Source organism: uncultured Halomonas sp. (assembly GCF_947501415.1).
In the GTDB taxonomy this organism is placed as follows: Bacteria; Pseudomonadota; Gammaproteobacteria; order Pseudomonadales; family Halomonadaceae; genus Halomonas.
Genome location: NZ_CANMVL010000009.1, coordinates 111711 through 167761 on the forward strand (window position 1 = coordinate 111711; position 56051 = coordinate 167761).

Below are 56051 nucleotides of genomic sequence, written 5' to 3' on the forward strand. Positions count from 1 at the left end.
GCCTGGTGGTCGGTATTGTTGGTACCGGCCAAGGCGGCGAACTTGCGCATCAGATAGGCCTGTTCGTTATTGAACTTGGCCGAACCCAGCCAGTAGATGCTGTCGGGACCATGCTGGTCGGTGAGTTCCAGCACCTTGCTGCCGATCTCCTCGATGGCATCATCCCAGCTCAGGCGCTGCCATTCGCCGCCCACCAGCTTCATGGGGTACTTGAGGCGGCGGGTGGAGTGACCGTGCTGGCGAAGCGAGGCTCCCTTGGCACAGTGAGCACCACGGTTGATGGGGTGGTCGAAGGCCGGCTCCTGCTTGGTCCAGACGCCCTCCTGGACCTCGGCATAGACACCACAGCCTACGGAACAGTGGGAGCAGATGGTGCGCTTGGTTTCCACCGGAGCGTTGGAAACCGCAGTCTTCTCGGCGGCCTCGGCACGCCGCATCATCGGCGTTCCCATGAAGCCGGCGGCAGCGAGGCCACCGGTGGTCGCACCGCTTCGCTTGAGGAACTGGCGACGAGAAATTCCCAGGCCCTGAGGCTGCTGGGACGGTGCCTTACGAGTCAGACGCATGACATTTCTCTCCTTGCTGGCAGCCGTCAATCACGCAGGGTGGCGTAGAAGGCGCGGATATGGGGCGTTTCGCGATAGTGGGTGTCGGCCTTTTGAGGAGCGGCCTTCTGCTCGGCGTCTGCCTGGACCAGGGTCACATGTCCCACTGCAGCAGCAGTCCCCGCCGCGACGGTACCCACACCGAGTGTCTTCAGGAAGCGCCTACGTTCGGGGTTGCTTGTCGCACGCATGGTCTTCTCCTTTCTCATGCTCAATTTTTCTTCTCGTCATCTCTGTCATGGCCAACAGCCAACATCGGGCCGGTAATTTCAGGGTTCGATGATTCTGACCGGGGAGCGCTCTGTCTCTGCCGCCAGCTGACTGTGCTCCTCGGCGATGAAGGCTTTGCCCAGCTCTCCAGTTCGAGCATAGAAGAGCGTATCGACCCGGGCCAGGTCGTCGAGGCAACGCTCCGCCCACGGGGCAAGATGCGACATAAAGAACCCCCCGGCCTCCAGTGATTGCTCCTCGACCAACATGGCCATCACCTCGAGCATGGCGGCCAGATGATCTTCAGGGTCATGACTGGTGTCACTACGCGCGAAGCCCAGTCGTCGCAGGTCCTCGCGCAGTGCGACCAGTGCCTGTTCCATCAGCTCGCCATGGCGATACCATGAGGCATAGGGGGTGATTTCCCCCTGGATCACCCCCACCAGGTGGCGGAAGTGGGCGCGCTCCAGCTCTTCCGGGCTGGCGGCAGCCGCCGCCTGCGCCAGCGCCATCAGGGCCGAGACGACGGCGTCCTGGTGCGTCTCGATGCTGTCATCCGACTGGTGGTCGGCCAGCCAGGCAAGCAGAGGCGCGTCGGCGGGTTCGCGTATCAGGCGAGCCAGGAGTCGGTAGAGGTCGGCGCGCAGCGCGTCCTGCTCCATCGCCACCTCATCCTCCCTGGCCGGCACTGACGATTCCATTTCCCGAGTCATGGCGTCATACCTTGAGTTGTGATTCCGGGTCGCGGGCCATGGTCTGCCACACATCCTTGACGCGGCAGTCCTCGCACATCTCGAGACGCGCGGCGGCATCACCGGCGAAGTAGGGGTGGTCGGCCAGTTTCGCCTTGATGTTGGCGATGGTGGCGGCGGTCGCGAAGGGCTTGTCACAGCGAATGCAGCAGAAGGGCGCTTCCTCGTGACGCACCTGGCGTTCGGTGCGGCTGGGATCGGCCAGGAAGCCAGGCAGCAGACGAATGGCATCCTCGGGACAGGCCTCGACGCACAGGCCACACTGCACGCAGTCGGCCTCGCGATAGCTGAGCATCGGCGTCTGATCGCCGGTGGCCAGGGCCGGGGTGGGGCAGTTGCTGACGCAGGCAAAGCAGAGTGTGCAGGCGTCGCGATTCACCTCCAGGCCGCCATACGCCGACTCCGCTGGCATGGGGTGGCGTCGCCCGCTGCTCTCGCCCAGGGCCGTCAGGCGTGCCAGCACTGCCTCGAAGCGCTCGCGCTTCCCATCCCCCGAGAGCACAAGAGGCTCTTCGCCGAGAGGCAGTCGCTGCGGTAGGGCGTCGCGGGTGGCACTGTCGCCGCGCTGGATGCGACGAATCCGACCCGGGTCATGGCCCAGGGCCTCCAGCATCACCCGGGCCTGGGCGATCTGGTCATCGATAAAGGCGATCAGTGTGGCCGGCAGGTCGGCATGTACCTGGATTCTCACCTCGGAGGCACCGGCGGCCAGGGCGGTGAGCCACTGGTCGTGCCCGGCATTGCCCAGCTCCTCCAGCGGTACATCGAGCAGGTGGCCCGCTGGGGCATCGGCCTCATCCTCCAGGTCTGCGGCCTCGACAAAGCGCATCACCGGCGCCTTGCCGCCGGCCTGGCGATAGGCGTCCAGCCAGCTGATGAGTGCCTCCTGCTGGCGAGCGGGCTCAGGCAGACGGAACTGGATGGCGCCGGTCGGGCAGGCGCTGGAGCAGCTGCCGACGCCCTGGCAGAGGTAGGGGTCGATCTCGATGCGCGACTCGATACGCCCCTTGTGGCTGGAGATGGCATCAGCGGGGCAGACCTCGAGGCAACGTGTACACCCGACATTGCCGGAGGCGGAGTGGGCGCAGAGGTCGGCGTTAATCTGAAAGTAACGTGGCTTGTCGAACTCTCCGACCAGCTCGGCAAACTCGCTTAGCTCGACATCACATGCCGAATCCTGGAGGGAGAGGTGCCGATAGCCGGGAGGGGGGAGCTCGAGCTCCAGCACGGGGGAGCGTCCCAGATCGAGAATCAGGTCGGCGTATCGACGGCCGAGCAACGCCAGTGCCAGATCCAGGGGGGCGTCCGGGCCATGCAGGCCGATGCTGAACTGCCCGAGATAGCCCTCGATATGCAGCTGGCTACGCTGGGTGGGCGTAAGCGTCCGGCAGGGTAGCTGGCGGGTACTCGCAAGCAGCGTCTCGAGCTGATTCTCGTCGAGCCCTGCCTCATCGGCACTCGGCTCGGTGATCAGCAGTGCAATGGCGGCAAGGCCGCTGCGCTGCAGGCGTGCCGCCGCCTGACGCACGCTAACCTCGTCGCCGAGGAGCAGGGCATGCCCGGCACTTTCATAGGTGACGCTGGCCGGTGTCAGGTTGACCGGCCAGGAAACACGCTGTCTCGCCGTCTCGCGGGCGCTGCGGTTGGCCGCATCGTCCACGGTTATGGCATCAATGGCCACGGTTATGGCGTCAATGGATGGTGTCATGCAGCCTCACGGTCGTAGTGTCGCGTTTGTTTTTATTTTAGGAAATATAAAAATATCACATTTAGATAAGCTTATTATCGCCGTCTGTCGCCTCTTCGTCTAATGGACTCTGCGCCGACTCCTCATGGCGCGACAAGCCCTCGACGTCGTCGTCTCGCTGAGCATCGGATGGCGACTCGCCAGGCCGTGACGCTTGAGTGCCGGTGTCGACATCATCGCCCGCGTGCTGCGCCTCTTGCGGGGTCTCCTCGAGGGCCTCTTCACTGGGGCGAGTCCACCGGCGCAGCTGCTCGGCCATGTCCCGGGCGAGCGGCTTGAGTACTTCATTATAGTTTTCGTCATAGTCGTCGAGCCCGTCTCGTATCCCGTAGTTGCCGGCCGACCAGAGACGGCGCAGCGCCCGTCGGCGAAGCTGGCGGCTGATCCCCTGCTGCAGGTAGGCAGAGAAGTCGGCCTCGGCCGGGAGGGTGTCGGGGTCCGGCAGTGTGTGATCGAGGCTGCCGGGTGCAAGCGGCTCGGCCTCTCGCGCCTCCCCCGCTTGGTTCTCACTCGGAAGGTTGTCACTGGAAGTCGCGTGAGTGACGTGATTGTCTGGCTCGTCTAAAGGCGCACCATCGGGCAGTGGTGTTGCCATCTGCGACTCTTCACCCAGTTTGCGGCGCGACCAGCGCTCGAAACGGCTCATGGCGTGATCTCCCGGGCGCGTCCCGCCCCCTTGCGTTTCTTCTTGCGTCCTTCCGGCGGCGCCTCGCCATGGCGGCTCAGATAGGCTTCGATCCAGGCCTGAATCGCCAGGGGCATCGCCACCTCCAACACCTCCTGCTCACCATCCATCCAGCTGCCGGCGACGTCCTGGCTGGCGGTGATCGCCGATGGCACAGGGGGCTCGCCGGCGTCGCCGCCGCGCACGAAGAGTCGCGGCGTCTCGGAGGTGAGATTGAAACGGTAGGCGGCACGCTCGGTCATGGTGAGCTGCAGTGTCAGGGTCCAGGGTCCGTCGTCACCCAAGGTCAGCTCACGGATAAAGTGGCGCCGTGAGACAAAGCCCTTGATACGTGTTGTCTGCTCATCCAGCGTGAGACTTACGGCGCGGTGATTTGAGAAGGCTGTCATGGGAAGAACTCTCGGATAGGTAGCTCGGGGCTAACCTGGCGACAAGCCTGCGAGGAGGCGCTGTGAATACCTCCCTGTACGCTACCGACGCCCTGCGGCGCTCTCGCGTCCCGCTCCGCTTGCAGGTCCGGTGCTGGCCATCCATGGCCAGCCCGTTCGAAGCAGTGCTTCTCACCCATGGCGTAGGACCTCCTCTTCGGCTTATCCCCAGCGCCCCTTGGTACTGGTAACGGCAATAGCCCTAGGGGGCCAGTAGGCCAGTAAAGACTTTCTGTATCGGGAATGCCATCATGGCCTGCCTACAGTTATAGTTTGCCGGGAGCTCGTAACGGATGCCACCGATCAGCCTTAGCCGCGCCCGCCTGCCCGCCACCCTGGAGATCGAGGTGCTCGATGAGTATGGCGATCACCGTCGCCAGGCGATTGCCGCCGAGCGTCCGCTGACCCTCTATCTCAACAAGCGAGAGATCGTCACCCTGATGACCCTGGGAGCGGACCCCGAGGCCCTGGTGGTGGGCTATCTGCGCAATCAGGGGTTGATTGAGCGCCGCGAGGACCTGGTGGCGGTGCACGTCGACTGGGAGGTGGAGGCCGCGGCGGTGGTCACCCGCCACCTTCCCGAGGATCTCGATGAGCGGCTCGGGCATCGTACCGTGACCACTGGGTGTGGCCAGGGCACGGTCTTCGGCCGTCTGCTGGATGCCGTGCCCCAGCAGCCTCTTTCCGTCGAGCCGGTTCGCCAGTCGGTCCTCTATGCACTACTCGAGAATCTGGGGGCCTATAACGAGACCTACCGCAGCGCCGGAGCGGTGCATGGCTGTGCACTCTGCCGTCAATCCGAGGTGCTCGACTTCGTGGAGGACGTGGGACGCCACAATGCGGTGGATACCCTGGCGGGACGTCAGTGGCTGGAAGAGGGGGCTATCACAGCATCGGATATCTTCTATACCACCGGCCGCCTGACCTCGGAGATGGTGATCAAGGTGGCCCAGATGGGCATCGGGGTGTTGGTGTCGCGCTCGGGGGTGACCCAGAAGGGCGTGGAGCTGGCGGAGCGGTTCGGCGTCATGCTGATCGCCCGCGCCAAGGGACGCCACTTCCAGGCGATCCATGCTCACCGACGCCTCGAGCTCGATGCTGTCCCCGCCAGGCGCCCGGGGGACAAGCGACGCGAGAAAGCCTGATCAGGCGGCCTCACCGCGGGTACATACCGATAGCACCACGGCGTCCTGTTCGCTGGTAGAGACCAGCGCATGGCCCATGGCGCTGTCGAAGTAAATGCTGTCGCCCCTCTCCAGGCGTAGCGGTTCGTAGAACTCCGAGTAGAGCAGGATCTCGCCCTCCAGCACCATCAGAAACTCCTCGCCGTCATGGCGCACCCACTCGCTGAAGTCCTCGAAGGCACGCGCCCGCACGATGGTCTTGAAGGGGATCATGCGCTTCTGCGCCAGCTCGCAGCTGAGCAGCTCATGCTCATAGGTGGGTGTCGGGTGCAGGTCACCCTGACCACGTCGTGTCAGATCGCGGCGCCCCATTGTGCGAGTTTGCTGGCGTGGCGGGGAGAGAAGCTGGGGAAGGTCGATGTCCAGCCCGCCGATCAGTTTCTGAACGGCGGTGAAGGTCGGCGAGATCTGGTCATTCTCGATCTTCGACAGGGTGGAGCGGGCAAGCCCCGTGCGCTGACTGACATCCTCCAGCGTCCATTGATTAGAGAGACGTATCTCACGGAGACGCTCGCCGAGGCGCAGCGGTTCCACGAAGGGTTTGCGCCCGGAGGCGATGCGCAGGGCGGCATCCTGGTCGGTGGTATCTGGCATGCTCGTTTGTTCACTATAGGAAACAGATTTTCCTCAGCTTACCACAGCGCCACCGGGTGTCGGCTATCTGCGGTTACCCTCAACCGCCACGACACCCTCGTCACCGCCTGCGCCATCACCGAAAGGCAGCCCGAGCAACGCCTTGACGTGGGCGTCGACACTGCGTCCCAGTGACGCCAGGTGGTAGCCCCCTTCGAGTACCGATACCAGGCGGCCGTCGGCATAGAGCTCGGCAATTTCCAATGCCATCCGTGTCACCCAGTGGAAGTCTTCATCCTCCAGGCAGAGCTCGGCCATATCATCCTCACGATGGGCGTCGAAGCCAGAGGAGAGCAGCACCAGATCGGGCTTGAAACGGTGCAGGGCGGGTAGCCAGTCATCCTCGATGGCCCGACGAAAGCCTGCGCTATCGGTGCCGGCGGAGAGCGGCGTGTTGACAACGTTCTGCCATTCGCTACGCAGGTAGCGCCAGGGATAGAAGGGGAACTGAAAGCTGGTGCAGACCAGTACCTCGGGGTCATCCTTGAAGATGTCGATGGTGCCATTGCACTGATGGACATCGAAGTCGAGGATGGCGATGCGTCGCGCACCATATTTCTCACGGGCGTAGGCGGCGCCCACCGCGATATTGTTATAGAAACAGAACCCCATGGCGTCGGTGGCTTCGGCATGGTGGCCGGGCGGGCGCACCGCACAGAAGACGTTGTCGGACTGGCGACGAAACACCTGGTCGACACCGCGGATCACCGCACCGGCGGCGACGCGCGCCGCCTTGAGGCTGTCGGGGTTCATCATGGTGTCACTGTCCAGGGTGACGATGCCCGTTTCCGGCAAGCACTTGTCCAGGGCGCGAAGGTGGCGCACGGGATGAACCAGGGCGAGCTCCTCCTCGGTCGCCGGGCGCGCCTCGGTCTGCATGGTCTGCTGCAGGGTTCCCGTCAGGGAGAGGCGAGCGCGAATCGCCTCGAGTCTCAGGGGACTTTCCGGGTGCTCCGGCCCCATATGATGAAGCTGGCAGTCGGGATGCGTGATATATCCGGTAATCATGTGGCTCTCCATGCAGACTCGGCTCACTTTACTTGTCTCGAGCCCTTGCCAGACAGTGTCAATAGGTCGTACACAGTAGGCAGTTACCTCAAACGCCATGCGCCAACTGCCGGGAGATCTCCGTGAGTACCCGTTTCCTTCGTCACTTCTTCGAACCCGGTACCATCGCCGTGATCGGTGCCTCGGAAAAGCCGGGATCCCTGGGGGGGATCGTTATCCGCAACCTTCTCGAGGGGGAGTATCCCGGCGCCATCTGGGCGGTGAACCCCAAGGGCTACAGCAGCGTACATGGTCAACCGGGCTTCTCCCGGGTGTCTCAGCTTCCCGAGGTGCCCGACCTGGCGGTGATCTGTTCCCCGATCGAGACAGTGCCGGGACGTATCTCCCGGTTGGGAAGTTTCGGCTGTCGTGCCGCTCTGGTGCTTTCCGGCGGCTCACACCTCGACGAGGAGCGCGATGGCAAGGCCTCGATTCGCAGCCGCATGCTGGATGCCGCCCGGGCCTCGGGCATCCGCGTGCTGGGCCCAGAATGCATGGGCCTGATCGTTCCCGGTCGCCGACTCAACGCCTCCTATGCCAGCCAGACCATCAAGCGGGGCAAGGTCGCCTACCTGGGGCAGTCAGGCATGCTGGGCACGGCGATGATCGACTGGGCGGCGGGGCGTGGGGTTGGCTTTTCTCACCTGATCACCCTTGGGGACAGCGTCGATGTGATGCTTCCCGACCTGCTCGACTATATCAACCAGTACTCGCCCAGCCAGGCCATCCTGCTGCATCTCGAGAAGGTGATGGATGCCCAGCACTTCATGACGGCGTTGCGCGATGCGTCGCGCAATCGCCTGGTGCTGGCCATCAAGAGTGGGCGCACCCGCCAGTCCGATCTCACGGAGCTGCCGCCGACCCCGGGCATCGCCAATCGCGACCAGATCTTCGATGCCGCCTTTTCGCGTGCCGGCGTGGTAAGGGTCCATGACTCCGACGAGCTGTTCGACGCCCTGATGACCCTGTCACGGATGAAGCCCTTGCGCGGGGATCGCCTGGCGATCGTCTCGAACGGGCTGGGGCCGGCAATGCTGGCCATCGACAAGCTGATCACCGCCGGTGGCAAACTGGCGGACTTCACGGAGGAGACGCGTCGAACCCTGCGCAGCGGGGACATGGATATCAGCAAGCCCGGAGAAAACCCCGTCGACCTCGGGGGTAACGCCACCCCGGAGATGATGGTGGATGCCCTGGAAGTGGTGGCGGGGGATCCCAACGTCGATGCGGTGCTGGTGGTACATGCCCCCACTCGACTGGCGCCTTCCAAGGTCACCGCCCAGGCACTGGTGGCCAATCGCAAACGCTTTCGGCGTAACCTGCTGACCAGCTTCATGGGGCTGGAGGAGGCCTTTTCCGCGCGGCACGAATGTAACCTGGCAGGCATTCCGACCTACGTCTCTCCCGAGCAGGCGATCAAGGCCTTCATGCACATGGTGGACTATCAGCGTGTGCAGTCACTGCTGCAGGAGACGCCGCCAAGCCTGCCATTTTCCACAAATCGTGAGATTCGGGTGCGGTGCCGCAAGCTGATCGAGTCGGTCAAGGCTGAAGGGCGAGAGACACTGACGCACTCCGAGGCCGCTCAGGTGCTCGAGGCCTACGGTATTCCGGTGGCGCCAAGCCGTTATGTCACGACGGCCGAAGAGGGCGCCCTGGCAGCACAAGCCCTGGGTGGCAGCATGGCGTTGAAGGTGATTCATGAGGGCAACTGTCGGCCATTCCGGTACCGCAAGCACCCACACCGCCTCTCCGCAGGGCTGCTTCAGGACCTGAAGACGCCGCAGCAGGTGGCAGAGGGCATCGAGCTGCTGCGAGAAAAGGTTGCCGAGAACTATCCCGCCTTCGAGGTCCGCGAGTACTGCCTGCAGCCGATGCAGCGGGGCAAGCACTCCATGCAGGTGTGTGCGGGAATTACCCGCGACCCGGTATTCGGCCCCGTGGTGGTATTCGGGATCGGCGGTTACAAGGTCAATATCCTGGCCGATCGCCAGGTCGCTCTGCCGCCGCTCAATATGCGGCTGGCCGAGGATCTGGTGGAGCACACCCATGTCGCACGTCTGATCCACGAACACTCGAGCGACCCCGAGCGTGATATCGACCGACTGTGCCAGCTACTGGTCAAGTTGTCGCAGATGGCCACCGACCTTCTCGAGCTGCGGGGGCTGGAGATCAATCCGCTGCTGCTCAATCGAGATGGCGTGGTCGCGGTAGACTTCGCCATGGACCTGGGACGCCCGGCTCGCTTCGCGATCATGCCCTATCCCGAGGAGCTTCGAGAGTGGACCACGCTGAACAATGGCTGGGAGGTCGAGGTCCGTCCCATCCGGGCAGAGGATGCCCCGCTGATTACCAGTTTCCATGACAAGCTCTCGGAAGAGAGCATTCGATTCCGATACTTCCATAACAAGGCCGATCTGACCCAGCGTGACCTGTCGATGCTCTCGCATATCAACTACGACCGACAGATGGCCTTTATCGCCGAGCACCTGCTGGAAGATGGTCGCAAGGAGATGCTGGGCGTGGTCCGGGTCTGGAACGACCCCGACAACATTCGTACCGAGTTTTCCGTCATCATCCGCGATGATCTACAGGGCCTGGGGATCGGCAGCCTGCTGATGAACAAGATGATCAACTACTGCAAGAGTGTCGGCACGCTGGAGATGATCGGCAAGATCATGGTCGACAACCACCCCATGCGGGCGCTGATGAAGCACCTGGGTTTCAAGCAGCGCTACAACATGGAGGAGCAGGTGGTGGATGCCGTGCTGCGCCTCAACGAGCCCGAGAGTGAGTGGCAACGCCACCGCCTGGAGAGCCTGGCGGACTGAGGGGCAGTCGGACTGAGGGGCGGATAGAGACGCCCCGTCCAGTAGGACGGGGCAGCCAGGACGTGCCAGGTTCGAGCAGCACCTTTACATGAAATATCAATGGGGCTTCCCGGGGCGGGTCTAGGGTGTCATCTAGGGTGCCAGACGGAAATGATGCCAGGCGCCGTCACGATGTTCATAGCGGATGCGGTCATGCAGACGGCTGGGCTGACCCTGCCAGAACTCGATCATTTCGGGTATGACGCGATAGCCACCCCAGTGGACCGGACGGTTGATCTCCTGGCCCTCATAGGCCTGCTCGAATCGGCTCTTGCGCTCCTCGATCCAGCTACGGTCGGGAATCACCACGCTCTGGGTCGCGATCCAGGCCCCCAGCTGACTGGCCCGCGGGCGGCTGGCAAAGTACTCGTCGGACTCCTGCTCGCTGACCTGCTCGACGCTCCCTTCGATACGCACCTGGCGAGACAGCGAGGGCCACCAGAATGTCAGGGCGGCCCGGGGCACGTTGGTCAGCTCGCTGCCCTTGTGACTGTGGTAGTTGGTGTAGAAGACGAAGCCGTTATCGTCGACCCCCTTGAGCAGCACCACACGTGCATGGGGACGCCCCTGGCTATCCACCGTGGCCAGCGTCATGGCATTTCCATCGAGGCCCTCACTCTCCAGCGCCAGGGTCAACCACTCCTCGAACAGCGGCATGGGGTCATCGGTCGCCTGCGACTCGTCGAGCTGACCACCCTCGTAGTCACGGCGGATATCGGAAATGTTGCGTGTCATCGTGATTATATCTCCTGGAAGCTGATGTGCATGGTCGCCGCTTCGCTGGCGCAGCTCAACCGTTGTTTTTGATCGTAGTCAGGATTCCTGGCACTTGGCAGGGGGGAAGTGAATGGCGCTCTTATACCATCCAGCCAAGCTGTACCATCGCCATGTAGGCCCCGGTGCCACCGATGATCGACAGCAGCGCGTTGCGTCGCCACAGATGCAGCAGGGCGACGATCAGCGAGGCTATGATCATTGGCCAGCCGTTGGCACCGGCATTGAGGTGGCCGTCGATCAGCGGACGGAAGTCACGCAAGGCATAGATCACCAGAATCATCATCACCGTGGGTGGCAGGTAGCGCCCGAGGTGCAGGATAAGGGGATGGTCAGCATGTCGCGCGAGGGCCACGAAGGGAGTCACACGTGTGGCGAAGGTCGCCAGCGCACAGACGGCGATAAATATCAGCAGGGCTGGGGTGCTCATGTGCGGGTCTCCTGGTGGCGGCCGAGTGAGTAGTGAAACAGCAGGATCAGGCTGGCCGCGCCGATGGCGCTCAGCAGCAGATGGCGGTCAGGCACCAGCCATACCCCCGCGATGCCAGTCAAGATGGCGATGCCAAAGGGTAGCCAGCGACGCAGCCGGCGCGCCTGCTCGAGAGTGAGCACGATAAACAGTGCCGTCAGGGCAAACTCGATCCCCTGGCTGTTGAAGGTCAGCGTGGTGCCCGCCAGCACTCCTGCGACGGAGCCGAGCACCCACCAGGCCTGGTTCAGCAGGCAGATACGGAAGGCCAGGGCATGATCACGGCCATGTGTGGCGGCGGGCAGAGTGGTGATCAGCGAATAGGTCTCGTCGGTCAGGGCAAAGATCATGTAGGGCTTGCGCCAGCCGGCACCCTGAAAGCGCTTGAGCAGTGATAGCCCATAGAAGAGGTGGCGGGAGTTGAGCATCAGCGTGGCCACCGCCAGCTCCATCAGTCCGGCCCCGGCGGCAAGCAGCGCCACGGCGAGAAACTGACCAGCGCCGGCATAGATGATCAGTGACATCAGTACCGCCGCCCACCAGGGCACGCCGACTTCCACGGCCAGGATGCCATAGGCGGCACCCAGCGGCAGATAGCCGAACATGACCGGCAGTGTGAGCTTCCCGGCTTCCTTCCAGGCGTAAGGTGGCGACACGGTGATAAACTCCCTTGCTGCTGATGGGTGGGGGTGAGTGATGCCAGCTATATTAAGGTAGATCCACCGGATTGGCAGCTTTTGGCAAGAAATTCGACTAATGTTGGCAGGGAGGCGAGATGACACGACTGATGGTCTGGGATATTCCCGTACGACTCTTCCACTGGTCTCTGGTGGCCCTGGTGGGGCTATCCTTCTACACCATGAAAACGGAGGGAGCGCCCTTCGTCTTTCCCATAGAGATTCATGCTCGGGCGGGCTATCTGCTGGCGGGGATTCTGCTGTTTCGTTGGCTCTGGGGCCTGTTGGGCAGCCCCCATGCGCGCTTTACGAGCTTTTTATACCCGCCGGGTCGCATGATCGATTACGGCCGGTGCCTGCTGCGTGGCAGGGCACCTCACTATGCCGGCCACAACCCGCTGGGGGGCGCCATGGTGCTGGTCATGCTGGTATCACTGACGTTTCAGGCGGCAAGTGGCCTCTTTCTGACCGATGACATCTTCTTCGATGCACCACTCCACGGCTGGGCGAGCAACGAGGTCGTCAAGACACTCGCCTCGCTTCACTCCCTGAATGCCGATTTGTTGGTGGTGTTGATCGCCGCGCATCTGATGGCGCTGCTGTTCCATCGCCTCAAGGGGGAGCGACTGGTGAGTGCCATGATCACCGGCCGCAAGGCGGTCGATGGGCGCCCGGAGGATGAGCCGGCGGAGGGGCCGAAGCCGGGCTTCAGGAACGACAGGGGCGCGAGTCTCTCCCTAGCGCTAGTGGTGCTCGCGCTCTCTTCCTTGCCCGTTATCTGGCTTTGGAACGCGTGATCGGCGGCATCCTTCAATAACCCACGGGGCGGCCATCAGGCCGGCCCGTGGGTCCGGTGCTTCACGACCTATACTTCGTTATCTAACGGCAGGTGGTCTCACTCGGCGCGGTAGTCGTCGTGGCAGCCCTTGCAGCTCTTGCCGACGGCACCGACCTGGGCGCGCAGGGCGCTGAACGCCTCACCATCCTCCACCATCTGGGCCAAGGTGGCAGCTTCCTGCTCGAAGGTCTTCTGACGCTCATCGAAGCCTGCCCAGTCCTCGCCGATCTTGGCCAGAGCGCCTGTCTCGATACCGTGGCCGTCACCCCTCAGGGTGCCTTCCATAAAGCCTTCCCAGGGCAGGTGGGCAACGGCGGCCAGGTTGTTCGCACGCGTGGCAAATGCCTCCTCGTCATACTCCATATCGCCCTTGGCCATGGCACCCATGGGACCCATCTGCCAGGCCATCACGCTGAGGGCGGATTGGCGATAGTGGATGGCGTCTTCGGGCTCGGCGGCTTGGGCGACGATTGGCAACGCCAGGGCAGCCGAGAGGCCAAGGGCGATCAGCGGGCGAAACATTACGGTCATCACGAGCTCCTTTCGTTTTTTTCGATTCGTTTTATGATGCTGGTTGGGTGTCAGTCGATTGGCTCGATATCCCCCCCCCTCGCAAGGCTAGCATGGAAGAGTTTCAGCTGCCGCGGTTGGTGGCGCGCAGCTGACGACTCCGAAAGCGCGCATAGCCGGTGCATCCGGCGAACAGCACCAGGGAGACTAGCGCCTCCAGTGAGCCGCGTAGCCCCTGGCCAGGCAGCGTGGCGACCATGACTCCCTGGGAAAAGTAGAGCAGGCTGACGAAGGCCAGCCAGGCATGACCGCGGGGCCGCCTGCCGATCAAGGATGGCAGGAAGAGCACCAGCGGGAGCACGAAGGCAACGATAGGCACCAGCGGGCCGCTGTCGCCATCGATCTGCAGGCCGCGGTAGACCATCAGAGCCACCAGAAGGGCGTAGCTGCCCAGCACCAGTCGGCGCATCCTGGCGGTCAACAGGTCGAGGCCCTTGGCATTTTCCAGGCGTTCCAGCGCGGCCCTCATGAGTGCTGCTCCCGCAATGGGGCCAATGCCAGGGCGAGACGCGCCAGCCGCCGCCCCTGAGCCTGGGCCAGGTTGCGCTCATGCTCATCGAGGGGCTGGTCGCTGCGTTTGCCGGCGAGGTGGCTGGCTCCATAAGGAGTTCCGCCGCGGGTCGTTTCCATCAGTTCGGTCTCGCTATAGGGCAGACCGGCATAGACCATGCCGTGGTGCAGCAGGGGCACCAGCATCGTCAGCAAGGTCGTTTCCTGGCCCCCGTGCAGGCTCGAGGTGGAGGTGAAGGCGGTCGCCGGCTTGTCGATCAGAGCGCCGCCTAGCCACAGCTCGCTGGTGCCATCGAGGAAGTGCTTGAGGGGGGCCGCCATATTGCCGAAGCGTGTGGGGCTGCCGATGGCCAGGCCAGCACAGTGGCGCAGGTCGTCCAGAGAGGCATAGATCGCCCCTTCGGCGGGAATCTCGGGATCCACCGCCTCACAGGTGGGGGATACCGGTGGCACGGTGCGCAGCCGCGCCTCGATGCCGCGCAGGGACTCCACGCCGGCGGCGAGGCGCTCGGCCATGGCCCGGGTGGCACCATGGCGGGAGTAGTAGAGGATCAACACATAGGGCAGGGAGGCGCTCATCGGGGCTCCTGAGGCTCGGGGAAAGGGGGAAGTATCAATCGAGCAGGGCGAGAATGTCCTCGGGTGGGCGCCCGATGATGGCACGCTTACCATCGTCGGCAATCGGCCGCTCCATAAGCCGCGGATGAGCGATGATCGCCTGAACCACCTGCTCCGGGTCACGGGCGTCGGCGGCCAGGCTCTGCCACTCGCTCTCCTTGGTGCGCACCAGGCGCTCGATACCGCCCTCCAGGCGATCGATCAGCGCGCGAAGCTCGGCTTCACTCAGCGGCTCGTCAAGATAGCGACGAATCGCTACGGGGATACCCTTTTCTTCGAGCAGGGCGAGAGCCTGGCGTGATTTCGAGCAGCGAGGATTATGCAATAGCGTCAGCATGCAAGTATTTCCTGATCGTGGAGTGCAAGCGCCGCCATTGTAGGCTGCCCCGTGAGACGACCTCAACCGAGCAGGGGCGACGCCTCATCCGTGGATCACTCCTCCGGCGGGCGCGTAGGCATATGGCGCTCGATGGTGCCGAGGGCCGTCATGATCACCAGCGCCAGTCCGGTGACCAGGGCCGCCAGGGTGAAGTTATGCACGCCGGCGGCGATCCCGATGGCCCCGGCGAGCCAGATCGATGCCCCGGTGGTGATGCCCTGCACGTCGGTACCGCTGCGGATGATACTGCCGGCGCCAAGGAACCCGATGCCGCCGATGACACCCTCGACGATGCGAGTGGGGTCGATACGGGCCGAAGGATCCCCCTCGGCAGTGGCGAACAGGATCTGCAGTCCCACGATCAGGAATGCCGCTGCCCCCAAGGCGACCAGCATATGTGAGCGCAATCCTGCCGGCTTGCCGCGTATTTCGCGCTCAAGCCCCAGCACCATGGCCAACCCCGCGGCCACACCAAGGCGGGTCAACATATCGAGCAGCGCGATTTCCTCGTTCATGGGGGTACTCCCGTGAATGACCAACCAAAGGGGGAATCAGTGGAACTCGAATAGACCAATATAGCCTCGAATAATGCCCGCAGCCGCTGGGGCCTTCGGTTATGGTGTCTCCGGCAGGCGTCGATAGACCCAGGCCTCGCTGCCATCGGCGAGTGAGTGGCGCACTCGCTCGTAGCGAATGCCCAGGCGCTCATAGCGGTCGAGACGGGCAAGTGCCTCGGCATCAACGGTCAACACCTCACCCGGCACCCATTCACCGGGGGCCGGCTCCAGATCGAGTCCGGTACGGCGCCAGCCTTCGAGGCGGGCAGGGCGGGTCTCGACCTCATCACCGATCACGATCCAACGCACCACGGGCACACGCAGGGTGCCATAGACATACACCGCATGGGGCCCCTCGGCAATGGGGTCGAGGTGTTCGGGGCGTTCATAGAGAAAAGGGCTGAGCAGGGTCAGCCATAACCAGCCTCCCACCATGAGTGGGAGGCCGAGGAGGGTCGTGGTCAGTAGAGGGCGAGGGCGCATGGGCAGTTACGATACCCATGGTGACAAGTCACAGACAACTGGAGTCAGGCAAAGGCAGCCAGAGGGAGTTCGTCGCGGACTGACTCAAGAGCCTGACTGCGCAGTCGAAACAGCGGTTCGGGCTGATCCACCCCGGGCTGATAGGCGCGGCTGAAAACATGCAGATTGCGCAGGGCATCTTCCAGCCACTGGTCTTCACGCAGTGAGAAACCATCGAATCCGCAACGGCGCATGTAGAAGAGCTGGTCGACCAGCACATCTCCGATGGCACGTATCTCGCCACGATAGCCATGGCGTTCGCGCAGCAGGCGAGCCAGGCTGTAACCCCGCCCGTCGGTGAACTTGGGGAAGTCGATGGCCACCAGGGGGGCCTCGGCAAGACGAGTGGCCAGGGCCTGGTCGAGCTCGGTATCGGCTGCCAGCCAGGGGGCACGCAGGTCGCAACGCTCCTCCTCGAGCCACTGTGCCAGGGGCACAATGCAGGGCGTGTCGCTCGTCGCCTGGCCCTCGCGGATCAGCTGCCAGCCATCGGTGATCGGCTGGTCTCTGAAGAGATAGGGACGTCGGGTGGCAGACGGGGTGGCGTTGTGGGGGGCATGATCAGGCATAGACACGCTCCTTGAAGGGTTTGAGTCCGATACGACGGTAGGTGTCGAGGAAGGTCTCGTCATCGTTGCGCTCACCGACATAGACCTTGAGCAGGGTGTCGATGACGTCGGGTACCGCGTCGCGGCTGAAGGAGGGGCCGAGGATCTTGCCCAGCGATGCCGCATTGCCCTGGGTGCCGCCCAGCGAGATCTGATACCACTCCTCGCCCTTCTTGTCGACGCCGAGGATGCCGATATGACCGACATGGTGATGACCGCAGGCGTTCATGCACCCGGAGATATTGAGGTCGAGCGGCCCCAGATCATAGAGAAAGTCCAGGTCCTCGAAGCGCTCCTGAATGGCCTGGGCCACCGGGATCGACTTGGCGTTGGCCAGGGCGCAGTAGTCTCCACCGGGGCAGCAGATCAAGTCCGCCAGGGTGCCCACCGTGGGGTTGGCCATGCCGAGGGTTTCCAGCTCGCGCCATAGCGCTTCCAGACGATCCATGGGCACGTCGGTAAGCACCAGATTCTGTTCATGAGTAACGCGTATCTCGCCGAAGCTGTATTCGTCGGCGAGGTCTGCCACCTGGTGCATCTGCTTCCAGGTGACGTCGCCAGGGGAGTGCTCGCGCCGTTTCAGGGAGAGGGTTACCGCCTTGTAACCGGGTACCTTGTGGGCGTGGACGTTGTTAGTCATGAAGCGGCCAAAGGCGCGCTCCCTGCTGCGTAACGCCTCAATTTCGGCAATGGCCGTTGCCGAGACGGGGCGGCGCTCGGGGTCCTTGAAGTGGGAGGCCATCCGCTCGATGCTCTCCCGGGTCAGGGTCTGGGGGCCATCCTTCAGGTGTGCCCACTCCTCGTCGACACGTCGCCGAAACTCCTCGACGCCGAGGGCCTTGACCAGGATCTTGATGCGCGCCTTGAACTTGTTGTCACGGCGGCCAAACAGGTTATAGACCCGGACCAGTGCCTCGAGATAGGTCAGCAGGTGTTGCCAGGGGAGGTCCTCACGAACCACCTCGCCGATCATCGGCGTGCGCCCCAGGCCACCGCCGGCCAATACCCTGACCCGCACCTCTCCCTGGGCATCTCGCCACAGCCGCAGGCCGACATCGTGAACCTGAATTGCGGCGCGGTCCTCACTGGCTCCGGTAACGGCGATCTTGAACTTGCGCGGCAGATAGGCGAATTCGGGGTGGAAGGTGGACCACTGGCGAATCAGCTCGCACCAGGGGCGCGGATCGACTTCCTCATCCTCGGCCACCCCCGCGAACTGATCGGTGGTGGTGTTGCGGATATCATTGCCGCTGGTCTGAATGGCATGCATCTGCACGCTGGCAAGCTCCGCCAGCATGTCCGGCACGCTCTCCAGTCTGGGCCAGTTGAGCTGCAGGTTGGTACGGGTGGTAAAGTGGCCATAGCCACGGTCGTAGTCACGCGCCAGGTCACCCAGCTTGCGCAGCTGGTAGGAAGCAAGCATCCCGTAGGGGATGGCGATGCGCAGCATCGGGGCATAGCGCTGAATATACAGGCCGTTCTGCACACGCAGCGGCAAGAACTCCTCTTCACTCAGGCGCCCGGCCAGGTAACGCTCCATCTGGTCGCGAAACTGGGCCACGCGTTCGTTAACGAGAGTCTGGTCGTGGGAATCGTAGCGGTACATTCAGCCATCCTGCAGCGATGAAAGTGGCAGTGCATTGGCTGTACAATACGCGCGCCTTCTTATTGTTTAAAAGAATAAATAGGCATAGTTTTTATACTTAAAGTAATTAGCCCCCCTCGAAGTTTCCTGCGCCCCTCTTCATACCACGAGTCGCTGCCAGCGTCGGCGCTGCCAGATTCCCGCAAACCACAGGGAGTTGAGGGAACGGTAGGCGAGCTGTACCCACCAGATGCCGACCAGCCCCTGCTCGAACCAGACGCCTACCAACCAGGCCAGCGGCAGGAAAAGCAGCCACTGCAGCGACAGGGTCGTGGTCATTACCGTGCGATTGGCACCGGCCCCGAGCAAGGCCTGGGCAAGAACCAGTGCCGCGGCATCGAGCACGATCATCAGCGCCGTCAGCCGCAGCGGTAGGCGCGCCAGCTCCACCAGGGCTGCATCGTGCAGGAACAGGCCCAGGACGGCGTCGGGCAATAGCACCATGGGCAACGCGATAAGGGCCAGGCACAGCCAGGCCAGGTACACCACCTCCCAGCCCCAACGGTGGGCATCGGCCAGCTCATCGCGTCCCAGCGCCTGGCCTACCAGGCTCATGGCCGCCATGCCCAGGCCTACACCGGGCAGGATCATCAGCAGCGAGAGATTGACCAGCACATGCCCCACCGCCACGCTGGCGGTGCTGACCTGGCCGAGTATCCAGAACAGTACGGCGTAGCCGGCCGCAAACCACAGCTGCTGGAAGGAGTGAGGCCCGGCCAGGCGCAGGGTGGTAAGCAGAGTCAGGCGGTGCGGGAGTGCTGCCAGCAGGCCACCTGGCCTGGCATGACGCAGGCTGACAAAGGCCCAGATGAACGCTCCGACGAACAGCGAGAGGGTGGTACCCGCCCCTGCGCCGGCAGCGCCCATGGCCGGTAGTCCCAGGTATCCGAAGATCAGCCCCAGGCTCGCGACCACGTTGATGGCGTGCATCACCAGAATGATGCGCAGGTAGAGGCCGGTCCGCTGAATGCCGTTCCAGTAGCCGCGGAAGCAGAAGATCATGGCCACGGCGGCAAGCGACAGGACGCGCCAGCGGAAATAGGCCACCGCCTCGGCATTGACCGTGGGATCCTGATTGATCAGCGCCATCAGCGTCGGCGCCTGCCACAGGCAGAGCAGGGTGATCGGCAGCGATAACACGGTGGCGATCATCAGGCCGGCATTGAGCGGCATGGCGAGTCTTGTCCAGGCCTGCTCACCATGGCGTCGTGCGGTCTGGGCCTGCACCCCGGAGGAGAGTCCGAACACCAGGGCGGTAACCATGAACATCACATAGCCGCCGATCCCCACGCCTGCCAGCGGGACTTCGCCTAGCGAGCCGACCATGGCGGCATCGATCAGATTGATCAGGCTTTGGGAGAGCATGCCGGCGATGATCGGCAGTGAGAGGCGCAGGATGGTACGACGACGTGTGGCGTGAAGCAGCATGGTGATCCGCAATAGAAGAGGGAGGGGCCGCCTGGCTGGCGGCCCACCGTGAATCAGGCGGGGTCGTAGGAGAGCACCGGCATGAGCCAGCGTTCCATCTCCTCGAGCCCCATGCCCTTGCGGCTGGCCAGGCTCTCCACCTGTTCGCGGGTAATCTTGCCGGTTGAGAAGTATTTTGACTGCGGATGCGAGAAGTACCACCCCGCCACGGAGGCGGCGGGCCACATGGCGAAGTTCTCGGTCAGGGTGAGGCCGGACTGCTCGGTGGCGTCCAGCAGCCTGAACAGGGTCGGCTTCTCGGTATGGTCGGGGCACGCCGGATAGCCCGGTGCCGGGCGGATGCCCTGATACTTTTCGGCGATAAGAGCATCGTTATCCAGCGCTTCATCGGGTACATAGCCCCAGAACTCCTTGCGCACCCGTTCATGAAGGCGCTCGGCAAAGGCCTCGGCCAGGCGGTCGGTAAGCGACTGCACCAGGATGGCATTGTAGTCATCACCGGCCGCCTTGTACTGCTCGGCGAGCTCCTCGACACCGTGGCCCGTGGTCACGGCGAAGCCGCCGATCCAGTCCGCTTTGCCACTATCCCGTGGTGCCACGAAGTCGGCCAGGCTGTAGCAGACACCGTCACGGTTCTTGGTGGTTTGCTGGCGGATATGATGAAGCCGTTCGATCACCTCGCCGCGGGAGTCGTCGGCATACACCTCGATGGTATCGTCGTCGACGCTGTTGGCGGGCCAGATGCCGATCACGCCCCGCGCTGCTACCAGCTTCTCGTCGATCAACTTGCGCAGCATGGCCTGGGCATCGCGGAACAGGCTTCGCGCCGCCTCGCCGACCTTGGCGTCATCGAGAATCTTCGGGTACTTGCCGGCAAGCTGCCAGCTCATGAAGAAGGGGGTCCAGTCGATACGCTCGACCAGTTCATCGAGATCATAGCCATCGAAGGTCAGTGTACCGGTCATGGCCGGCTGCGGAGGGATATAACCGTTCCAGTCGATCTTGAACTTGCGCTGACGAGCCTGCTCATAGGTCAGGTCTGCCCCCTTGGGGCGCCGCTTGGCGTTACGTTCGCGCACACTCTCGTACTCGCTGCGGATCTCGGCAATGTATTCGGGTTTCATTTCCGGCGACAGCAGCCTGGAGGCGACGCCCACTGCACGGGAGGCGTCCGGTACATAGATCACCGGGTGCTCGTAGCCGGGATCCACCTTGACCGCGGTGTGCGCCTTGGATGTCGTGGCGCCACCGATCAGCAACGGCAGTTCAAAGCCCTGGCGCTGCATCTCCTTGGCCACGCCGACCATCTCGTCCAGCGACGGCGTGATCAGTCCCGAGAGGCCGATGATGTCGGCGTTTTCATCCCGAGCCGTCTGCAGGATCTTCTCCGCCGGCACCATCACCCCCAGGTCGACGACGTCGTAGTTGTTGCACTGCAGGACGACGCCGACGATATTCTTGCCGATGTCATGAACATCGCCCTTCACGGTCGCCATGACGATCTTGCCCTTGGCCTGGGTCGTTTCGTCCTTCTCCGCTTCGATATAAGGCAGCAGGTGCGCCACCGCCTGTTTCATCACTCGTGCGGACTTGACCACCTGGGGCAGGAACATCTTGCCGGCGCCGAACAGGTCACCGACCACGTTCATGCCATCCATCAGTGGTCCCTCGATGACCTCGATAGGGCGATCGAACTGTTGGCGCGCCTCTTCGGTGTCCTCGATGATGTAGGCGGTCACCCCCTTGACCAGTGCATGCTCGATACGCTTCGCAACCTCCCAGCCACGCCACTCAAGGTCTTCCTTCTTGTCCGCACCACTGCCGTCGCCCTTGTACTTCTCGGCCAGGTCGAGCAGTCGTTCGGTCGCATCATCGCGCCGGTTGAGCACGACATCCTCCACCGCATCGCGCAGTTCGGCATCCAGATCATCGTATACCCCCAGCTGGCCGGCATTGACGATGCCCATGGAGAGCCCGGCGCGAATGGCGTGATAGAGGAATACCGAGTGGATCGCCTCGCGCACCACATTGTTGCCGCGAAAGGAGAACGAGACATTGGAGACGCCTCCGGAGACCTGAGCGTGAGGCAGGTGCTTGCGGATCCATTCGGTTGCCTGAATGAAGTCGACGGCGTAGTTGTTGTGCTCCTCGATCCCGGTGGCAATGGCGAAGATGTTGGGGTCGAAGATGATGTCTTCGGGAGGAAAGCCGATCTCATCGACCAGCAGGCGATAGGCGCGCTCGCTGATCTCGGTCTTGCGCGCAAAAGTGTCGGCCTGGCCGACCTCGTCAAAGGCCATGACGACCACGGCGGCGCCGTGGCGGCGACAGACGGTGGCGTGCCGGCGAAACTCCTCCTCCCCCTCCTTGAGCGATATGGAGTTGACGATCGCCTTGCCCTGGATGCACTTGAGGCCGGCCTCGATGATCTCCCACTTGGAGGAGTCGATCATGATCGGCACGCGAGAGATATCCGGCTCACCGGCGATCAGGTTCAGGAAGCGCACCATGGCTTCCTGGGAGTCCAGCATCCCCTCGTCCATGTTGATGTCGATGACCTGGGCGCCATTCTCCACCTGCTCCAGGGCGACCTCGAGGGCGGTGGTGTAGTCCTCCTCCTTGATGAGGCGCTTGAAGCGCGCCGAGCCGGTCACGTTGGTGCGCTCGCCGACGTTGACGAACAGCGAGTCGGGCCCGATGTTGAAGGGTTCGAGGCCGGAGAGACGACATTTCTTGGGGATGTCCGGCAGGTGCCGCGGCGTCATGCCCTGAATGGCGCGGTGGATGGCGGCGATATGCTCGGGCGTGGAGCCGCAGCAGCCACCGATGATATTGACCAGGCCGCTGGCGGCAAACTCCGCCACGATGGCCGCCATCTCCTCGGGCGACTGGTCATACTCGCCGAACTCGTTGGGCAGGCCGGCATTGGGGTGCGCCGAGACGTAGGTGTCGGCCTTGCTCGACAGCTCCTCGACGTAGGGGCGTAGCTCCTCGGCGCCCAGCGCGCAGTTCAGACCCACCGAAAGCGGCTTGGCGTGGCGTACCGAATTCCAGAAGGCCTCGGTAGTCTGCCCCGAAAGCGTGCGCCCCGAGGCATCGGTAATGGTGCCGGAGATCATCACCGGCAGGCGCTCGCCGCGTGTTTCGAAGAGCTCCTCCAGGGCGTAGATTGCCGCCTTGGCATTGAGGGTATCGAAGATGGTCTCGATCATGATCAGATCGGCCCCACCCTCGATCAGCGCCTCGGCGGCTTCCCGGTAGTTTTCGCGAAGCTCATCGAAGGTGACATTTCGTTTGGCCGGGTCGTTGACATCCGGGGAGAGCGAGGCCGTTCGGGAGGTGGGGCCAAGCACCCCCGCGACATAGCGTGGAGTGCCGGTCTCGGCAGTCACCGCATCGCAGACCTCGCGAGCCAGCCTGGCCGCCTCACGGTTGATCTCGGGTACCTGTGCCTCCATGCCATAGTCCGCTTGAGACAGGCGAGTGCTGTTGAAGGTGTTGGTCTCGACGATGTCGGCGCCGGCCTCGAGGTACTCGCGGTGGATGCGTGACACCAGGTCCGGGCAGGTCAGTACCAGCAGATCATTGTTGCCCTTGAGGTCCGAGGGCCAGTCGACAAAGCGCCCCCCGCGGAAGTCCTCCTCGGAGAGGCCGGCGTTCTGGAGCATGGTGCCCATGCCTCCATCGAGCATCAGGATGCGCTCGGCGAGACATTCGAACAGGGTAGCGGTCTGGGCAGTAGGAGCGGCGGCCATGGTGTGAGTCTGTCTCCAGCGAGGGTGTCCGGTATTCATGGCCGCCGTTGTGCCTCGGGGCATCTTCTGTATCGCGGCCTCTGTCAAGCCGGTCATGGTAGCAAACTGCTCGCCGTGGGGGCAGATGGGTGTTTAAAACCCACCAAATCACTCGGGATTGTTTCGTCGCGTCCCGTGTCTTACCATTAGCGTCATCACATTACCCGGTACGCGGCGACCTCGCCGCTGCCGCGCACCGACAGCGGGAAATAGCATGAGCGAACCGATCCAGATTACCGAAAGTGCCCAGGACTACCTCGCCGAGCTGCTCGAGAAGCAGAACGTCGAAGGGATCGCAGTACGCATCTTCATCACCCAGCCAGGCACCCCCTATGCCGAAACCTGCCTGGCCTACTGCCGCCCCGGTGAAGAGGAGCCTACCGACGAGAAGCTGGAGCTGCCCAAGCTGGGTGTCTTCCTGGACAAGAACAGCCTGCCGTTCCTCGAGGAGGCGGTCGTCGACTTCAACGCCGATCGCATGGGGGGGCAGCTGACCATCAAGGCGCCCAACGCCAAGATGCCCAAGGTCAATGCCGACAGCCCCCTCGCTGATCGCGTCAATTACGTGCTCTACAGCGAGATCAACCCCGGCCTGGCGGCCCACGGCGGTGAGATCAAGCTGATCGAGCTGACCGACGAGAACGTGGCGATACTGGCCTTCGGCGGTGGCTGCCAGGGCTGTGCCGCGGTCGACCTGACGCTCAAGGATGGTGTCGAGCGCACTCTGCTGGAGCGCATCCCGGAGCTGGGAGGCATCCGCGACGTGACCGACCATAGCGACACCACCAACGCCTACTACCGTTAAGCGGCCTCGAGCCGCACGGCTTACCTGGCGTCACAAGGAGGGCTCCGCCGAAAGGTGGGGCCCTTCTTTTGTTATGGGTTATGGGCAGATAAGGCGGCCTCAGGAGCTCTTGTCAGACGGATCGTGTTCCTGGTTCTCATTGGCCGACTGAGTCGAGGCGCTCTCCTCTTCCAGGGCGGCCTTCGGCGTCTGCCACAGGCAGCGATAGAGCTGTTGCTCCAGGTTTCTCACGCGCGCTGCCTGCTCCTCCAGGTGTCGCTTCTGCTCGTCGATGCGTGCCTGCAGCAGTGACTGCTCATGCTGGCGAGTCTCGGCCAGCGCCTCCGCCTGGCGGCGGGCCCAGTCCACCTCGCGATGGAGTTTCTCCTCATTGGCAAGCCTTGCGCGCACCTCCTGCAGCTGCGACTCCTGGCGCTCGAGGCGCTTCTCCAGCTGTTCCTCTCTTCCAGCCGCCGCCTTCTCACTGGCCAATCGCTCCTGTCGGGCCTGATCTAGCAGAGTCATCAGACGTGTCTCGGCGCTTTCGTGGCGCTGCTCCTCCTGGGCCAGCGCCTCGCGGTGGGCCTCCTCGCACGCCTGCATGGCCTGCTGGTGCTCCTGCGCCATTCGGCTAGCCTCATCACGGTGGCGCTTTAACAACGACTCCGCTTCGGCCAGGCGCGTGGAGGCGCGGCTCTCGGCCGCCTTCAGCGCCTCACACCGCGCCTGGCTCGTTGCCAGCTCCGCGCTGAGCGACTCCAGGCGCTGTTCGGTGCCGGACAGGTGGCTGGCCAGGGCCGCTTCACGCTGCCTGGCATCGTCTGCCTGGCGACGAGCGTCTGCCACCGACTCCTGCGCCTCATCCACCTTGCGATCCGCCTCTTCGCGGTAGTGGCGTAGCGCCTCGTTGGCACTCTCCTGAGCCTGGCGCCAGAGCCCTTCGGCCAGCTCCTGAAGAGCGGCCGGCATGCCGCGGGGTGGAGGAACGTCGCGGTTCTCCTCGCGCTGCTGTCGCCAGTTGCGCAGATGATCGCTGATCGTGGTGAAGCTGCCGGTCCCCAGTATCTCGCGAATCTTCTGCACGCTGGGCGCATCGCCACGGGACAGCAGCTCATCGATGGCTCGTTGTACGTCTTCGTAGGTCACGCCGATGCGCGCCATGAGGCTCTCCTTGTGCCACCCCTTTGGATCGATATGCGGCGCAGCTTAGCGGCATTCACGAAGAATTGGAAGATAATTACATTGTACGTAATACGTAAAATACGTTACGACTTAGAGCATAAAAGCAAGATTACGCGCCTTATCTTGATTTTTCTTATCAGTACACGGGATACTGGCCTGGGGCTATCGTAGATAACTCGGTAGCTCGGGGCTGATCTGGCGACAAACCCCGGAGCGCCGGACCGACGAGGAGGCGCTGTAAATACCTCCCTGTACGCTTCCTCGGCCGTCCCTGGTCCTCGGACCTCCTCTTCGGCTTGTCCCCAGCGCCCCGAGGTTCGGTAACTGCGATAGCCCTGGATACTGGCCATCAAGGAGCAAGGAGGGGGTGTTGGGGCATCAATCGAAAGACGCCATCGTGGTGGAGGGGTCGCCGCTGCGGCCGGCCACAGGGCCTTTTCCGCCCCTGGCGGAGCGGGGCGGCTATATCGCCGCGCGCAGTGATACCGAGGCGGTGGGCGAATGGTTGGCAGAGTACCGGGCCAGCCCCAGGACCCAGCGCGCCTATCGTCGCGAGGCTCAGCGGCTGCTGTTATGGCTAGCCGAACGGAGCATGACCCTCGACCAGGTGCGACGAGACCATCTGGAGGCCTTCGAGGCCTTCCTTGCCGATCCTCAGCCGAGATCGCGCTGGGTCGGGCCGCCGCGTCCGCGTCACGCCGATGACTGGCGACCCTTCCGTGGGCCACTGTCTCCGGCCAGCCGTCGCCAGAGCCTGGTGATCCTGCAGAGCATGTATGCCTGGCTGGTGGAAGCGGGGTGGGTGGGCCATAACCCCTTCCGACTGATGCGTGACAAGCGGCGGCGGCTCGATAACCGCCGTGCCGGAATCGAGCGCTATCTGGAGGCGCCGTTGTGGGAGTGGTTCTGGGGCTGGCTGAACGGCGCGAACAGGCTGTCGACGGAGGAGGGGGCGTCATCCCGCGAGCGCTACGAAGAGGCCCGTCGACGCTTTATCTTCGGCTTCGCTTACCTGCTGGCACCGCGTATCGCCGAGATGAGTGCCGCCCGCATGGGGGATTTCCAGCGGCGCGAGGGGCGCTGGTGGTGGAGCGTGGTAGGCAAGGGGGGCAAGCTCGCCAGCATTCCCGTGCCACCCGACATGCTCTTGCTGTTGAAGGAGTGGCGAGAGGTTCTGGGGCTGAGTCCGGAGCCCCAGCCGGATGAGGCGACGCCACTGCTGCGAGCCCTGGATGGCAAGCGAGGCATCGGCGACAACCGCCTCTATCGGCTGATCAGGCAGGCCTTTGCTCAGGCCGCAGACGACCTGGAGGCAGGAGAGGAGGAGGGCGCCCGTGGCTGGGTGCTACGCTTGCGCCAGGCCACCCCACACTGGCTGCGTCATACGGCGCTGACCCATCAGGCTCAGGCCGGGGTCGAGCTGCGCTACCTGGCGGCCACGGCACGCCACTCGCGGCTGGACACCACCGCCCGCTATCTGCACGCCGAGGACGAGGCCTGGCACTGGCAGCAGTCCCGCCATGGGCTGGCCGAAAGAGATGAAGGGCAAGCCGGGGCGGACGCCGCGGGGGAGGAGTCGGTATAATCATCCCATTCATCAACAGGAGGCCCCATGACGAATGACGCAACCGCCGAGCAGGCCCAGCAGGAACTGATCGAGGAGTTCGAGCTGTTCGACAACTGGATGGACCGCTATCAGTACATCATCGATATGGGCAAGGCGCTGCCGGAGTTTCCTGAGGAGTGGAAGCGTGACGAGCTCAAGATCCAGGGCTGCCAGTCCAATGTCTGGATGCGACACGAGTGTCGCGAGGGTGTGGTGCACTTCGACGCCATCTCCGATGCCGCCATCGTCTCCGGACTGATCGCCGTGTTGATGCGCATCTACAACGACCGGCCCGCCGTGGAGATCCGCGATACCTCACCGCACTTCCTCGGTGATCTGGGGCTCGACAAGCACCTCTCGCCCACGCGCAGCAATGGCCTCAACGCCATGCTCAAGCGTATCTACGAGGTGGCGGAGCAGGAAGCCGCCTGAGCCCCGACCCGGCTCAGGAGGCCGGGCCGTCACGCTCCGCTGGGCGGTCCGACGTGCGGGGACGGAAGTTCTCGTCGAGCTCGGGGTCCTCGCGGCACAGCGCCTCACTGGGGCCACCCGGTACCGGGTCGATGCCGCCTTCACAGCCAGGGTGGCAGCGAGCGATGCGGCGGGCGGCCATCAGCCCGCCCCTGAAGGAGCCATGCACGCGAATCGCCTCCACGGCATAGCTGGAGCAGCTGGGCCAGTAGCGACACCGCGGCCCGAGCAGGGGGCTCAACGAGACCTGGTAAAGCCTGACCAGCCCGATCAACAGCCAGGCCGTGGCCTGGCGCAGCCATTGTGCCAGCTTGGCCAGCCAGCCGGCCTGGTTGAGCATCAGGGCTTGCCGTAGAGCTTGGCGGGGTCGATCAGCGGGGCAGTGGTGATGCGTGCCGTTTCCGTTTCGAGCGCCACATAGAAGCAGCTACGGCGTCCGCTGTGGCAGGCGGGCCCCGTCTGGTCCACCTGCAGTAACAGGGTGTCTCCGTCACAGTCGAGCGCGGCTCCCCTGAGGTGCTGCTGCTGGCCTGAGCTCTCGCCCTTGCGCCACAGCTTGCCACGCGAGCGCGACCAGTAGCAGACCCGGCCGGTGCGCAGGGTCTCCATGAGTGCCTCACGGTTCATCCAGGCCATCATCAGCACCTCGCCACTATCATGCTGCTGGGCGATGGCAGGAATCAGGCCATCGGCGTTGAACCCGATGGATTCGAGCACAGGGGCGAGGTCGTGCTGGCTGTCGGCGGGCGCTCGCTCGAGCGCCTTGAAGATATCGGGCATCGCAATTCTCCGCATAAAGGGTCAACCGCCGGTATCGCCGCAGGCATCGCAGCGCCCCAGCAGTTCGATCGTCTGGCGCTCGACCCGGAAGCCCAGCTGCTGGGCGCAGTCGGCGAGCTGGGCATTGACGTCCTCCAGGTGCAGCTCCTCGACTCGACCACAGAGGCGGCAGATCAACAGCTGAAAGCCGTGTGAATGCTCCGGGCAGGGACAGGCAACATAGGCATTGAGCGACTCGATACGGTGCACCAGGCCCTGGTCGATCAGAAACTCCAGGGCACGGTATACCGTGGGCGGCCTGGCCGAGGCGTGCTCGGCGGCCAGTCGATCGAGGAGGTCATAGGCCTTGAGGGCGCCGGACGCCTCGGCAATCATCTCGAGCACGCGGCGGCGTATCGGCGTGAAGCGCGCCCCGCGCTGTTGGCACTGCCGCTCCGCCTGGAGCAGCAGGTTTCGGGAATCAGTCATGGCACCCGTCGGCTGTCGAAGTTGGCGACATTCTACGCGGGTGGGCGAGGGCGGGCCACCGAGCCTCAAGCCTCGGCGGTCGCCTCAAGCTCGCTTTGACGGGCGAAATGGTGTCGCGCAAAGTCCACCCGCGCCTGGGCGGCCACTCCCTCCGGTTGCTTCTCAACCAGATCGAGGCGACGCCTCAATCCTTCGCCGTTGGCCATCTGGATCGCCAGCCCGGGCCGGGCGTTGAGTTCCAACAGCATGGGGCCCTGATCGCGATCGAGCACCATGTCGGTGCCCAGATAGCCGAGCCCGGTCATCTCATAGCAACCGGCAGCCAGCAGCAGCAGGGTAGGCCAGTCGGGAATGGTCAGGCTGGCCAGTTCATGCCCAGTATCGGGGTGGTCGTGACGTGTCCGATCGAACTGAACTCCCCGGATGGCGGTGCCGGAGGCGATATCCAGTCCCACGCCGACCGCACCCTGGTGAAGGTTGGCCTTGCCATCCGAGGCGGCGGTGGAGAGGCGCATCATCGCCATGACCGGGTAGCCCTTGAACACGATGACGCGGATATCCGGCACCCCCTCATAGGTGTACTCGGAGAGCCCCTCATCGAAGTTGATCAGTGCTTCGATCAGTGCCACATCCGGGGCTCCTCCCAGGGAGTAGAGTCCGGAGAGGATGTTGGAGACGTGTCGCTCGACATCCGACAGGCTCATGCGAACGCCGCTGGGCTTGATATAGTCACCCCCCTCGACGCGCTCCACCACCAGGATACCCTTGCCACCGCTGCCCTTGGCGGGCTTGATCACGAATCCCTGCTGGCCGGCAAGCACCTCGCCGATATGCTTGACGCCGAACTGGGTGGTGACGGTGCCGATCAGTGCCGGCGTGGTGATACCAAAGCGTTCGGCAAGCAGCTTGGTCTGCAGCTTGTCATCCACCAGCGGATAGAGGCGCCGATTGTTATAGCGTCCGATATAGCGGATGTTGCGGCGATTCATGCCGATGATGCCCTTGGCGCGTAGCTTGCCGGGAGTCGTCCATTCACGCATGGCTCAATCCTCGGTGACCGGCTTGAAGCGGCGCAGCTCCAGCAGGCGATAGCCGGTGTAGTTGCCGATCATCAGGATCAGCGCCATCAGGATCAGCTGGACCCCCAGGAAGTTGAAGGTGATATGGCGTACCCAGGGGTTGTTCATGGCCAGAAAGGCCAGAACCGCGGTGAACAGGCTGCCACCGCCCTGAATCAACACCTCCTTCGGACCCTCCTCCTCCCACAGGATCGACATCCGCTCGATGGTCCAGGAGAGAATGATCATCGGGAAGAAGGTGATGGTCAGGCCGGCATTGAGCCCGAAACGGTAGGCGAGCACCGAGAACACCGAAATGATGCCGATTACCGTGATGATCACCGCCGTCACCCGCGCCACCAGCAACAGGTTGAGATACGACAGGTAGCTGCGGATCACCAGACCGACGGCGACCACCAGCAAAAAGCCGATCAGGCCGGTGGCCAGGCTCGTCTGGATAAAGGCCAGGGCGATCAGCACCGGCATGAAGGTGCCCGAGGTCTTGATCCCTACCAGCAGGCGGAGTAGCACCACCACCAGCGCGCCGATCGGAATCAGCAGGATCGTCTGGAACAGCGCCTGCTCCTCGAGCGGCAGGCTGTGAATGGAGAAGTTGAGCAGGGTATCCTCGGCCAGCTGGTTGCGAACCGCCGCGGCCGCCGGCTGATTGCGAGCCAGCATCGAGAATGTGACCCTCGAGTTGCTCCCTCCCTGAACCTCGAGAACCGCCTGACCGTTGCCCTCCCAGATCAACAGGTTGTCGGGGCGCCCCTGGGCGCCGGTCGCCGGGTCAAAGAGAGCCCAGTGCTGCCCGTCAAACACCTGGACCCAGCTGGTGAGAGACTGACGCCGTCGCCCATCCTCGAGCAGCAGGCCGCTTACCTCACGGGCCGGCACGCCGGCCTGGTTGAGCAGACGTACGAGGAGGGGCGTGCGCTCGAACTGGGTCAGCAGCAGGCGGGCATTCTCGCCCTGGCGCTCCTCATTGAAGTCATGCAGCAGCTCGCGGGCAAAGGTGAAGGGATCCGCACTGCGGCCCCAGGCGCGTTCGATCATCTGGGTGGCCGCCGTATCATAGGGCCGCTCCCAGACGATATCGCGGCGTAGCGGCGGGGTGTCCAGACGAGGAGGGCGGCTGTCCGGTGCCACCAGGACCTGGGCGGTGTAGTAGAGCTGCTGGGAGCCGGTGGCTTCACGGATCGACCACTGGGCCCGCCTGCCGCCATCCTCATCCACGAAAGAGAGGCCGTAGCCCGGCGAGGCCGTATGCTCGGTGAGTAGTCGAAAGCCCTCCTGAGTCGAGGGAAGCGCCATGTCCACCAGTACCGGATCGCCCAGTGCCGTGAAATTGACCTGAGCCTCCACTTCCCATACCTGGCGCTGTTCACCCGGCGTCCAGGGCACCTCGAGCTGATAGTGACGATGCAGGGTCATGGCGATGCCGGCCAGGAAAAGAACGCCAACCAGCAGATAGAAAGGCAGTCGTGACATGAGGCTTCCTTGGCAGAGAGCGACGGATGCGTGGCTCAGTGCGTTTCGTTGTCGAGGTCGGCGTCATTCTCATGGCGTTCGGCTTCCGCTGCCGGTCGCCCGCCGGGAAATTCGGGACGCGGGTGCAGGTACCGCTCGGCCACATCGATGACGGCGATATCCAGCAGGAAGCGCCTGCCCAGCAGGGCCGGAAAGTCGAGATGGGTGCGATCACTCAGCGTGAATTCTACCGGCTCGCGGATCGATCCCAGGGTCATCATCAGGGTCACCACCGGTCGAGACTCCTCACCGGTCGCCTGGATGATGCGCACACGACGCTCGATGGGGGCTTCGATCCACTCATCCCGTACCGTCTCGACGACAACGTCGTCGTCTGCCAGGCCCAGCTTGAAGCGGACCCAGTTTTCGCCGTCACGCTCGAAGCGGGTGATCTCGCGGGCAGAGAGCGACGAGGTATTGGCGCCGGAGTCGATACGCGCCTTGAGGTAGGTCCCCACATCGGGCAGCCCGATCCATTCGCTGCTACCCAGTACTGCCTTGTTGCCGATTCCCAGTTCATCGGCCGCGCACTCGCGTCTGACAACCACAGGATCGGACTCATCGTCATCGAGCCGATCCAGGCGACCGTTCATGCCGCGCAATAGCGAACCGACCTCGCGCACATCGCCGATCAGGAGATCCTGGCGGCTCGCAACGGACGATAGCTCGGTATCCAGCCGGGTGTTGTCGCAACTGGCAAGCAGCGTCTCTTCCAGCGTATTCATGCGCTGATGGAAGTCGGTCGAGGACAGGGTGGGCGGTGGCGTCGGCTTTTCCGTCAGCGCGACACAACCGGAAAGCACGATGGCAGACGCCGCGAGCGTCGCACTCAGCAGAGGATGGAGCATGGGGAAGGACACTTCCTTTGGATAGTCTGGCGATGATAAGGAGTCGCTGTGGACCTTGTCCAACCTGAAGGCATCTTGCCAGGCCGAGGCGCATGGGTGTCAGGAGACTTGGACGAGTTTCGTACCACATGATTTAACATAATATACATTATGCGAACTCCTGGTGTTGGCGCATTTGATGGCTTGTCACCCAACGCATAACGGGCCCCAACATGTATTGTCGTGGCCCGTTATGTGCCTTGCGGCACGTGCCTATGACGCGGCGCTGCCGATTATTCCGCCGGTGCGTAGGAGCCATCTTCCCGGTGCACTTCGTTGCCGGTCAGACCCGGCGTAAAGACACAGGCCAGGTGCATGGTCTTGGTGGCGCGCAGCAGGTGTTCGTCGTGCTGGTCGAGGATATAGATATCGCCCGGCTTGATCGGCCAGATCTTGCCATCGGCCAGGGTCTCGACCTCACCTTCACCCTCGATGCAGTAGACCGCCTCGAAATGGTGCTTGTAGTGAATATGGGTCTCGGTGCCCTCGTAGATACGAGTGATGTGGAACGAGCAGTTACCACCATCGTCGGCCAGTGACAGCCGGGTGCTGTCCCAGTTGCCATTCTCCGCCTTGACCAGACGATCCGTCTTGCGGCACTCCTCGAGATTACGAACGATCATGGGTTCTCTCCTTGAATTTCGCTGCTTGGCAGGGGTTGTTCTCCGCTCCCGGGGAAACGGCAGAATCTGTATCGAGCGAGCCGGCACGGCGGCTCGCTCGCATCACACGACTCGGGCTATCAGCTTAGCGCCTGCTTGGCACTCTGCTCGAGAATATCCAGACCCTTCTGTAGGTCCTCGTCGGAAATCGTCAGCGGGCAGAGGCATTTGACCACCTCGCCGTCCTGGCCGCTGGTCTCGATCACGAGCCCGTTCTCGAACGCCTGGTGGGTGATCTTGTCGGCGATCTCGCCGCTGCCCACATCGATGCCTCGCATCAGGCCACGCCCACGCTCGGAGGCCTCGATCCCTTGCTCGCTGATCCAGGCGGCAATCTTGGCGAAACGCTCGGAGACGACCTCCCCCTTGCGCTGCACCTCCTGGGCGAAGCTATCGTCGGACCAGTAGTTCTCGATCGCGGCGGCGGCCGTGGTGAAGGCCAGCGCGAAACCTCGGAAGGTGCCGTTGTACTGACCCGGCTTCCAGACATCCAGCTCGGGGCGCATCAGGACCTGGGAGAACGGCAGGCCAAGCCCGGAGAGCGATTTGGAGTTGGTCACGATATCCGGCACGACACCGGCGTGCTCGAAGCTGAAGAACTTGCCGGTACGTCCGCAGCCCGCCTGGATGTCGTCGATGATCAGCAGGATGTCATGGGCACGGCAGATCTGTTCGAGACGCTTGAGCCAGTCGAGGCCGCAGGCATTGATGCCGCCCTCCCCCTGGACGGTCTCGACAATGACCCCGGCCGGCACATCGAGGCCACCGGACTTGTCGCTCAGCAGCTTCTCGAAGTAGTCCAGGGTGTCGGTACCATCGCCCAGGTAGCCGTCATAGGGCATGAAGGAGCCCCCCACGGTGGGGACGCCACCGGTGGCCTCGCGGAACTTGCGGTTACCGGTGGTGGCGAGTGCCCCCATGGTCACTCCGTGGAAGCCGTTGGTGAAGGTCACGATGTTGTGACGCTGCTTGGCGTTGCGTGCCAGGCGAATGGCCGCCTCGACGGCGTTGGTGCCGGTGGGCCCGGGGAACTGAACCTTGTAGTCGAGGCCTCGCGGCTTGAGGATGATCTCATCGAGGGCCTGGAGGTAGCGGCGCTTGGCCGCGGTGAAGAAATCCAGGCCGTGGATGATATTGTCTTCGGCCAGGTAGTCGAGCAGGGCCTGCTTGATCTTGGGGTTGTTGTGCCCGTAGTTCAGGGTGCCGGCACCGGCCAGAAAGTCGATGTACTCGCGACCCTCTTCGTCGGTCAGACGGGCGTTCTTCGCCTTGGTGAAGACCACCGGGAACGAGCGCGAGTAGGTACGAACGTCGGATTCCATGCGTTCGAGGATCTGGGTCTGCATCGTAGACCTCCTGTGTAGCGGAATGATGGAGTGTGACGGGCGCGAGGCTCGAGTGCGTCCTCGCGTGAAAGCGGAAAGAGACGAGCGTCAGAGACGGTCTGTCTGAAAGGGGCCGATCCGGACCAGATTCTCGGGGTCGTGTTCGCCACCAAGCTGGTCGGTAGAGAAATATTCGCGGCTGTTCAGCGGCACCTGCCAACGGTCGGCCAGGCGGCGAAACAGCCCCCAGGAGGCCTGGTTGTCGGGGGTAATGGTGGTTTCGAGGTGGTGGACCTCGGCAAGCTCGGGTCGGCTCATTATCGCTTCGACCAGGCGGCGTGCCAGACCGGTGCCACGTGCCTTCTCACCGACGGCGACCTGCCAGAGGAAATAGGTATCCGGGGCGTTGCTCTTCACATATCCCGACACGAAACCGACGATCTCGCCCTCCTCGTCCGTGGCTACCGCACAGGTATCGCGGAACTGGGTGGCCAGCAGCAGATAGGCGTAGGCTGAGTTGACGTCGAGGGGCGGGCAGGATTTGACCAGTTCGTAGATTCCCCAGCCATCATCGGGGTTGGGCTTGCGGATAAACAGGTCACTGGCATCAGCGTCGACCACTTCGTCGGCAACGGTGGGACGTGCAAGGTCGGCTGAAGGGGTGAAGGGCTCGGTCAATGTCATCATTGGCGGTGTTCGCTTCGGCGATGTCGGCAGGAAGTATACCAACCGTTCGGCAAATCTCAAATTTGCGATTATTTTACAGGGCAGTATCCATAATAAAAAATTATGCGAGTCGGTGCAGTAGCCTGGATCGATAACTGGATAGAACGCTCTATCGACGCCTGGAAAGCCCCCCCCCCATCTAGGCTTGGCACAATCACCAGCCAATGGGTTTCACGTGGTCTCCCTGCCAGTGGTGGCCAGTTCCAGTAGCCGTGATATCGATCGACCGCCCTGCCCATACTCCCAGTTTAGACCAGCCTGACAGCACCGGCCTCTACGAAAAGGGCCGCCCGAAGGCGGCCCTGGTTAGCTGGCTTAGCGCCGTGTCGGTGTGCGCATGGTGACGAACTCCTCGGCGCCGGTGGGGTGGATGCCCACGGTGGCGTCGAACTCGGCCTTGGTCAGGCCCGCCTTGACGGCGATGGCGATGCCCTGGATCACTTCGCCGGCCTCTTCGCCCACCATGTGCGCACCGACCACAACGTCGCTGGCATCATCGATGATCAGTTTCATCAGGCAGCGCTCGCTGCTGCCCGAGAGTGTGTGCTTCATGGGGCGGAAGTTGGCGGTGTAGACACGAATTTCGCCACACTGCTCGCGGGCCTGCTCCTCGGAGAGGCCGACGGTGCCGATATTGGGGTGACAGAACACCGCCGTGGGGATGTGGCGGTAGTCCAGTGGTGCGGCAGGTGGAGTCTCCTCGAAGTGGCAACGCACCAGATGCATCGCCTCGGCGAGTGCCACCGGCGTCAGCTCCGGCCCACCGATGACATCACCCAGGGCGAGTATCGACGGCACAGATGTCTCGAATCGCTCGTTGACCCGGATATGGCCGCTGTCGTCCAGCGCCACCCCCAGGGTATCCAGCCCCAGCCCCTCCAGATGAGGTCGTCGACCGGTGGCGGCGAGCACCGCATCCACTTCTAGGGTCTGGCCATCGGTCAGGGTGACCCGCAGCCCCTCCTCGCTCTTGTCGATTCGTTCGATGTTGGTCTCGAAGTGAAGCTGTACGCCCCGCTCGGCCATCTGGTCACGGGTGAATTCGCGCACCTCCTGGTCGAAGCCACGCAGGAATAGCTCCCCTCGATAGATCAGGTGAGTCTCGCTGCCCAGGCCATTGAAGATACTGGCGAACTCCACCGCAATATAGCCGCCCCCCAGCACCAGAAAGCGCTTAGGAAACTCTGCCAGGTCGAAGATATCGTTCGAGTTGAGCGCCAGGTCGCTACCGGGGAACTCGGGCAACCAGGGCCAGCCGCCCACGGCGACCAGAATCTTCTCGGCGCTGTGGATCTCATCACCCACCGCGACATGATGGGCGTCGAGCACCCGGGCACGGCCGTTGATCAGGCTCACTCCCGCCCCATCGAGCAGCCGGGCATAGATGCCGTTCAGGCGCTTGATCTCGCCGATCTTGTTATCCCGCAACGTCGGCCAGTCGAAGCGTGGCGGTTCTGGCAGATGCCAGCCGAAGCCCCCGGCATCCTCGAAGGCGTCATGGAAGTGGGCGGCATAGGAGTAAAGCTTCTTGGGCACACAGCCCACATTGACGCAGGTGCCGCCGAGGTAGCGGTCCTCCGCTATGGCGACCCGGGCGCCGGCAGCGGCAGCGGTACGCGCCGCCCGCACACCGCCGGAGCCGGCGCCGATCACGAAGAGGTCCCAGTCATGGGTGGTGGAATCGAGTTCGGACACGATGCTGCTCCCTGTCGTGGGCACTGGGCCCTGGATTCAAGGCGCCGATGATAGCAGCCATGGGCGCGTGACGGCATGGCGCGAACGCCTGGATGACCGCCCCGTTTTATTGTTGACCGCCATGCCGGGGAGGAGTAAAAAAAACGCCACCCTACGACGCCCACTTGCCTTGAGGTCATCTCATGAGAAAGGAAATTGAGTCCCTGCTGGAGAACAACCGTGCCTGGGCCGACAAGGTCAACCGGAATGACCCCGATTTCTTTACCCGGTTATCGAACCAGCAGAACCCCGACTATCTCTGGATCGGCTGCTCGGACAGTCGAGTCCCCGCCAACCAGATCATCAATCTGCCTCCCGGTGAGGTCTTCGTCCATCGCAACGTCGCCAACCTGATTCACCATAACGATCTCAATGCGTTGTCGGTGCTGCAGTACGCGGTCGATGTCCTTCAGGTGCGTCATATCATGGTCGTGGGGCACTACGGCTGTGGTGGTATCCGTGCAGCCATCGAGGGTGGCGACAATGGTATGGTCGACAACTGGCTGCACTCGGTGCGTGAGCTCTATTATCAGCACCGTGACGAGCTGGAGCCGCTCTCTTCGGATGAGCGGGTGAACCGCATGTGTGAGCTCAACGCCTGCTCTCAGGTGCAGCGCCTGAGTCGTACCAAGATCATCCAGCATGCCTGGCAGCGCGGACAGCAGATCTGGATTCACGGCTGGGTCTATGGGCTGTCCGACGGTCGGGTCAAGGATCTCGACTGCACCATCGCCGGCCTGGAAGAGGCGGCCGACCTCTATCGGGTCAAGAGTGCCACCCCGGTGGACTGATTCCCGAACGGATGTCTGAACAGGGGCTCTGAACAGGGACAGTGCCGTCGCCAGGAGGCGGCGGCCCGCATATTCTACTTTCGTATAAAACAAGAGTGGTCAATTCATCCAGCGCATGACGCCACTCGGAATTTCGATTGTACCCAGCCCCGTCGGGTCTCTATGTTGAGGTGTGCAACAGCCGTGTGCGGTGATCGCGCACCAACAACAATCCTTGTAAAGGGAACCCGACATGATGTTCAAGCGCACCCTTCTGGCTGCCGTCGTTGGCGCCACCATGACCGGCGCCGCCATGTTGCCCGCCGTTGCCAGCGCCGAGACCACTCTGCGCATGGCCTATGATGCGGACCCGGTCTCGCTGGATATTCACGAGCAGCTCTCCGGTGGCATCCTGCAACTCTCGCACATGACACACGACCCGCTGGTTCGCTGGACCAAGGATCTCGAGTTCGAGCCACGCCTGGCCACGGAGTGGGAGCAGGTGGACGACACCACCATGCGCATGACCCTGCGTGACGGGGTCGAGTTCCACAGCGGCAACGCCTTCTCCGCCGAGGATGTGGTGTGGACCGTGGAGCGTCTCAAGCGAAGCCCCGACTTCAAGGCGATCTTCACTCCCATCGAGAGTGTCACGGCCATCGATGAGACCACCGTCGAGTTCAAGACCGCCGAGCCCTACCCGCTGCTGCTCAACCTCGCCACCTACATCTTCCCGATGGATAGCGAGTTCTACTCCGGCAACGATGACGATGGCGACCCCAAGGACGAGATCGTCAAGAACGGCAACTCCTTCGCCTCCTCGAACCTCTCCGGCACCGGGCCCTACACGGTCGTCGAACATCGCAAGGGCACCCGCATGGAGTTCGCTCGCAACCCCGATTACTGGGATAGCGAGTCCCCGGGCAATGTCGACAATATCGTGTTGACTCCGATCAGTGAGAACGCGACCCGAGTGGCCGCCCTGCTCTCCGGCGACGTCGATTTCATCGCCCCCGTACCGCCCAATGATCTCGAGCGCGTGCGCGAGAGCGAGGACGCCCAGCTGGTCACCCTCTCCGGCACCCGTATCATCTTCTTCCATATGAATCAGGAGCGTGTCGAGGCCTTCCAGGATCCGAAGGTTCGTCAAGCCTTTGCCTATGCCGTCAACCAGGACGCCATCGCCGACCGCCTGATGAAGGGCTTTGCCACCCCCGCGGCCCAGTTCTCCCCCGAAGGGTATGCCGGCCATATCGACTCGCTGGAGCGGCGCTACGATCTGGAGAAGGCCAAGGCCCTGATGGAGGAAGCCGGCTACGCCGATGGCTTCGAGATCACCATGATGGCGCCCAACAACCGTTACGTGAACGATGCCAAGATCGCCCAGGCCGTGGCCACTATGCTGGCGCGCATCAATGTCGATGTGGACCTCAAGACCCTGCCCAAGGCGCAGTACTGGGGCGAGTTTGATGACCGCGCCGCCGATATGATGATGATCGGCTGGCATGCCGATACCGAGGATAGCGCCAACTTCCATGAGTACCTGACCGCCTGTCCGGATGCCGACACCGGTGCCGGCCAGTACAACGCCGGCAACTACTGCAACCCGGAGCTTGACAAGCTGGTGGCCGATGCCAATCTCGAGGTCGACCTCGAGAAACGTGCCGAGATGCTGAAGCAGGTCGAGCAGACCCTCTACGACGAGGCCGCCGTCGTGCCCCTGCACTGGCAGGATCTGGCCTGGGCCTCGGCAGCCAACGTGGATATCGAGCCGGTGCTCAACGTGATGAACTTCCCCTATCTCGGGGACCTGGTCATCAACGAGGACGAGTGATCCCGATGCCGGCCCGCCGGGCCGGCATCTACCTGATCATTTCCCCCAACCAACGAGCGACGGGCTCCGTCCGCGAGTCCGTTGCTGCCTGTATGCCCACAGGACACCTTCATGATCGCCTTTCTGATCAAGCGCCTCTTCCATGCGCTGCTGGTGATGTTCGTCATCAGCCTTATCGCCTTCTCCATTCAGGACAATCTCGGCGACCCCATTCAGCAGATGGTCGGCCAGTCGGTGCCCGAGAGCGAGCGCGAGATCCTGCGCGAGGAGCTGGGGCTCAACGACCCCTTCCTGGTCCAGTATCTGCGCTTCGCCAGGAATGCCGTCCAGCTGGACTTCGGCTACTCCTACATCTTCAACGAGCCGACCACCGACGTGGTACTGCGTCACCTGCCCGCCACGCTGGAGCTGGTAGCGGCGACCACCCTGCTGATCGTGCTGCTGTCGGTACCCATCGGGGTCTATAGCGCCATCAAGCCGCGCGCCTGGCTGTCGCGATTCTTCATGGGGGCTTCGATCGTCGGCATCTCCATTCCGGTCTTCCTCACCGCCATCGTGCTGATTCAGCTTTTCTCCATCGGTGTCAGCTGGTCCCCCTTCCCCGGGGAGACCGGCTGGGGCAGCTGGCTCAACGGCCTGGTCTCCACCGAGGGTGGGATGCCTGCCTACGGTCGCGGTGACCCGGTGCATGTCGTCGGCACCTGGTACACCAACTTCGCCTCCACCGATGGGCTCGTCTATCTGGTGCTGCCGGCCATCTCGCTGGCATCGATCATGTTGCCGCTGTTTATTCGCCTCATTCGTGCCGAGATGCTCGAGGTCCTGCAGTCGGAGTATGTGAAGTTCGCCCGGGCCAAGGGGATCAGCCTGCGGCGTATCTATTTCCTGCATGCGCTCAAGAACACCATGCTGCCGGTGATCACCGTGGGAGGCGTGCAAATCGGCACCCTGGTGGCCTATACCATCCTGACCGAGACCGTATTCCAGTGGCCCGGCATGGGGCTGATGTTCCTCAATGCCATCAACCGCTCGGATATTCCGCTGATCATCACCTACCTGATGATCGTGGGCCTGATCTTCGTGATCACCAATACGCTGGTCGACCTGATCTATGGCCTGGTCAACCCCACCGTCAAGCTCACAGGGAAGCCCGCATGACCACCCAGACTTCTCCCCAGCAAGCCCCGCCCCTGCCAAGCCGCTGGGAGCGCCTGCGCGACTCCTACCTGCTCTACAGCTTCAAGCGCGATCCGATCGCCCAGTTCAGCCTGCTGGTATTCATCGTCTTCGTTGCCTGTGCGGTGCTGGCGCCGTGGCTGGCACCGATGAACCCCTATGACCTGGCTCAGATCGATATTCTGGCCTCGGAGCTACCACCCTTCTGGATCGATGGCAGTGATCCCGCCTATGTGATGGGCACCGATGCCCAGGGTCGCGACCTGCTCTCCACCATCCTGTATGGCGCCCGGGTATCGCTGATCATCGGCTTCGGTGCCGTGGCGCTACAGGCCCTGCTGGGCGTGGTGTTCGGCCTGCTGGCCGGCTACCTGGGCGGGCGTATCGATGCCTTTCTGATGCGGCTGGCCGATATCCAGCTCTCCTTCTCCACCCTGATGGTGGCCATCGTGGTGGGTGCCTTGGTCAAGGCAATCTTCGGCGGCGCCACCTTCAGCACCTACGCCGTTCCCTTGCTGGTGCTGATCATCGGCCTGGCCGAATGGCCACAGTATGCCCGCACGGTCCGGGCCTCGGTGCTCGCCGAGAAGGGCAAGGAGTACGTGGATGCCGCCCGCACCATGGGGCTGCCCAGCCGGCGCATCATGTTCCGCCATATCCTGCCCAACACCCTGTCCCCGATCTTCGTCATCTCCACGGTACAGGTGGCCAACGCCATCATCTCCGAGGCCGCCCTCTCCTTTCTGGGTCTGGGCATGCCGGAGACCCACCCGTCGCTGGGTTCGTTGATCAAGTCAGGCTTCGACTACATCCAGTCGGGTTCCTGGTGGATCACCCTGATTCCGGGTGCCGTGCTGGTCGTCCTGGTACTGGTGATCAACCTGCTCGGCGATTGGCTGCGCGATGTGCTCAACCCTCGCCTCTACAAGGGCTGATGACGCCTACGGAGTTTCCATGTCACTTCTCGAAGTCAACCAACTCGACGTGCGCTTCGCCCTGCGCCGGGGCGATGTCAAGGCCCTGCGCGACGTCAGCTTTACACTCGACCGGGGCGAGCGGCTGGGCATCGTCGGTGAATCCGGCGCCGGCAAGTCGGTGGCGGCGTTCAGCCTGCTCAATCTGATCGCCAAGCCCGGCTATATCGCCGGCGGCAGCATCCGTTTCGACGGTCAGGAGCTGATCGGGATGCGCGATCGCCATCTGCGCCAGATCCGCGGCAACCGCATCTCGATGATCTTCCAGGACCCGATGATGACGCTCAATCCGGTGCTCTCCATCGGTGAACAGATGGTCGAGTGTCTCAAGGCGCATCGCCGCATCGGGCGTCGCGAGGCGCGGGCCATCGCCCTGCGCAAGCTCGAGCAGGTGCATATCCCCTCGCCGGAGGCGCGCCTGGATCAGTACCCCCATGAGCTTTCGGGCGGCATGCGGCAGCGGGTGATCATTGCCATCGCCCTGCTGCTCGACCCCGATATCATCATCGCCGACGAACCGACCACGGCGCTGGACGTCACCATCCAGGCCGAGATCATGGATCTGTTGCTGGAGCTGTGCGAAAAGCACAATGTCGGTCTGATCCTGATCACGCACGACCTCGGCGTGGTCAGCCAGGTGACTCAACGCATGCTGGTGATGTACGCCGGTCGCGTGATCGAGCAGGGGCCGACCCGTGAGATCATCAATGATCCCCAACACCCCTATACCCAGGGGCTGATGAATGCCCTGCCCCAGATGGCCACACCGGGCAGCCGCCTCAACCAGATCCCCGGCAGCATGCCGTCACTGGACAATCTGCCCAGCGGCTGCGCCTTTCATCCCCGCTGCGGCTTCACGCAACGCCCGGATGGCAGCGAGCGCACGGCCTGCCGCAGCGAGGTGCCCGGATTCGTCGCCTCCGGCAACTGCCAGGCGGCGTGTCATATGGTGGCCGAGATGCAGGACCAGGAGCGCATTCCGGCACAGGAGACATCTCGATGACCGATACCCTATCCAGCCCCCGTCCGGAGGCGAGTCACTCCCCCGCCGATAGCGGGCAGCCACTGCTCGAGATTCGTGGCCTGGAGAAGCGCTTCTCGCTCTCCGGTGACTTCCTCGAGCAGCTCAAGTTCAAGGGTGGCAAGCTCGTGCGCGAGCAGGAGCATGTCCACGCCATCAACGGCGTCGACCTGGAGATCCAGCGCGGCGAGGCCCTCTGTGTGGTCGGCGAGTCGGGCTGTGGCAAGTCCACGGTGGCACGTACCGTGATGGGGCTGCTGCACCCCTCGGCGGGTGAGATCCGCTATGCCGGCGAGCGCATCGACGATCTCTCGACCCAGGCGCTGATGCCCTATCGGCGGCGCATGCAGATGATCTTCCAGAACCCCTATGCGTCGCTCAATCCGCGCATGACCATTCAGCAGACGCTGGAGGAGCCGATTCGGCTGCACCATCCCGACTGGAGCCGCCAGCGGGTCCGCGATCAGGTCGACGAGGTCATGGAGTCGGTGGGTATCGCCGCGGACTGGGGCAAGCGCTACGGCCATGAGTTCTCCGGGGGCCAGCGTCAGCGCATCGCCATCGCCCGGGCCCTGGCGGTGGACCCCGAGTTTATCGTCGCCGATGAACCAATCTCTGCCCTCGACGTCTCCATCCAGGCCCAGGTGCTCAACCTGCTGATGGATGCGCGGCGAGACCGCAACCTCACCTACCTGTTCATCACCCATGATCTCGCCGTGGTCGAACATTTCGGTACTCGAGTGGCGGTAATGTATCTGGGCCGGGTGTGTGAAGTGGCTCCGACCGCGACGCTGTTTGCCACCCCGCGCCACCCCTATACCCAGGCGCTGATGTCGGCAATCCCCCGCCTGGAGGATGAGCGACCGCAGCATATCCGTCTGGAGGGCGAGGTGCCCACCCCGGTACATCTGCCCTCGGGGTGCGTCTTCCACGCCCGCTGCCCGCACGCCAATGCACGCTGCCGTCAGGAGATTCCCAGGCTGATCGCCCGCGACGATGGCAGCCAGGTCGCCTGTCATGGGGTCGAGGAGGGTCGAATCGACTGAGCCCCCGGGGCATCTGGCATAATGCCCTTTTGGCTCGTCGACGGGAGATGACATGGAGTTGCGCTGGCTCGAGGATTTCATGGCGCTGGCGCGAACGCGACACTTCTCGCGGGCCGCCGAGCAGCAGAACGTCACCCAACCGACGTTCTCGCGCCGTATCAAGCTGCTCGAGGAGGAGATGGGCGCCGTACTGGTCAACCGTCAGACGCTGCCCCTCTCCCTGACCCCGGCCGGGGAGGAGTTCCTGGCGCTATGCCATGATGTCTCGCAGCGGGTGGCCGAGAGCCGGCGGCGGCTGGCTCATCTCGCCGACCAGCACGCCGGGCGCATTCGCCTGGCGGCCCCCCAGAGCCTGTTGAGCCACTTCCTGCCTGGGTGGCTTGGCCGGTGGCCGGCGCCGCCGCCCATTGTCCCCGACCTGCGCGCCACCGGCTGGCTGGTCGATGACTTCTTTCGCGCCCTGGCCCAGGATGAGTGCGACCTGGTGCTGTGCTACTGGCCGTGCTCGCCGTGTGGCATCGAGCCGGATACCCAGGACTACCTCTCCTGGCGGCTCGCCGGCGAGCGAATGGTTCCGCTCTCCCTGCCGGACCCGGACGGGGAGCCACGCTTCTCCCTGGAGGGGGCCTCGAGCCTGCCGCTGATCGCCTACCACCCCCGTGGGCTGACCGATGCCGCGATCCGCACCCATCTCGCACGACTCGACGACACCCCCGACTTCCGCATCCTCAACGAGAGCATCCAGAGCAGCAATATCCGTGAGCTGGTCTCCCTGGGCTACGGCCTGGGCTGGCTACCCGAATCCAGCGTACGGGATGCCCTGGCCCAGGGGACCCTGGTGCCGGCCGGTGGTGAACGCTGGCAGGTACCCATGGACATTGTGCTGTTTCGTCGTGCCGACAACCAGCAGCCAGCGGTGTCAGCCCTGTGGGATGCGCTCGTCTCTGTGGGTCAGCTCGATAATAGCCAACCCGATTAGCCAGTCTCATTAACCAGCCCAATTAAAGGGCATGTCTGATCCGGGCTCCCTGGTGCAAGCCACTTCAGGCGATGGGGCAGCTGACCCCTGTGCCGCGGAGTCCGCAGTAGCCGTCGGGTCGCTTGTGAAGATACTGCTGGTGATCCTCCTCGGCATAATAGAAGGTCGTGAGGGGGGCAATCTCGGTGGTAATGTTCCCTCCTCCGGCTCGCGAGAGCGCCTGCTGATAGGCATCGCGGGTCTGCAGCGCAAGCGCCTGCTGTGACTCGTCGGTCGTCAGGATCACAGAGCGGTACTGAGGTCCGATATCGTTGCCCTGGCGATTTCCCTGGGTGGAGTCATGGGCCTCCCAGAACTGTTGCAGCAGCTGCTCGAGGCTGATCTCGGCCGGGTCGAAGATGACCCGGACCACCTCTGCATGGCCGGTGAGTCCGCTGCAGCACTCCGCGTAGGTGGGGTTGGGCGTTACGCCGCCTGCATAACCCACGGCGGTGACGTAGACGCCTGGCAGTTGCCAGAACAGCCGCTCGGCTCCCCAGAAGCAGCCCAGGCCCAGCACGACCTCCTGCAGCCGGTCGGGAAAAGGCGGCAGCATGGAGCGGCCATTGACTGCATGCACGCCGCTGATGGCGAGTGGTGTGTCGCGCCCGGGCAGGGCCCGGGAGGGATCCAGCGTCATGGTGTATTTCTCCTAGTTGTCGTCATCGAGAATTCTCGGGTTGCCGGAACGGCTGAAGGTGTAGATCAGATCCACCGCCTGGCTCGCACCGGAGACCGCCTCAAGGTAAAGGCTGCGCCAGATGTTGTAGCGAAGGGTAAGTTCGGCGATCGGCGAGAAGACCCCGACACCGTAGCGCACCTCGAGGTCGTCGGTCAGCTGGCCACTGAGAGTCACCTGGCTATCTTCACCGCTGCCCGCCGTATCCAGTGTCAGGTCCGAGACACCGAAGGCCTTGCCGATGCCGCCCACCGCTCCGCCGGCCTGGCCCACGGCGAGCCCCACCAGTGCCGAGGTCAGAGCGCCATCGTTGTCGCTATCGTTTGGCGCCCGTCCACGCAACAGGTAAGAGAGTGCACTCGCCTCGTCCATGGAGGGCTCCGAGAATACCGCTAGCTGAGGCGATGCGGCGCTGCCGGTCACGCGCAGGCCCGCTACCACCCCGTCCCGGGTCGCATCCGGATTGCGTATCGCCTCGAAGTTAAGCAGTGGTTGCCCGGGTGGGCCGCTGAACAGCAGCTGGCCCTCGCGAATCAGCAGGTCCTGCCCGTAGGCACGGAAACGGCCATCCACCAGACTGACATCGCCGAATAGCTGTACCGGCCCATCCTGCTGACGCACCTCCAGGGTGCCGGACAGGCCGGACTCGAGCCCGTAGGCCGAGAGTTTCATATCCGGCCCCAGACGCAGATCGATCTGCACATCCAGGGCCATGCCCGCGGCCGCCATGGCCTCGGCGGTATCTTCTCCAGTGGCGGCTTCTGCCGTGACACTCTCGGCCTCACGCCGCGCCCGCTCTTCGTCCTCGCGCGTGATGATCACCTCATCGGGGCTGGGGGCGACCGCCGAGGGCGGCAGCTTGCCGACCTCCAGGCGTGCCCAGGGCACCTGGACATCGCCACGCACCTGCAGCAGGGTCGGCCGTGCGCGAATCTCAAGGTCCGGCGCGATACGCAACTGTCCGAACTCCGGCAGTACCGCCAGCACCGGCTGGTCGACGCCGCGTAGCGACAGGTCGGCGCGCCACTGCTCCGGCGATGGCCAGGCGGCATTGCCGTCGATATTCAGGCGCCCCTCCTTGGCGGCAATGTAGCCGTCGATGGTGGCGGCCGTGCCGTTGAGGTCGATGCCAAGCTCACCATCGTGCACCTCCACCGGCACATCGGCCCCGCTGGCCTTCAGGCCGGCCAGGGCGATGCGCCCTCGCATCTCGGGCGCCTCGAGCCGGCCACCCAAGTCGATATTACCGGTAAGCCTTCCCTCCAGGGTCTCCATGCCGGTAACAAGATCGCGATAGGGTGACAGACGCAGCCCATCGAGAGAGAGCCGGCCCGTGATGCGCCCTTCGTCGACGGGGTCGTCGACCCGCGCCGTCAGTGCCAGGCCACCGGCCTGGGCGAGACTGAGTTCCAGGGCCAGTTCAGCGGCCTGGTCATCGGCACTGATTTCGCCTTCGAGCCGTGCCTCAGGCAGAGACCAGGGCTGGCCGTAGGCGTCCTGGCCATCGAGTGCCAGTCGGCTCTGCAGGCTGCCCACCGCTCTCCAGCTGCCATCGGCGCCCCAGCCCGCATTGAGATCCAGCTCGGTATTGCCCTGAGCCGCCCAGCCCTGTGGCAGGAAGGGGTCGAGGAGTGCCATGGGTACCTCAGCGAGCCTGAGGCGCAGCTCGCCACCCTCTGGAGAGGTTTCCAGGGGCTCCATCAGACACAGGCTGCCCCCTTGTTGCCGAACCAGACAGAAAGGTTGTACGCGGGCACTCCCCTGGTCGAGGTTGGCGGTGAACACCGCGGGATCGGCAAGGCGCAGGTCACCCTGCTCGGCATCGACCTCGAGTCGGGACAGCTGCCCTGCATAGCGGCCTCGAGCCTGGTCTAGCCCGGCCGCCAAGGCCAGTGATGCCCGTGACAGCGGCATGCCGGGGGGCGCCGAGGCCTCCAGGGTCAGGCGGTGCTCGGAGAGCCGGCCATCCAGGGCCAGCACGGCCTCGTCGAGACGCTGACCGCCGGCCTCGAGGCCGGCAACCTCCAGGCCGACTTCCATGGCGGGATCCTCGAGGCCGCTGACCCGGCCGGCCAGCCTGAGCTCACGGAGTCGGTTCTCGGCAAAGGCCAGTGACTCGCCGACTAGGTTCAGGTCGAGGCGGGGTGACGCCAGGCTGCCGGCGGCCTCGAGGCCACCGCTGATGCGGCCCGACAGATCGTCATGCAGGCTTGCCAGATCCGGCATGTCGATCTCGCCGGAGAGGTCAATATCGGAATCGCTGACCCGCCCCGCCAGCTGCAGGCGGTTCTCGCCCTGACGAAAATCCAGAGTCTCGATATTCCAGCGCATCTCGCTGTCACCTGCGAGTTCGGCACGCAAGGCCAGGTTTCGCTCCTGCAGCTCACCGTCGATGATCAGCTCGGGAACCGCCAGCGTCCAGCCTGCATCTTCCTGTCGGAAACGCACTGTCACATCGCCATCGAGCCGGCCGGCCAGGCCCTCCACAAAGGGCTTCGGGTCGACATTGTCCAGGCGAGCCCGGGCATCGACACCAATGCCCTCGTCCCAGTCGATCCGCCCGCGGCTGATCACGGAGGCGCTGTTCATGGCAAGCGACAGCGGAGTCCAGGCGAAATGTGTCAGGTCACCGCTGCCGGTCAGGGCAAGGCGGGTAAAGGGTAGCTGGGGCCCTTCGGCATCAAGCGAGGCGGCGAGGCGGTAGTCCACCAGGCTGCCCTCCAGGCGTAGTACCAGGTCCTCGACCAGCCATGGCTCAACGGCGACCTCCACGCCGTCGGCGTTGGTGGTGGTCTGTTGGCCGGGCAGTGGCCACTGCACCAGGTCGCTGGCCAGGCTGGCGGTAAGCGGCAGCGTGGGGTCGAGGAGGTCGGCTCGGGCATCCAGCTTGAGGTCAACCGGGCCACTCAGCTCGAGGCGCATCAGCAGGTCGGCGAGCGTGCCGTCCAGGCCCAGTTCGATACGCTGCCCGGCCAGCCCCGGCATCAACTCCGGCAGCCACAGAGCGCTCTCGAGGCGGATCTCGAGCGGGTAATCATCGGTCAGTGCGATGGCGGCTTGGAGGCTCGCGTCGCCATCGGGTGTCGATACCTCCAGCGTGCGTACCTCCACCGAGTGCCCTTCCGCGAACAGCGAGAGGGCCAGGCGCTCGACCCCATACTCCACGGCCCCCTCCACCGCGCTGTCCTCCACCAGCAGCTCCGGCACCTCGACCCTCAGCGGCAGAGTGATCTCGGGCAACTCACGGCGCGGCTGCTCCTCCAGGGCAGCGGCCGATATGCCTTCCGCCGACGCGGCCACTTCATCGGGCAGCGGTGAGCGCACGGCGATGGCGGCATCGATGGCGGTGGCCGTAAGACGTGGTCCGTCCCGCTCTCCCTCGGCCAGTGCGAGCTGTGCCCCCGGCGTCAACGGCAGGCGCAGGCGGGTGCCGGATAGACGCGTCGGCATCAGGCTGAGCGTATCGCCTTCGGCCACGGCCCCGGTGCTGAAGTGATCCCAGCTCAGGCGCGTACCATCGGCCAGCAGCACCTCGACATCCTCGAGATAGAGCCGCCTGAGCTCGATGGGGAACGGCAGCTCAATGGCGGCGAGAGGGTCGCCGGCGGGAGACGGCGGCGGCTCGTCGGCGGGCTCGCTATCGGCCAAACGCAGCCGCGCACCCTCGACACCGAGTACCTCCAGGCAGAGACGGCCGGACAGCACACACTCCTCCGACCAGGCGAGTTCGAAGCGATCAAGGAAGAGGCTGGCAGGCCCGGCCTGCATGGCGAAGCCTTCGAGCTGCAGCCGGTCGAGAGGCGCCCCCTCATAGGCATCTACCTCGAGCAGCCCCATACGCTCGCCCTGGTCAAGCAGTAGCCCGAACCCCCATGGCGAAAGCCCCAGCCCCAAGAGCAGAGATACCAGGCCAAGAAGCCATACGGGCAATAGAATCAGCAGGCGAAACAGCGACCAGAGCAGACTCAGAACTCTGGACCGATGGCGAAGTGTAGGCGCCACGAATTGTCCTCATCGTCGAAGGGGTGAGCGATATCCAGGCGAATCGGTCCGACCGGTGATATCCAGCGTACGCCGAGGCCGGCGCCGGTCTTGAGGTCGTCGGGGCCCCACTCCTCGAAGGCGTCACCGGTATCGACGAAGGCCGCGCCCCACCAATCGCCGGTCACGCGGTGTTGCCACTCCAGGCTATAGGTCAGCAGCTGCTGTCCGCCGGTGAGCTTGCCCTCGTCATCGCGAGGCGAGAGGCTCTCGTAGCCGTAGCCACGCACGCTGTTGTCGCCGCCCGCGAAGAAGCGCAGCGAAGGAGGAATCAGCGAGAAATCGCTGGTCTCGATCGCCCCCAGGCCGAGCCCGGTCACCACACGGTTGTCGGTCCCGATCTTGCGGATCCAGCGTGTCTCTCCGGTCATGCGCACGAAGTCGGCGTCGGAACCCCACAGGCCGTCGGAGACCTCCAGGCTCAGCCGCTGGTGGTCGCCCCAGCTGGGAAAAGTGGGGTTGCGAGTACGGGTACGCGACCAGCGTATGCCCGGGTAGAGCAGCAGTACCTGCTCGCTATCGTTACCCTGGGTGAAATCCTCGTAGGTGGTACGCACATAGAGATGCTGGATCCAGCCGTTCTCGAACTCCCAGCGGCGCGCGCCCTCCAGGGTTGCCTCCAGGGAACGTGTATCATCGGTGTCCTTGTGGCTGAGCCCATACTGGAAGCGATAGCTGTCGCGCAGGGGATTATCGAGAGGCAGTGTATAGACACCCCCGAAGCGCTGCTGGGGCGCCGAAAGGTAGAGGTCATGATCCAGCCCGTGGCCATAGCGATTGATCCATGGCTGATCCCACGAGAAGCGCAGGCGTGGCCCGACATCGGTGGCATAGCCGACCCCGACCTCGAAACGGTGACGCTCGGCCGGGGCCACCTTGACATCGATGGGGACAGAGGGGCGCTCTTCCTGACGCGCGGCCAGCGCCGTCACTCCTCCCAGGCCTGCCGCCGACACACGTTTTGTCGAGCCATAGCGGCTCCCCCCCTCGCTGGCCACCGCCTCGGCCCAGCCCGGCGTGTTCTCCTCGAGCGCCAGAGAGCTGCTCTCCAACCGCGGTCTCACGGTGACGGAGCGGAACCACTCGGTCTGTCCGAGCCGCTGGTTGAAAGTGGCCAGCTCACCGGCAAGGTAAGGGGCGCCCGGGGTGAAGGGGAGCAGTCGGCGCAGCCGGTCTGGCTCGATATGGCTGCCGCTGATGCTGACATCGCCGAAACGGTAGCGTGGCCCACTATCCAAAGTCAGGTAGAGACGAGCGCTTTCGTCGAAGGGGCGTACCTCCATGCGACGATCGGTATAGCGCCACTCGAAGTAACCGCGCTCTAGAGAGAGATTGGCCAGACGGCTCCGCAGGCTGTCATAAGGGGCATGTACCAGGGGGTCACCGACGGCTAGGGGAAAGTCATCGATGGCTTCCTGAAAGGGAGGGTCTTCCTGGGCATCCCCCTCGAGTCGGAAGCCGAGGGTCTCGATACGGACCCTTGGGCCCGGGTCGATGGTCAGCTCGATATACTCGGGCGGCTCTCCTTCGGCCAAGCGAGCCTCGATCTTCGGCTCGTAATAACCGTAGGCGCGCATCGCTTCGGCGGCGCGTCGCCGCGACTCCCCCTCCAGCCGTGAACGGCTGTACTGGCTCTCGTCCAGCCCATCCAGGTAATGACGAATGTTAGCCGCCGGGTCACCTTTGAGCCCCTCGACCCGCGCCTCAATGGCCAGCACCGTCGAGGCGGGCAGCAGGCTCAGCATCAGCGTCGCCGCGATCAGGCGTAGCTCCAACCGATTCTCCATATCCTTACGCCTTGTCGTTTGCGACTCCCCGGGATGCGCCGACATCAGCCTCACGGCCGCAGTGCCTCGAGTCGGGCACTGAGGGCCAGCTGACTGCGCCGCATTTCGCCAATATCGGTTTCCAGCGCGGCCAGGCGCGAACGCAGGGCATCCCCTTGTTGCTGCCTATCTTCCCGCGCCTCGCCGGCACCTTCAAGCGCATCGGCCAGTGCTGCCACGCGCTCCTGCAACGTCTCGAGACGAGCAAGCTGCGCCTCCTGAGCGGCGGCGAGTTGGCTTTCGGCCGCCTCCCGCTCTTCAAGCACGCTGTCGAGGTCGGCCGCATTGGCAACCCTTTCCTGGAGCTCGGCGAGCCGCTTTACGCTTGCATCGTGGCCCTCACTGACCAGGTCCAGGCGCTCGGCCAGCGCACGGCGCCCCTGTTCTCCGGCGCTCTCCAGGGCATCGAGCGACTCCTGAAAGGCCGAGAGCATCGCCTCTCGGTTCGCGGCGGCCTCCCCCATGCGGGTCAGTCGTGTCTTCTGGTCCTCGACGAGACCCTCCAGTCGCTCGAGTCCCGCCACAAGATCCTCCTCGACCACGTCGAAACGACGCTCATGGATCTCATCCTGGCGTGTCAGGGCCTCGACACGCTCCTTCAGCCGATCGATGCCATCACCCTCACCGATGGTGGTATCGAAGCGGGCATGGATGTTGGAGAGCTCACCGCTAAGTCGGGTGTTTTGGGATATCAGGCGCTGGCGCTCCTGCCATCCGAACCAGCCCATGGCTGCCAGGGCGCCGGCGAGGATCAGGACCAGCAACCACAGCGGCCATATCCGTGGCGGCTCGGGGCAGCGCGGGCGGTGTGACGCCAGGCTGGCCTCGGGATCCGGGACGATCGGTCCGGCGTAGCGGCGCGGTTCCGGACGCTCTGCCATGCTCTACTCCTTGTGTGGCTGGGGCGGATGCCTGTGTGTAAGGCAGCTGGTATCATGCCGCGAGGTCCGGAGGCATCGCCCATGGGTCGGCAATAGTGTAAAGGGTTTATGCTCGTCGGCACACGGGGCGGCGCCAACGCAGCACCTGTCACCGCCTTCGTCGCCCAAGGAAGACCGATGCCTTTCGAACTGCCTGCCCTACCCTATGACACCAAGGCCCTGGCACCTCACCTCTCACGCGAGACGGTCATCCAGCGTCACAGTCAGACCCAGCGCGCCTGCGTGGCCCGACTCAACCAGCTGGTGGAGGGCACGCCCTGGGCGAGTGCCTCGCTGGAGGCCATTCTACTTGGCGCCGAGGGGGAGCTCGCCAGGCAGGCGGCCAAGGCATGGGCCTTTACCTTCCACTGGCATTCCCTGTCGCCGCAGGGTGGCGCACCCGATGATGCCCTCGGCCAGGCGGTCGCGGCGCGTTGGGGTGAGCCCGCCGGCTTGCGCCAGGCCATTGCCACCGCCGCCAGCGATGCGCCTCCCGGTGGCTGGGTGTGGTTGGTACGCGATGCCCAGGGGCTCGCGGTGATGGCCGGCGACGTCCACCATGTACCCTTGAGCCGTGGCCTGACGCCCCTGCTGGTCCACTATCAGGCCGACGGTCAGGGTACCGACACTGCGGCAGGCCTCGACGCCTTCTGGGCACTGGCCAACTGGCGCTTCGCCGCCGCCAACTTCGCAGGCCCGAGCGCCCCCGCCGCCCGCTGACTGACTCAGGAGGCGGCCTCAGGGGTCAGCGCGACGACCAATTCCCCGGTAGTGAAGACCCTGGGCGGCGACCCATGTTGGGTCATAGATATTGCGGCCATCGAGGACCAGGCGCTCCTCCAGCAAGTTGGCCAGTCGACGCCAGTCAGGGTTCCAGTAGGCCTTCCACTCGGTGACCAGCATCAAGGCGTCGGCTCCCTGACACGCCTCCAGCGGGTCCCCCTCCATGCTCTCCAGCAGCGGGTGATCGCCGACCTCCTGTCGCAGCGCCGGCAGGGCCGCCGGATCATGAAGACGCACGCGCACCCCCTGTGCCCATAGCGCCCGCAGCAGGCTCAGCACCGGGGCGTGATCGATGCGCGCGGTACCGGGCTTGAAGGCTGCCCCCCAGATAGCCACGCAACGCCCCTCCAGTCGGCCGTGGAAGTGAGCCCACAGCTTGCGGAACAGCGTCTCCTTCTTGTGCTCGTTGATATCGAGCACCTGCTCGAGCAGCGCCGAACGTCGCCCGCTGGCGGACTGCACATCGGCCAGGCGCATCAGGTCACGGGAGAAGTTGGGCCCACCGAAGCCACACCCCGGGTAGAGGTACTCGTAGCCGATGCGTGAGTCGGACCCCATGCCCTGGCGCACGAACTCGACATCGACCCCCAGGCTGTCGGCCAGGCCCGCCACCTCGTTCATGTAGCTGATGCGGGTGGCCAGCATGCCGTTGATCGCCAGCTTGGTCAGTTCGGCGGCACGCCTGGGCATGCGTTGAACCACCTCCTGCCGGCGGTTGAAGGCACGTAGCAGCTCGCGTACGCGAGCCTCGGCACTATCATCATCGCAGCCCAGCAGCCAGCGACTGGGGCGGGTAAAGGTCTCCCAGGCGCGCCCCTCCTCGATCATGTCCGACAGCGCCACGGCGTGGCTGCCAGACCCCAGACGCCCCTCCAGATGTTCAGTCTCGCCGACCGGGAAGGTCGAGTGGTTGACCAGCAACCGCTGCTGGTTGCCGACGCTATCGAGCGCCATGAAGAGGGTATCGAGCTCGCCGCGCTGCTCCGGGGAGAGGGATAGCCAGATTACCTCCTGAGGGCGTTGCAGAGCCTCCTCGGCACTCTCCGCCAGGCGCAGGCTGCCGTCGGCCAGCCCGCTCTCGAGCTGGTCGAGCAGCCGCGGCTCGCCGACCAGCCAGTCGGCGCGGCGAAGCGATGACCAGGGCTGGTCGACATGCGGTAGCCAGGTGACTCGGTGGCCTACCCAGCTGAGGGCGGCGGCGGCGGTGGCAGCGGATAGCTCACTACCGTGAACCAGCACGCGCATGACTCAGGCCTCCCCGGCGTAGCGGGCGAGCAGCTCGCGGAAGCCCTCCCCGAAGCGGGCATGGCGGCGGCCGTAGGCGAGCGTGGCTTCGAGATAACCGAGCTGGTGGCCGCAGTCGAAGGTCTTGCCCCGCATTCGGTAGGCATCGACTCCCTCATCGGCACGCAGTGACTCGATGGCGTCGGTGAGCTGGATCTCTCCTCCGGCGCCAGGCGGGGTATCGGCAAGCCGTGCGAAGATGCTGCCCGGCAGCACATAGCGACCGATCACGGCCAGGTCCGAGGGGGCCTCCTCCACCGGCGGCTTCTCCACCACGCCGACCAGGGGGCTCGACGCTCCCGGCGCGGGCGCCTCCCCCCCGGTATCGACGATGCCATACTTGTGAGTCATCTCGTGAGGAACCTCCTCGACCATCAGCTGGGCATGGCCACTGCGCTCGAAGGCCTCCAGCATGCCGGTGAGATCGTTGCGCTCCAGTCCCTCGTCGTCCACCAGCACATCGGGCAGAAGCACGGCGAAGGGAGCGTCATCACCGATCACCGGTCGGGCGCAGAGCACCGCATGCCCCAGGCCCAACGGCTCCGGCTGGCGCACAGTGATGATATTCACGTCGTCGGGGACAATCGCGTTCAGCTCCTCGAGCAGCTCATGCTTGCCCTTGGCCTCGAGGCTCGTCTCCAGCTCGAAGTGCTTGTCGAAGTGGTTCTCGATCGCCCCCTTGCTGGCATGGGTCACCAGCACGATATCGCGGATACCGGCGTCGACGGCCTCCTGGACCACATACTGGATCACCGGACGGTCGACGATGGTGATCATCTCCTTGGGAATCGCCTTGGAGGCGGGCAGGCAACGGGTGCCGAAACCGGCTACGGGAAGCACAGCCTTGCGAATCATGGGGCAGTCCTTGTCGAGGGTCGCGATGTGGCGTTCGCTGCGGCGCCGCGCCATGGGGAAGTCGCCGCCGGGAACGGGTAGAATGGCGCTCATGATACCGGACTCGTCGCAGCCTGCCACCGCTGCGATACCGACCACACCCTTATCAACCTGGAGAGAGCGAATGGGTGCAACGCAGTCGAAAGCGGAGAACATGGATCCCGGCGAGATCGCCAAGTTCGAGGCCCTGGCGGAGCGCTGGTGGGATAGCACCGGAGAGTTCAAGCCGTTGCACGACATCAACCCGCTGCGCCTGGACTTCATCGATGCCCGCGCCGGTCTGGCCGGGCGACGGGTACTGGATGTGGGCTGCGGTGGGGGCATCCTCAGCGAGGGAATGGCCCATCGCGGCGCGGATGTCATCGGCATCGACCTGGGTGAGGCGCCGCTGGGCGTGGCTCGGCTTCACGCCGAAGAGCAGGGGCTTGAGATCGACTATCGGCGGGTCAGTGTCGAGACCCTGGCCGAGGAGGCGCCGGCAAGCTTCGATGTGGTGACCTGTCTGGAGATGCTCGAGCACGTGCCGGACCCCGGCTCCGTGGTGCGTGCCTGTGCGACCCTGGTCAAGCCCGGCGGGCAGGTGTTCTTCTCGACCCTCAACCGCAATCCCAAGGCGCTGGCCCTGGCCGTGGTCGGAGCGGAGTATGTGCTGCGCATGCTGCCCCGGGGCACACATGACTATGCCAAGTTCATCCGCCCCGCCGAACTGGCCGGCTGGTGTCGACAGGCGGGACTCGAGGTCCGCGAGCAGAGCGGGCTGGTCTACAACCCCCTGAGCCGCCGCTATCGGCTGCACCCGACCGATGTCTCGGTCAACTATCTGATGCACTGCCGACGCGAGGAAACATGATGCAGATCTCTCGTCCGAGCGCCCTGCTCTTCGATCTCGACGGCACCCTGGTGGATACCGCACCGGACCTGGCGCGGGCCACCAATGCCCTGCGGGAACATCATGGCCTCGACGCCCTCCCCTACCCGATCATCCGTGCCCAGGTCTCCAACGGTGGCAGCGCCCTGGTCGA

At 64.0% G+C, this 56051-nt stretch carries 54 protein-coding genes (2 of these 54 cut by a window edge); 16 read left to right on the top strand and 38 right to left on the bottom strand.

Features of this window, described 5'->3' with window-relative positions; all coding sequences use genetic code 11:
- From Q0894_RS06605 to Q0894_RS06630, 6 genes are all read right to left on the bottom strand, one after another.
- On the bottom strand, positions 1 to 566 hold the 5' end (the start) of the coding sequence (locus Q0894_RS06605) for a molybdopterin-dependent oxidoreductase (protein WP_299232635.1). 2287 nt of this gene lie to the left of the window's left edge; only the first 566 of its 2853 coding nucleotides appear in the window; it begins with the start codon at positions 564 to 566; its stop codon lies off the left edge, out of view.
- A 26-nt stretch (positions 567 to 592) separates the two neighbouring features.
- Positions 593 to 796 (bottom strand): twin-arginine translocation signal domain-containing protein, encoded by a 204-nt coding sequence (locus tag Q0894_RS06610; RefSeq protein ID WP_161422757.1) that lies wholly within the window; start codon positions 794 to 796, stop codon positions 593 to 595.
- 78 nt (positions 797 to 874) lie between these two features.
- Positions 875 to 1516: a molecular chaperone TorD family protein gene (locus Q0894_RS06615; RefSeq protein WP_299232641.1), complete on the bottom strand. Its 642-nt coding sequence runs from the start codon at positions 1514 to 1516 to the stop codon at positions 875 to 877.
- A gap of 16 nt (positions 1517 to 1532) precedes the next feature.
- Complete coding sequence (locus Q0894_RS06620) at positions 1533 to 3275, bottom strand: 4Fe-4S dicluster domain-containing protein (RefSeq protein WP_299232643.1); 1743 nt, start codon at positions 3273 to 3275, stop codon at positions 1533 to 1535.
- 61 nt (positions 3276 to 3336) lie between these two features.
- Entirely contained in the window at positions 3337 to 3960 is a 624-nt protein-coding gene (locus Q0894_RS06625) for a DUF3306 domain-containing protein (protein ID WP_299232646.1), read from the bottom strand.
- Entirely contained in the window at positions 3957 to 4388 is a 432-nt protein-coding gene (locus Q0894_RS06630) for a DUF3305 domain-containing protein (protein WP_299232649.1), read from the bottom strand. The genes Q0894_RS06625 and Q0894_RS06630 overlap by 4 nt, the downstream gene beginning before the upstream one ends.
- A 332-nt stretch (positions 4389 to 4720) precedes the next feature.
- On the opposite strand from Q0894_RS06630, the gene Q0894_RS06635 reads away from it, so the two are divergent.
- Positions 4721 to 5572, top strand: coding sequence for a formate dehydrogenase accessory sulfurtransferase FdhD (locus Q0894_RS06635; protein ID WP_299232652.1), 852 nt, complete (start codon positions 4721 to 4723; stop codon positions 5570 to 5572).
- Here the strand turns inward: Q0894_RS06635 and Q0894_RS06640 are convergent, their stop codons facing one another.
- Both Q0894_RS06640 and Q0894_RS06645 read right to left on the bottom strand, forming a co-directional pair.
- A complete protein-coding gene (locus tag Q0894_RS06640; RefSeq protein ID WP_299232655.1) occupies positions 5573 to 6205 on the bottom strand; it encodes an XRE family transcriptional regulator in 633 nt (210 codons plus the stop codon). It abuts the gene before it with no gap.
- A 63-nt stretch (positions 6206 to 6268) separates the two neighbouring features.
- Positions 6269 to 7252: a histone deacetylase family protein gene (locus tag Q0894_RS06645; protein ID WP_299232658.1), complete on the bottom strand. Its 984-nt coding sequence runs from the start codon at positions 7250 to 7252 to the stop codon at positions 6269 to 6271.
- 122 nt (positions 7253 to 7374) lie between these two features.
- Between Q0894_RS06645 and Q0894_RS06650 the strand changes: the two genes are divergently transcribed.
- On the top strand, positions 7375 to 10122 hold the full coding sequence (locus Q0894_RS06650; protein WP_299232661.1) for a bifunctional acetate--CoA ligase family protein/GNAT family N-acetyltransferase: 2748 nt from the start codon (positions 7375 to 7377) through the stop codon (positions 10120 to 10122).
- A 132-nt stretch (positions 10123 to 10254) separates the two neighbouring features.
- On the opposite strand, the gene pdxH is transcribed toward Q0894_RS06650, so the two are convergent.
- From pdxH to Q0894_RS06665, 3 genes are all read right to left on the bottom strand, one after another.
- The gene (gene pdxH / locus Q0894_RS06655) at positions 10255 to 10896 is read right to left on the bottom strand and encodes a pyridoxamine 5'-phosphate oxidase (RefSeq protein ID WP_299232664.1); all 642 of its coding nucleotides are present in this window, start codon (positions 10894 to 10896) and stop codon (positions 10255 to 10257) included.
- A gap of 121 nt (positions 10897 to 11017) precedes the next feature.
- On the bottom strand, positions 11018 to 11365 hold the full coding sequence (locus Q0894_RS06660; RefSeq protein ID WP_299232667.1) for an AzlD domain-containing protein: 348 nt from the start codon (positions 11363 to 11365) through the stop codon (positions 11018 to 11020).
- Entirely contained in the window at positions 11362 to 12060 is a 699-nt protein-coding gene (locus Q0894_RS06665; RefSeq protein ID WP_299232670.1) for an AzlC family ABC transporter permease, read from the bottom strand. The genes Q0894_RS06660 and Q0894_RS06665 overlap by 4 nt, the downstream gene beginning before the upstream one ends.
- A 119-nt stretch (positions 12061 to 12179) precedes the next feature.
- On the opposite strand from Q0894_RS06665, the gene Q0894_RS06670 reads away from it, so the two are divergent.
- Positions 12180 to 12878: a cytochrome b/b6 domain-containing protein gene (locus Q0894_RS06670; protein WP_299232673.1), complete on the top strand. Its 699-nt coding sequence runs from the start codon at positions 12180 to 12182 to the stop codon at positions 12876 to 12878.
- Between the two features lie 98 nt (positions 12879 to 12976).
- Here Q0894_RS06670 and Q0894_RS06675 read toward each other — a convergent pair whose 3' ends face one another.
- The 10 genes from Q0894_RS06675 to metH all read right to left on the bottom strand — a co-directional run bounded on the left by Q0894_RS06675 (position 12977) and on the right by metH (position 23511).
- Positions 12977 to 13450: a cytochrome c gene (locus Q0894_RS06675; RefSeq protein WP_299232676.1), complete on the bottom strand. Its 474-nt coding sequence runs from the start codon at positions 13448 to 13450 to the stop codon at positions 12977 to 12979.
- Between the two features lie 103 nt (positions 13451 to 13553).
- On the bottom strand, positions 13554 to 13958 hold the full coding sequence (locus tag Q0894_RS06680; RefSeq protein ID WP_299232679.1) for a DUF2069 domain-containing protein: 405 nt from the start codon (positions 13956 to 13958) through the stop codon (positions 13554 to 13556).
- A complete protein-coding gene (wrbA, locus tag Q0894_RS06685) occupies positions 13955 to 14578 on the bottom strand; it encodes an NAD(P)H:quinone oxidoreductase (protein WP_299232681.1) in 624 nt (207 codons plus the stop codon). Before wrbA ends, Q0894_RS06680 begins: the two co-directional genes overlap by 4 nt.
- A 34-nt stretch (positions 14579 to 14612) precedes the next feature.
- Positions 14613 to 14954 (bottom strand): arsenate reductase (glutaredoxin), encoded by a 342-nt coding sequence (gene arsC, locus Q0894_RS06690; protein WP_299232684.1) that lies wholly within the window; start codon positions 14952 to 14954, stop codon positions 14613 to 14615.
- Positions 14955 to 15049: 95 nt separating this feature from the next.
- Positions 15050 to 15511 carry an MgtC/SapB family protein gene (locus tag Q0894_RS06695; protein ID WP_299232688.1) on the bottom strand — a complete coding sequence of 154 codons (462 nt, stop codon included), beginning with the start codon at positions 15509 to 15511 and terminating at the stop codon, positions 15050 to 15052.
- A gap of 99 nt (positions 15512 to 15610) precedes the next feature.
- A complete protein-coding gene (locus Q0894_RS06700; protein WP_299232691.1) occupies positions 15611 to 16036 on the bottom strand; it encodes a gamma-glutamylcyclotransferase family protein in 426 nt (141 codons plus the stop codon).
- 44 nt (positions 16037 to 16080) lie between these two features.
- Positions 16081 to 16644 carry a DUF934 domain-containing protein gene (locus tag Q0894_RS06705; protein WP_299232694.1) on the bottom strand — a complete coding sequence of 188 codons (564 nt, stop codon included), beginning with the start codon at positions 16642 to 16644 and terminating at the stop codon, positions 16081 to 16083.
- Positions 16637 to 18289 (bottom strand): nitrite/sulfite reductase, encoded by a 1653-nt coding sequence (locus tag Q0894_RS06710; protein WP_299232697.1) that lies wholly within the window; start codon positions 18287 to 18289, stop codon positions 16637 to 16639. The genes Q0894_RS06705 and Q0894_RS06710 overlap by 8 nt, the downstream gene beginning before the upstream one ends.
- A gap of 138 nt (positions 18290 to 18427) precedes the next feature.
- Positions 18428 to 19756 carry an MATE family efflux transporter gene (locus Q0894_RS06715; protein ID WP_299232699.1) on the bottom strand — a complete coding sequence of 443 codons (1329 nt, stop codon included), beginning with the start codon at positions 19754 to 19756 and terminating at the stop codon, positions 18428 to 18430.
- A 53-nt stretch (positions 19757 to 19809) separates the two neighbouring features.
- Positions 19810 to 23511 carry a methionine synthase gene (gene metH / locus Q0894_RS06720; protein WP_299233194.1) on the bottom strand — a complete coding sequence of 1234 codons (3702 nt, stop codon included), beginning with the start codon at positions 23509 to 23511 and terminating at the stop codon, positions 19810 to 19812.
- Positions 23512 to 23764: 253 nt separating this feature from the next.
- On the opposite strand from metH, the gene nfuA reads away from it, so the two are divergent.
- Positions 23765 to 24355: a Fe-S biogenesis protein NfuA gene (gene nfuA, locus Q0894_RS06725; protein WP_195687523.1), complete on the top strand. Its 591-nt coding sequence runs from the start codon at positions 23765 to 23767 to the stop codon at positions 24353 to 24355.
- 99 nt (positions 24356 to 24454) lie between these two features.
- Here the strand turns inward: nfuA and Q0894_RS06730 are convergent, their stop codons facing one another.
- On the bottom strand, positions 24455 to 25495 hold the full coding sequence (locus Q0894_RS06730) for a DNA-binding protein (protein ID WP_299232706.1): 1041 nt from the start codon (positions 25493 to 25495) through the stop codon (positions 24455 to 24457).
- 466 nt (positions 25496 to 25961) lie between these two features.
- Between Q0894_RS06730 and Q0894_RS06735 the strand changes: the two genes are divergently transcribed.
- Together Q0894_RS06735 and Q0894_RS06740 are read left to right on the top strand one after the other, a co-directional pair.
- Positions 25962 to 27101: a site-specific integrase gene (locus tag Q0894_RS06735; RefSeq protein WP_299233196.1), complete on the top strand. Its 1140-nt coding sequence runs from the start codon at positions 25962 to 25964 to the stop codon at positions 27099 to 27101.
- Positions 27102 to 27128: 27 nt separating this feature from the next.
- Positions 27129 to 27554, top strand: a complete 426-nt coding sequence (locus Q0894_RS06740; protein WP_299232709.1) for a SufE family protein — start codon at positions 27129 to 27131, stop codon at positions 27552 to 27554.
- 13 nt (positions 27555 to 27567) lie between these two features.
- Here the strand turns inward: Q0894_RS06740 and yidD are convergent, their stop codons facing one another.
- The 10 genes from yidD to gorA form a co-directional block, all read right to left on the bottom strand.
- A complete protein-coding gene (yidD, locus tag Q0894_RS06745; RefSeq protein ID WP_299232712.1) occupies positions 27568 to 27933 on the bottom strand; it encodes a membrane protein insertion efficiency factor YidD in 366 nt (121 codons plus the stop codon).
- Positions 27933 to 28373, bottom strand: coding sequence for a phosphoribosyl-AMP cyclohydrolase (gene hisI, locus Q0894_RS06750; protein WP_299232715.1), 441 nt, complete (start codon positions 28371 to 28373; stop codon positions 27933 to 27935). The genes yidD and hisI overlap by 1 nt, the downstream gene beginning before the upstream one ends.
- Positions 28374 to 28394: 21 nt before the next feature.
- The gene (locus Q0894_RS06755) at positions 28395 to 28841 is read right to left on the bottom strand and encodes a transcriptional repressor (protein ID WP_299232718.1); all 447 of its coding nucleotides are present in this window, start codon (positions 28839 to 28841) and stop codon (positions 28395 to 28397) included.
- Positions 28842 to 28906: 65 nt separating this feature from the next.
- A complete protein-coding gene (locus Q0894_RS06760) occupies positions 28907 to 29881 on the bottom strand; it encodes an alpha-L-glutamate ligase-like protein (RefSeq protein WP_299232721.1) in 975 nt (324 codons plus the stop codon).
- A 3-nt stretch (positions 29882 to 29884) separates the two neighbouring features.
- The gene (locus Q0894_RS06765; protein ID WP_299232724.1) at positions 29885 to 31390 is read right to left on the bottom strand and encodes a UUP1 family membrane protein; all 1506 of its coding nucleotides are present in this window, start codon (positions 31388 to 31390) and stop codon (positions 29885 to 29887) included.
- A gap of 35 nt (positions 31391 to 31425) precedes the next feature.
- Entirely contained in the window at positions 31426 to 32277 is an 852-nt protein-coding gene (locus tag Q0894_RS06770; protein WP_299232727.1) for an ATP-dependent zinc protease, read from the bottom strand.
- A gap of 272 nt (positions 32278 to 32549) precedes the next feature.
- Positions 32550 to 32939 carry an ectoine synthase gene (locus tag Q0894_RS06775; protein ID WP_132041039.1) on the bottom strand — a complete coding sequence of 130 codons (390 nt, stop codon included), beginning with the start codon at positions 32937 to 32939 and terminating at the stop codon, positions 32550 to 32552.
- Between the two features lie 119 nt (positions 32940 to 33058).
- Complete coding sequence (ectB, locus tag Q0894_RS06780; RefSeq protein ID WP_299232735.1) at positions 33059 to 34324, bottom strand: diaminobutyrate--2-oxoglutarate transaminase; 1266 nt, start codon at positions 34322 to 34324, stop codon at positions 33059 to 33061.
- 87 nt (positions 34325 to 34411) lie between these two features.
- Entirely contained in the window at positions 34412 to 34990 is a 579-nt protein-coding gene (ectA, locus tag Q0894_RS06785; protein ID WP_299232738.1) for a diaminobutyrate acetyltransferase, read from the bottom strand.
- A gap of 354 nt (positions 34991 to 35344) precedes the next feature.
- A complete protein-coding gene (gene gorA / locus Q0894_RS06790; protein WP_299232741.1) occupies positions 35345 to 36724 on the bottom strand; it encodes a glutathione-disulfide reductase in 1380 nt (459 codons plus the stop codon).
- Positions 36725 to 36906: 182 nt separating this feature from the next.
- Between gorA and can the strand changes: the two genes are divergently transcribed.
- The 7 genes from can (at position 36907) to Q0894_RS06825 (ending at position 44563) form a co-directional block, all read left to right on the top strand.
- Positions 36907 to 37554 (top strand): carbonate dehydratase, encoded by a 648-nt coding sequence (gene can, locus Q0894_RS06795; RefSeq protein WP_299232744.1) that lies wholly within the window; start codon positions 36907 to 36909, stop codon positions 37552 to 37554.
- Between the two features lie 232 nt (positions 37555 to 37786).
- On the top strand, positions 37787 to 39367 hold the full coding sequence (locus tag Q0894_RS06800) for an ABC transporter substrate-binding protein (RefSeq protein ID WP_299232747.1): 1581 nt from the start codon (positions 37787 to 37789) through the stop codon (positions 39365 to 39367).
- 111 nt (positions 39368 to 39478) lie between these two features.
- Entirely contained in the window at positions 39479 to 40525 is a 1047-nt protein-coding gene (locus Q0894_RS06805; RefSeq protein WP_299232749.1) for an ABC transporter permease, read from the top strand.
- Positions 40522 to 41478, top strand: a complete 957-nt coding sequence (locus Q0894_RS06810) for an ABC transporter permease (RefSeq protein WP_299232751.1) — start codon at positions 40522 to 40524, stop codon at positions 41476 to 41478. Before Q0894_RS06805 ends, Q0894_RS06810 begins: the two co-directional genes overlap by 4 nt.
- A gap of 19 nt (positions 41479 to 41497) precedes the next feature.
- The gene (locus tag Q0894_RS06815) at positions 41498 to 42520 is read left to right on the top strand and encodes an ABC transporter ATP-binding protein (protein ID WP_195687556.1); all 1023 of its coding nucleotides are present in this window, start codon (positions 41498 to 41500) and stop codon (positions 42518 to 42520) included.
- On the top strand, positions 42517 to 43584 hold the full coding sequence (locus Q0894_RS06820) for an oligopeptide/dipeptide ABC transporter ATP-binding protein (protein ID WP_299232755.1): 1068 nt from the start codon (positions 42517 to 42519) through the stop codon (positions 43582 to 43584). Before Q0894_RS06815 ends, Q0894_RS06820 begins: the two co-directional genes overlap by 4 nt.
- A gap of 52 nt (positions 43585 to 43636) precedes the next feature.
- Positions 43637 to 44563, top strand: coding sequence for a LysR family transcriptional regulator (locus Q0894_RS06825; protein WP_299232758.1), 927 nt, complete (start codon positions 43637 to 43639; stop codon positions 44561 to 44563).
- Between the two features lie 64 nt (positions 44564 to 44627).
- On the opposite strand, the gene msrA is transcribed toward Q0894_RS06825, so the two are convergent.
- Genes msrA through Q0894_RS06845 form a run of 4 tightly spaced genes read right to left on the bottom strand, consistent with a single transcriptional unit; the run spans position 44628 to position 52029 of the window.
- Positions 44628 to 45242, bottom strand: a complete 615-nt coding sequence (msrA, locus tag Q0894_RS06830; RefSeq protein WP_299232761.1) for a peptide-methionine (S)-S-oxide reductase MsrA — start codon at positions 45240 to 45242, stop codon at positions 44628 to 44630.
- Between the two features lie 12 nt (positions 45243 to 45254).
- Positions 45255 to 49283 carry a translocation/assembly module TamB domain-containing protein gene (locus Q0894_RS06835; RefSeq protein WP_299232764.1) on the bottom strand — a complete coding sequence of 1343 codons (4029 nt, stop codon included), beginning with the start codon at positions 49281 to 49283 and terminating at the stop codon, positions 45255 to 45257.
- A complete protein-coding gene (locus tag Q0894_RS06840; RefSeq protein WP_299232767.1) occupies positions 49247 to 51109 on the bottom strand; it encodes an autotransporter assembly complex family protein in 1863 nt (620 codons plus the stop codon). The genes Q0894_RS06835 and Q0894_RS06840 overlap by 37 nt, the downstream gene beginning before the upstream one ends.
- Before the next feature lie 50 nt (positions 51110 to 51159).
- Complete coding sequence (locus Q0894_RS06845; RefSeq protein ID WP_299232770.1) at positions 51160 to 52029, bottom strand: hypothetical protein; 870 nt, start codon at positions 52027 to 52029, stop codon at positions 51160 to 51162.
- A 177-nt stretch (positions 52030 to 52206) separates the two neighbouring features.
- Between Q0894_RS06845 and Q0894_RS06850 the strand changes: the two genes are divergently transcribed.
- The gene (locus tag Q0894_RS06850; protein ID WP_299232773.1) at positions 52207 to 52788 is read left to right on the top strand and encodes a Fe-Mn family superoxide dismutase; all 582 of its coding nucleotides are present in this window, start codon (positions 52207 to 52209) and stop codon (positions 52786 to 52788) included.
- Positions 52789 to 52806: 18 nt separating this feature from the next.
- Here Q0894_RS06850 and Q0894_RS06855 read toward each other — a convergent pair whose 3' ends face one another.
- A complete protein-coding gene (locus Q0894_RS06855) occupies positions 52807 to 54096 on the bottom strand; it encodes a nucleotide sugar dehydrogenase (protein WP_299232776.1) in 1290 nt (429 codons plus the stop codon).
- A gap of 3 nt (positions 54097 to 54099) precedes the next feature.
- On the bottom strand, positions 54100 to 54990 hold the full coding sequence (gene galU, locus Q0894_RS06860) for a UTP--glucose-1-phosphate uridylyltransferase GalU (RefSeq protein WP_299233199.1): 891 nt from the start codon (positions 54988 to 54990) through the stop codon (positions 54100 to 54102).
- Between the two features lie 163 nt (positions 54991 to 55153).
- Here galU and ubiG point away from each other — a divergent pair, with 163 nt between their 5' ends.
- Together ubiG and Q0894_RS06870 are read left to right on the top strand one after the other, a co-directional pair.
- Positions 55154 to 55879 (top strand): bifunctional 2-polyprenyl-6-hydroxyphenol methylase/3-demethylubiquinol 3-O-methyltransferase UbiG, encoded by a 726-nt coding sequence (gene ubiG / locus Q0894_RS06865; RefSeq protein WP_299232779.1) that lies wholly within the window; start codon positions 55154 to 55156, stop codon positions 55877 to 55879.
- A protein-coding gene (locus tag Q0894_RS06870; protein WP_299233202.1) for an HAD-IA family hydrolase crosses the window boundary here: on the top strand, positions 55879 to 56051 show its 5' portion. Its footprint extends 484 nt past the window's final position; 173 of the gene's 657 nt are visible here — the first part of the coding sequence; the start codon lies at positions 55879 to 55881; the stop codon falls past the right edge of the window. The genes ubiG and Q0894_RS06870 overlap by 1 nt, the downstream gene beginning before the upstream one ends.

What these genes read in the sequence shown, in the direction of transcription:
- Q0894_RS06610 (WP_161422757.1), bottom strand. Translation starts at nt 796, where the DNA reads ATGCGTGCGACAAGCAACCCCGAACGTAGGCGCTTCCTGAAGACACTC.
- Q0894_RS06615 (WP_299232641.1), bottom strand. Translation starts at nt 1,516, where the DNA reads ATGGAATCGTCAGTGCCGGCCAGGGAGGATGAGGTGGCGATGGAGCAG.
- Q0894_RS06620 (WP_299232643.1), bottom strand. Translation starts at nt 3,275, where the DNA reads ATGACACCATCCATTGACGCCATAACCGTGGCCATTGATGCCATAACC.
- Q0894_RS06625 (WP_299232646.1), bottom strand. Translation starts at nt 3,960, where the DNA reads ATGAGCCGTTTCGAGCGCTGGTCGCGCCGCAAACTGGGTGAAGAGTCG.
- Q0894_RS06630 (WP_299232649.1), bottom strand. Translation starts at nt 4,388, where the DNA reads ATGACAGCCTTCTCAAATCACCGCGCCGTAAGTCTCACGCTGGATGAG.
- Q0894_RS06635 (WP_299232652.1), top strand. Translation starts at nt 4,721, where the DNA reads ATGCCACCGATCAGCCTTAGCCGCGCCCGCCTGCCCGCCACCCTGGAG.
- Q0894_RS06640 (WP_299232655.1), bottom strand. Translation starts at nt 6,205, where the DNA reads ATGCCAGATACCACCGACCAGGATGCCGCCCTGCGCATCGCCTCCGGG.
- Q0894_RS06645 (WP_299232658.1), bottom strand. Translation starts at nt 7,252, where the DNA reads ATGATTACCGGATATATCACGCATCCCGACTGCCAGCTTCATCATATG.
- pdxH (WP_299232664.1), bottom strand. Translation starts at nt 10,896, where the DNA reads ATGACACGCAACATTTCCGATATCCGCCGTGACTACGAGGGTGGTCAG.
- Q0894_RS06660 (WP_299232667.1), bottom strand. Translation starts at nt 11,365, where the DNA reads ATGAGCACCCCAGCCCTGCTGATATTTATCGCCGTCTGTGCGCTGGCG.
- Q0894_RS06670 (WP_299232673.1), top strand. Translation starts at nt 12,180, where the DNA reads ATGACACGACTGATGGTCTGGGATATTCCCGTACGACTCTTCCACTGG.
- Q0894_RS06675 (WP_299232676.1), bottom strand. Translation starts at nt 13,450, where the DNA reads ATGACCGTAATGTTTCGCCCGCTGATCGCCCTTGGCCTCTCGGCTGCC.
- Q0894_RS06680 (WP_299232679.1), bottom strand. Translation starts at nt 13,958, where the DNA reads ATGAGGGCCGCGCTGGAACGCCTGGAAAATGCCAAGGGCCTCGACCTG.
- wrbA (WP_299232681.1), bottom strand. Translation starts at nt 14,578, where the DNA reads ATGAGCGCCTCCCTGCCCTATGTGTTGATCCTCTACTACTCCCGCCAT.
- arsC (WP_299232684.1), bottom strand. Translation starts at nt 14,954, where the DNA reads ATGCTGACGCTATTGCATAATCCTCGCTGCTCGAAATCACGCCAGGCT.
- Q0894_RS06695 (WP_299232688.1), bottom strand. Translation starts at nt 15,511, where the DNA reads ATGAACGAGGAAATCGCGCTGCTCGATATGTTGACCCGCCTTGGTGTG.
- Q0894_RS06700 (WP_299232691.1), bottom strand. Translation starts at nt 16,036, where the DNA reads ATGCGCCCTCGCCCTCTACTGACCACGACCCTCCTCGGCCTCCCACTC.
- Q0894_RS06705 (WP_299232694.1), bottom strand. Translation starts at nt 16,644, where the DNA reads ATGCCTGATCATGCCCCCCACAACGCCACCCCGTCTGCCACCCGACGT.
- Q0894_RS06710 (WP_299232697.1), bottom strand. Translation starts at nt 18,289, where the DNA reads ATGTACCGCTACGATTCCCACGACCAGACTCTCGTTAACGAACGCGTG.
- Q0894_RS06715 (WP_299232699.1), bottom strand. Translation starts at nt 19,756, where the DNA reads ATGCTGCTTCACGCCACACGTCGTCGTACCATCCTGCGCCTCTCACTG.
- metH (WP_299233194.1), bottom strand. Translation starts at nt 23,511, where the DNA reads ATGGCCGCCGCTCCTACTGCCCAGACCGCTACCCTGTTCGAATGTCTC.
- nfuA (WP_195687523.1), top strand. Translation starts at nt 23,765, where the DNA reads ATGAGCGAACCGATCCAGATTACCGAAAGTGCCCAGGACTACCTCGCC.
- Q0894_RS06730 (WP_299232706.1), bottom strand. Translation starts at nt 25,495, where the DNA reads ATGGCGCGCATCGGCGTGACCTACGAAGACGTACAACGAGCCATCGAT.
- Q0894_RS06740 (WP_299232709.1), top strand. Translation starts at nt 27,129, where the DNA reads ATGACGAATGACGCAACCGCCGAGCAGGCCCAGCAGGAACTGATCGAG.
- yidD (WP_299232712.1), bottom strand. Translation starts at nt 27,933, where the DNA reads ATGCTCAACCAGGCCGGCTGGCTGGCCAAGCTGGCACAATGGCTGCGC.
- hisI (WP_299232715.1), bottom strand. Translation starts at nt 28,373, where the DNA reads ATGCCCGATATCTTCAAGGCGCTCGAGCGAGCGCCCGCCGACAGCCAG.
- Q0894_RS06755 (WP_299232718.1), bottom strand. Translation starts at nt 28,841, where the DNA reads ATGACTGATTCCCGAAACCTGCTGCTCCAGGCGGAGCGGCAGTGCCAA.
- Q0894_RS06760 (WP_299232721.1), bottom strand. Translation starts at nt 29,881, where the DNA reads ATGCGTGAATGGACGACTCCCGGCAAGCTACGCGCCAAGGGCATCATC.
- Q0894_RS06765 (WP_299232724.1), bottom strand. Translation starts at nt 31,390, where the DNA reads ATGTCACGACTGCCTTTCTATCTGCTGGTTGGCGTTCTTTTCCTGGCC.
- Q0894_RS06770 (WP_299232727.1), bottom strand. Translation starts at nt 32,277, where the DNA reads ATGCTCCATCCTCTGCTGAGTGCGACGCTCGCGGCGTCTGCCATCGTG.
- Q0894_RS06775 (WP_132041039.1), bottom strand. Translation starts at nt 32,939, where the DNA reads ATGATCGTTCGTAATCTCGAGGAGTGCCGCAAGACGGATCGTCTGGTC.
- ectB (WP_299232735.1), bottom strand. Translation starts at nt 34,324, where the DNA reads ATGCAGACCCAGATCCTCGAACGCATGGAATCCGACGTTCGTACCTAC.
- ectA (WP_299232738.1), bottom strand. Translation starts at nt 34,990, where the DNA reads ATGATGACATTGACCGAGCCCTTCACCCCTTCAGCCGACCTTGCACGT.
- can (WP_299232744.1), top strand. Translation starts at nt 36,907, where the DNA reads ATGAGAAAGGAAATTGAGTCCCTGCTGGAGAACAACCGTGCCTGGGCC.
- Q0894_RS06800 (WP_299232747.1), top strand. Translation starts at nt 37,787, where the DNA reads ATGATGTTCAAGCGCACCCTTCTGGCTGCCGTCGTTGGCGCCACCATG.
- Q0894_RS06805 (WP_299232749.1), top strand. Translation starts at nt 39,479, where the DNA reads ATGATCGCCTTTCTGATCAAGCGCCTCTTCCATGCGCTGCTGGTGATG.
- Q0894_RS06810 (WP_299232751.1), top strand. Translation starts at nt 40,522, where the DNA reads ATGACCACCCAGACTTCTCCCCAGCAAGCCCCGCCCCTGCCAAGCCGC.
- Q0894_RS06815 (WP_195687556.1), top strand. Translation starts at nt 41,498, where the DNA reads ATGTCACTTCTCGAAGTCAACCAACTCGACGTGCGCTTCGCCCTGCGC.
- Q0894_RS06820 (WP_299232755.1), top strand. Translation starts at nt 42,517, where the DNA reads ATGACCGATACCCTATCCAGCCCCCGTCCGGAGGCGAGTCACTCCCCC.
- Q0894_RS06825 (WP_299232758.1), top strand. Translation starts at nt 43,637, where the DNA reads ATGGAGTTGCGCTGGCTCGAGGATTTCATGGCGCTGGCGCGAACGCGA.
- msrA (WP_299232761.1), bottom strand. Translation starts at nt 45,242, where the DNA reads ATGACGCTGGATCCCTCCCGGGCCCTGCCCGGGCGCGACACACCACTC.
- Q0894_RS06840 (WP_299232767.1), bottom strand. Translation starts at nt 51,109, where the DNA reads ATGGAGAATCGGTTGGAGCTACGCCTGATCGCGGCGACGCTGATGCTG.
- Q0894_RS06845 (WP_299232770.1), bottom strand. Translation starts at nt 52,029, where the DNA reads ATGGCAGAGCGTCCGGAACCGCGCCGCTACGCCGGACCGATCGTCCCG.
- Q0894_RS06850 (WP_299232773.1), top strand. Translation starts at nt 52,207, where the DNA reads ATGCCTTTCGAACTGCCTGCCCTACCCTATGACACCAAGGCCCTGGCA.
- Q0894_RS06855 (WP_299232776.1), bottom strand. Translation starts at nt 54,096, where the DNA reads ATGCGCGTGCTGGTTCACGGTAGTGAGCTATCCGCTGCCACCGCCGCC.
- galU (WP_299233199.1), bottom strand. Translation starts at nt 54,990, where the DNA reads ATGATTCGCAAGGCTGTGCTTCCCGTAGCCGGTTTCGGCACCCGTTGC.
- ubiG (WP_299232779.1), top strand. Translation starts at nt 55,154, where the DNA reads ATGGGTGCAACGCAGTCGAAAGCGGAGAACATGGATCCCGGCGAGATC.